The 57252-nt window shown below is 30.2% G+C and carries 64 protein-coding genes and 3 tRNA genes (1 of these 67 only partly in view); 23 read left to right on the top strand and 44 right to left on the bottom strand.

All coding sequences use genetic code 11. From position 1 onward, the window contains the following. On the bottom strand, positions 1 to 321 hold the 5' portion of the coding sequence (recR, locus tag EU92_RS04415; RefSeq protein WP_032514214.1) for a recombination mediator RecR. 279 nt of this gene lie to the left of the window's left edge; only the first 321 of its 600 coding nucleotides appear in the window; the start codon lies at positions 319 to 321; its stop codon lies off the left edge, out of view. Between the two features lie 103 nt (positions 322 to 424). On the opposite strand from recR, the gene psbP reads away from it, so the two are divergent. Continuing rightward, positions 425 to 982, top strand: a complete 558-nt coding sequence (gene psbP / locus EU92_RS04420) for a photosystem II reaction center PsbP (protein ID WP_032514215.1) — start codon at positions 425 to 427, stop codon at positions 980 to 982. A gap of 17 nt (positions 983 to 999) precedes the next feature. On the opposite strand, the gene EU92_RS04425 is transcribed toward psbP, so the two are convergent. The 9 genes from EU92_RS04425 to EU92_RS04460 all read right to left on the bottom strand — a co-directional run bounded on the left by EU92_RS04425 (position 1000) and on the right by EU92_RS04460 (position 15065). Continuing rightward, positions 1000 to 2772: an ABC transporter ATP-binding protein gene (locus EU92_RS04425; protein ID WP_032514216.1), complete on the bottom strand. Its 1773-nt coding sequence runs from the start codon at positions 2770 to 2772 to the stop codon at positions 1000 to 1002. A 10-nt stretch (positions 2773 to 2782) separates the two neighbouring features. Then, entirely contained in the window at positions 2783 to 3076 is a 294-nt protein-coding gene (locus tag EU92_RS0109005) for a hypothetical protein (RefSeq protein WP_032514217.1), read from the bottom strand. A gap of 9 nt (positions 3077 to 3085) precedes the next feature. Next, positions 3086 to 4867, bottom strand: coding sequence for a DEAD/DEAH box helicase (locus EU92_RS04430; protein WP_032514218.1), 1782 nt, complete (start codon positions 4865 to 4867; stop codon positions 3086 to 3088). Positions 4868 to 5005: 138 nt separating this feature from the next. Then, on the bottom strand, positions 5006 to 6709 hold the full coding sequence (locus EU92_RS04435) for an AAA family ATPase (protein ID WP_032523434.1): 1704 nt from the start codon (positions 6707 to 6709) through the stop codon (positions 5006 to 5008). A gap of 1 nt (position 6710) precedes the next feature. Beyond that, positions 6711 to 10337 (bottom strand): UvrD-helicase domain-containing protein, encoded by a 3627-nt coding sequence (locus EU92_RS04440; protein ID WP_032514220.1) that lies wholly within the window; start codon positions 10335 to 10337, stop codon positions 6711 to 6713. A gap of 12 nt (positions 10338 to 10349) precedes the next feature. Further along, positions 10350 to 10823: a methyltransferase family protein gene (locus EU92_RS04445; RefSeq protein WP_032514221.1), complete on the bottom strand. Its 474-nt coding sequence runs from the start codon at positions 10821 to 10823 to the stop codon at positions 10350 to 10352. A gap of 2 nt (positions 10824 to 10825) precedes the next feature. Then, positions 10826 to 14005: an exodeoxyribonuclease V subunit gamma gene (locus EU92_RS04450; protein WP_032514222.1), complete on the bottom strand. Its 3180-nt coding sequence runs from the start codon at positions 14003 to 14005 to the stop codon at positions 10826 to 10828. 17 nt (positions 14006 to 14022) lie between these two features. Next, positions 14023 to 14340 (bottom strand): MgPME-cyclase complex family protein, encoded by a 318-nt coding sequence (locus tag EU92_RS04455; protein ID WP_032514223.1) that lies wholly within the window; start codon positions 14338 to 14340, stop codon positions 14023 to 14025. A gap of 8 nt (positions 14341 to 14348) precedes the next feature. Beyond that, positions 14349 to 15065, bottom strand: a complete 717-nt coding sequence (locus EU92_RS04460; RefSeq protein ID WP_032514224.1) for a pyridoxine 5'-phosphate synthase — start codon at positions 15063 to 15065, stop codon at positions 14349 to 14351. Positions 15066 to 15222: 157 nt separating this feature from the next. Between EU92_RS04460 and EU92_RS04465 the strand changes: the two genes are divergently transcribed. Genes EU92_RS04465 through grxD form a run of 4 tightly spaced genes read left to right on the top strand, consistent with a single transcriptional unit; the run spans position 15223 to position 16965 of the window. Continuing rightward, a complete protein-coding gene (locus EU92_RS04465) occupies positions 15223 to 15837 on the top strand; it encodes a lysophospholipid acyltransferase family protein (protein WP_032514244.1) in 615 nt (204 codons plus the stop codon). Between the two features lie 42 nt (positions 15838 to 15879). Beyond that, on the top strand, positions 15880 to 16398 hold the full coding sequence (locus tag EU92_RS04470; protein ID WP_032514225.1) for a hypothetical protein: 519 nt from the start codon (positions 15880 to 15882) through the stop codon (positions 16396 to 16398). Between the two features lie 9 nt (positions 16399 to 16407). After that, positions 16408 to 16638: a BolA family protein gene (locus EU92_RS04475; protein ID WP_032514226.1), complete on the top strand. Its 231-nt coding sequence runs from the start codon at positions 16408 to 16410 to the stop codon at positions 16636 to 16638. A gap of 3 nt (positions 16639 to 16641) precedes the next feature. Beyond that, on the top strand, positions 16642 to 16965 hold the full coding sequence (gene grxD, locus EU92_RS04480; RefSeq protein ID WP_032514227.1) for a Grx4 family monothiol glutaredoxin: 324 nt from the start codon (positions 16642 to 16644) through the stop codon (positions 16963 to 16965). A 49-nt stretch (positions 16966 to 17014) separates the two neighbouring features. Here the strand turns inward: grxD and EU92_RS04485 are convergent, their stop codons facing one another. Continuing rightward, entirely contained in the window at positions 17015 to 17284 is a 270-nt protein-coding gene (locus EU92_RS04485; RefSeq protein WP_032523559.1) for a DUF6761 family protein, read from the bottom strand. Positions 17285 to 17370: 86 nt separating this feature from the next. On the opposite strand from EU92_RS04485, the gene EU92_RS04490 reads away from it, so the two are divergent. Next, entirely contained in the window at positions 17371 to 18108 is a 738-nt protein-coding gene (locus EU92_RS04490) for a response regulator transcription factor (protein WP_032514229.1), read from the top strand. Here the strand turns inward: EU92_RS04490 and EU92_RS04495 are convergent. Genes EU92_RS04495 through EU92_RS04510 form a run of 4 tightly spaced genes read right to left on the bottom strand, consistent with a single transcriptional unit; the run spans position 18105 to position 21732 of the window. Then, the gene (locus tag EU92_RS04495; RefSeq protein ID WP_032514230.1) at positions 18105 to 18611 is read right to left on the bottom strand and encodes a hypothetical protein; all 507 of its coding nucleotides are present in this window, start codon (positions 18609 to 18611) and stop codon (positions 18105 to 18107) included. The two genes, EU92_RS04490 and EU92_RS04495, sit on opposite strands and share 4 nt — an antisense overlap. Positions 18612 to 18627: 16 nt before the next feature. After that, positions 18628 to 20172, bottom strand: coding sequence for a carotenoid isomerase (gene crtH, locus EU92_RS04500; protein ID WP_032514231.1), 1545 nt, complete (start codon positions 20170 to 20172; stop codon positions 18628 to 18630). A 24-nt stretch (positions 20173 to 20196) separates the two neighbouring features. Then, positions 20197 to 21609: an FADH(2)-oxidizing methylenetetrahydrofolate--tRNA-(uracil(54)-C(5))-methyltransferase TrmFO gene (gene trmFO, locus EU92_RS04505; protein WP_032514232.1), complete on the bottom strand. Its 1413-nt coding sequence runs from the start codon at positions 21607 to 21609 to the stop codon at positions 20197 to 20199. 6 nt (positions 21610 to 21615) lie between these two features. Next, entirely contained in the window at positions 21616 to 21732 is a 117-nt protein-coding gene (locus tag EU92_RS04510) for a photosystem II protein Y (RefSeq protein WP_032523433.1), read from the bottom strand. A gap of 172 nt (positions 21733 to 21904) precedes the next feature. On the opposite strand from EU92_RS04510, the gene EU92_RS04515 reads away from it, so the two are divergent. Then, positions 21905 to 21976: transfer RNA gene (locus tag EU92_RS04515), tRNA-Lys, on the top strand. Positions 21977 to 22515: 539 nt separating this feature from the next. Next, positions 22516 to 22623, top strand: a complete 108-nt coding sequence (locus tag EU92_RS0109000) for a high light inducible protein (RefSeq protein WP_011132751.1) — start codon at positions 22516 to 22518, stop codon at positions 22621 to 22623. Between the two features lie 710 nt (positions 22624 to 23333). On the opposite strand, the gene EU92_RS04520 is transcribed toward EU92_RS0109000, so the two are convergent. The 4 genes from EU92_RS04520 to EU92_RS04530 form a co-directional block, all read right to left on the bottom strand. Next, positions 23334 to 24596: a hypothetical protein gene (locus EU92_RS04520; RefSeq protein ID WP_032514233.1), complete on the bottom strand. Its 1263-nt coding sequence runs from the start codon at positions 24594 to 24596 to the stop codon at positions 23334 to 23336. A gap of 161 nt (positions 24597 to 24757) precedes the next feature. Further along, positions 24758 to 25612, bottom strand: coding sequence for a porin (locus tag EU92_RS04525; RefSeq protein WP_342665548.1), 855 nt, complete (start codon positions 25610 to 25612; stop codon positions 24758 to 24760). 644 nt (positions 25613 to 26256) lie between these two features. Beyond that, a complete protein-coding gene (locus tag EU92_RS10275; protein WP_275040525.1) occupies positions 26257 to 26391 on the bottom strand; it encodes a hypothetical protein in 135 nt (44 codons plus the stop codon). Between the two features lie 410 nt (positions 26392 to 26801). Next, the gene (locus EU92_RS04530; RefSeq protein ID WP_032514235.1) at positions 26802 to 27497 is read right to left on the bottom strand and encodes a hypothetical protein; all 696 of its coding nucleotides are present in this window, start codon (positions 27495 to 27497) and stop codon (positions 26802 to 26804) included. 979 nt (positions 27498 to 28476) lie between these two features. Between EU92_RS04530 and EU92_RS04535 the strand changes: the two genes are divergently transcribed. The 4 genes from EU92_RS04535 (at position 28477) to EU92_RS04550 (ending at position 31525) form a co-directional block, all read left to right on the top strand. Continuing rightward, entirely contained in the window at positions 28477 to 28905 is a 429-nt protein-coding gene (locus EU92_RS04535) for a hypothetical protein (RefSeq protein WP_032523558.1), read from the top strand. A gap of 487 nt (positions 28906 to 29392) precedes the next feature. Beyond that, positions 29393 to 29469: transfer RNA gene (locus EU92_RS04540), tRNA-Pro, on the top strand. A 222-nt stretch (positions 29470 to 29691) separates the two neighbouring features. After that, entirely contained in the window at positions 29692 to 30762 is a 1071-nt protein-coding gene (locus EU92_RS04545) for a hypothetical protein (protein WP_032523557.1), read from the top strand. Between the two features lie 121 nt (positions 30763 to 30883). Continuing rightward, entirely contained in the window at positions 30884 to 31525 is a 642-nt protein-coding gene (locus EU92_RS04550) for a hypothetical protein (RefSeq protein WP_032514239.1), read from the top strand. On the opposite strand, the gene EU92_RS09405 is transcribed toward EU92_RS04550, so the two are convergent. Then, on the bottom strand, positions 31522 to 32751 hold the full coding sequence (locus EU92_RS09405; RefSeq protein WP_052056059.1) for a S1C family serine protease: 1230 nt from the start codon (positions 32749 to 32751) through the stop codon (positions 31522 to 31524). The two genes, EU92_RS04550 and EU92_RS09405, sit on opposite strands and share 4 nt — an antisense overlap. 526 nt (positions 32752 to 33277) lie before the next feature. Between EU92_RS09405 and EU92_RS09890 the strand changes: the two genes are divergently transcribed. Then, positions 33278 to 33448: a hypothetical protein gene (locus EU92_RS09890; protein ID WP_193741763.1), complete on the top strand. Its 171-nt coding sequence runs from the start codon at positions 33278 to 33280 to the stop codon at positions 33446 to 33448. Between the two features lie 15 nt (positions 33449 to 33463). On the opposite strand, the gene EU92_RS09400 is transcribed toward EU92_RS09890, so the two are convergent. The 3 genes from EU92_RS09400 to EU92_RS04560 form a co-directional block, all read right to left on the bottom strand. Then, positions 33464 to 34372, bottom strand: coding sequence for a hypothetical protein (locus tag EU92_RS09400; protein ID WP_052045064.1), 909 nt, complete (start codon positions 34370 to 34372; stop codon positions 33464 to 33466). A gap of 219 nt (positions 34373 to 34591) precedes the next feature. Beyond that, the gene (locus EU92_RS0108980; protein ID WP_032512851.1) at positions 34592 to 34855 is read right to left on the bottom strand and encodes a hypothetical protein; all 264 of its coding nucleotides are present in this window, start codon (positions 34853 to 34855) and stop codon (positions 34592 to 34594) included. A 50-nt stretch (positions 34856 to 34905) separates the two neighbouring features. After that, positions 34906 to 35178: a DUF3303 domain-containing protein gene (locus tag EU92_RS04560; RefSeq protein ID WP_019480434.1), complete on the bottom strand. Its 273-nt coding sequence runs from the start codon at positions 35176 to 35178 to the stop codon at positions 34906 to 34908. A 276-nt stretch (positions 35179 to 35454) separates the two neighbouring features. Between EU92_RS04560 and EU92_RS0108975 the strand changes: the two genes are divergently transcribed. Continuing rightward, positions 35455 to 35526 (top strand) — tRNA-Pro (locus EU92_RS0108975). Between the two features lie 145 nt (positions 35527 to 35671). Next, positions 35672 to 36727, top strand: coding sequence for a hypothetical protein (locus EU92_RS04565; protein WP_032523556.1), 1056 nt, complete (start codon positions 35672 to 35674; stop codon positions 36725 to 36727). Between the two features lie 292 nt (positions 36728 to 37019). On the opposite strand, the gene EU92_RS04570 is transcribed toward EU92_RS04565, so the two are convergent. The 4 genes from EU92_RS04570 to EU92_RS04585 form a co-directional block, all read right to left on the bottom strand. Then, on the bottom strand, positions 37020 to 37268 hold the full coding sequence (locus EU92_RS04570; RefSeq protein WP_032512848.1) for a DUF1651 domain-containing protein: 249 nt from the start codon (positions 37266 to 37268) through the stop codon (positions 37020 to 37022). Positions 37269 to 37567: 299 nt separating this feature from the next. Further along, entirely contained in the window at positions 37568 to 38086 is a 519-nt protein-coding gene (locus EU92_RS04575) for an AbrB family transcriptional regulator (protein WP_032512847.1), read from the bottom strand. 402 nt (positions 38087 to 38488) lie between these two features. Then, positions 38489 to 38785 carry a DUF1330 domain-containing protein gene (locus EU92_RS04580; RefSeq protein ID WP_032512845.1) on the bottom strand — a complete coding sequence of 99 codons (297 nt, stop codon included), beginning with the start codon at positions 38783 to 38785 and terminating at the stop codon, positions 38489 to 38491. A gap of 72 nt (positions 38786 to 38857) precedes the next feature. Then, complete coding sequence (locus EU92_RS04585) at positions 38858 to 39253, bottom strand: hypothetical protein (RefSeq protein WP_032512844.1); 396 nt, start codon at positions 39251 to 39253, stop codon at positions 38858 to 38860. A 127-nt stretch (positions 39254 to 39380) separates the two neighbouring features. On the opposite strand from EU92_RS04585, the gene EU92_RS09885 reads away from it, so the two are divergent. After that, complete coding sequence (locus EU92_RS09885) at positions 39381 to 39593, top strand: DUF3721 domain-containing protein (RefSeq protein ID WP_032512857.1); 213 nt, start codon at positions 39381 to 39383, stop codon at positions 39591 to 39593. A 156-nt stretch (positions 39594 to 39749) separates the two neighbouring features. Here EU92_RS09885 and EU92_RS04590 read toward each other — a convergent pair whose 3' ends face one another. Next, positions 39750 to 39941: a hypothetical protein gene (locus EU92_RS04590; RefSeq protein WP_032512843.1), complete on the bottom strand. Its 192-nt coding sequence runs from the start codon at positions 39939 to 39941 to the stop codon at positions 39750 to 39752. A gap of 1169 nt (positions 39942 to 41110) precedes the next feature. Next, positions 41111 to 41299: an ArsR/SmtB family transcription factor gene (locus tag EU92_RS10190; RefSeq protein WP_241432566.1), complete on the bottom strand. Its 189-nt coding sequence runs from the start codon at positions 41297 to 41299 to the stop codon at positions 41111 to 41113. A gap of 116 nt (positions 41300 to 41415) precedes the next feature. Between EU92_RS10190 and EU92_RS04600 the strand changes: the two genes are divergently transcribed. Further along, a complete protein-coding gene (locus EU92_RS04600; protein ID WP_241432565.1) occupies positions 41416 to 41910 on the top strand; it encodes a glyceraldehyde 3-phosphate dehydrogenase NAD-binding domain-containing protein in 495 nt (164 codons plus the stop codon). Between the two features lie 7 nt (positions 41911 to 41917). Here the strand turns inward: EU92_RS04600 and pstS are convergent, their stop codons facing one another. Further along, the gene (gene pstS / locus EU92_RS04605) at positions 41918 to 42889 is read right to left on the bottom strand and encodes a phosphate ABC transporter substrate-binding protein PstS (protein ID WP_032523555.1); all 972 of its coding nucleotides are present in this window, start codon (positions 42887 to 42889) and stop codon (positions 41918 to 41920) included. A 955-nt stretch (positions 42890 to 43844) separates the two neighbouring features. On the opposite strand from pstS, the gene EU92_RS04610 reads away from it, so the two are divergent. From EU92_RS04610 to EU92_RS09875, 3 genes are all read left to right on the top strand, one after another. Further along, positions 43845 to 44093 (top strand): hypothetical protein, encoded by a 249-nt coding sequence (locus EU92_RS04610; RefSeq protein WP_032512839.1) that lies wholly within the window; start codon positions 43845 to 43847, stop codon positions 44091 to 44093. Positions 44094 to 44245: 152 nt separating this feature from the next. Then, positions 44246 to 44386 carry a hypothetical protein gene (locus EU92_RS09880; protein ID WP_193741707.1) on the top strand — a complete coding sequence of 47 codons (141 nt, stop codon included), beginning with the start codon at positions 44246 to 44248 and terminating at the stop codon, positions 44384 to 44386. A gap of 73 nt (positions 44387 to 44459) precedes the next feature. Beyond that, positions 44460 to 44609 carry a hypothetical protein gene (locus EU92_RS09875; RefSeq protein ID WP_193741706.1) on the top strand — a complete coding sequence of 50 codons (150 nt, stop codon included), beginning with the start codon at positions 44460 to 44462 and terminating at the stop codon, positions 44607 to 44609. 131 nt (positions 44610 to 44740) lie between these two features. On the opposite strand, the gene EU92_RS0108955 is transcribed toward EU92_RS09875, so the two are convergent. Beyond that, positions 44741 to 44977 carry a DUF1651 domain-containing protein gene (locus EU92_RS0108955; protein WP_342665550.1) on the bottom strand — a complete coding sequence of 79 codons (237 nt, stop codon included), beginning with the start codon at positions 44975 to 44977 and terminating at the stop codon, positions 44741 to 44743. Positions 44978 to 45188: 211 nt separating this feature from the next. Here EU92_RS0108955 and EU92_RS04615 point away from each other — a divergent pair, with 211 nt between their 5' ends. Further along, positions 45189 to 45683: a hypothetical protein gene (locus EU92_RS04615; protein WP_032512837.1), complete on the top strand. Its 495-nt coding sequence runs from the start codon at positions 45189 to 45191 to the stop codon at positions 45681 to 45683. A 735-nt stretch (positions 45684 to 46418) separates the two neighbouring features. Here EU92_RS04615 and EU92_RS04620 read toward each other — a convergent pair. From EU92_RS04620 to EU92_RS10270, 5 genes are all read right to left on the bottom strand, one after another. Beyond that, on the bottom strand, positions 46419 to 46682 hold the full coding sequence (locus EU92_RS04620; protein WP_032523554.1) for a DUF1651 domain-containing protein: 264 nt from the start codon (positions 46680 to 46682) through the stop codon (positions 46419 to 46421). A 10-nt stretch (positions 46683 to 46692) separates the two neighbouring features. Beyond that, positions 46693 to 47088 (bottom strand): thermonuclease family protein, encoded by a 396-nt coding sequence (locus tag EU92_RS04625; RefSeq protein WP_032512855.1) that lies wholly within the window; start codon positions 47086 to 47088, stop codon positions 46693 to 46695. Between the two features lie 7 nt (positions 47089 to 47095). Then, positions 47096 to 47263 (bottom strand): hypothetical protein, encoded by a 168-nt coding sequence (locus tag EU92_RS09870; RefSeq protein WP_193741705.1) that lies wholly within the window; start codon positions 47261 to 47263, stop codon positions 47096 to 47098. A 100-nt stretch (positions 47264 to 47363) separates the two neighbouring features. Next, positions 47364 to 47546, bottom strand: coding sequence for a hypothetical protein (locus EU92_RS04630; protein WP_413350859.1), 183 nt, complete (start codon positions 47544 to 47546; stop codon positions 47364 to 47366). A 155-nt stretch (positions 47547 to 47701) separates the two neighbouring features. After that, the gene (locus EU92_RS10270; protein ID WP_275040518.1) at positions 47702 to 47827 is read right to left on the bottom strand and encodes a hypothetical protein; all 126 of its coding nucleotides are present in this window, start codon (positions 47825 to 47827) and stop codon (positions 47702 to 47704) included. A 462-nt stretch (positions 47828 to 48289) separates the two neighbouring features. Between EU92_RS10270 and EU92_RS04635 the strand changes: the two genes are divergently transcribed. Both EU92_RS04635 and EU92_RS04640 read left to right on the top strand, forming a co-directional pair. Beyond that, on the top strand, positions 48290 to 49405 hold the full coding sequence (locus tag EU92_RS04635; protein ID WP_032512833.1) for an inverse autotransporter beta domain-containing protein: 1116 nt from the start codon (positions 48290 to 48292) through the stop codon (positions 49403 to 49405). Between the two features lie 44 nt (positions 49406 to 49449). Continuing rightward, on the top strand, positions 49450 to 50250 hold the full coding sequence (locus tag EU92_RS04640) for a hypothetical protein (RefSeq protein WP_032512832.1): 801 nt from the start codon (positions 49450 to 49452) through the stop codon (positions 50248 to 50250). A 646-nt stretch (positions 50251 to 50896) separates the two neighbouring features. Here EU92_RS04640 and EU92_RS04645 read toward each other — a convergent pair. The 8 genes from EU92_RS04645 to EU92_RS0108945 all read right to left on the bottom strand — a co-directional run. Then, on the bottom strand, positions 50897 to 51094 hold the full coding sequence (locus EU92_RS04645; protein WP_032512854.1) for a hypothetical protein: 198 nt from the start codon (positions 51092 to 51094) through the stop codon (positions 50897 to 50899). 527 nt (positions 51095 to 51621) lie between these two features. After that, complete coding sequence (locus tag EU92_RS04650; protein WP_032512831.1) at positions 51622 to 51999, bottom strand: DsrE family protein; 378 nt, start codon at positions 51997 to 51999, stop codon at positions 51622 to 51624. Between the two features lie 588 nt (positions 52000 to 52587). Beyond that, positions 52588 to 52755, bottom strand: a complete 168-nt coding sequence (locus EU92_RS10360; RefSeq protein WP_342665547.1) for a DUF1651 domain-containing protein — start codon at positions 52753 to 52755, stop codon at positions 52588 to 52590. Positions 52756 to 52989: 234 nt separating this feature from the next. After that, positions 52990 to 53244, bottom strand: a complete 255-nt coding sequence (locus EU92_RS09865) for a hypothetical protein (RefSeq protein ID WP_032512830.1) — start codon at positions 53242 to 53244, stop codon at positions 52990 to 52992. A gap of 131 nt (positions 53245 to 53375) precedes the next feature. After that, a complete protein-coding gene (locus EU92_RS04660) occupies positions 53376 to 53825 on the bottom strand; it encodes a DoxX family membrane protein (protein WP_275040524.1) in 450 nt (149 codons plus the stop codon). A gap of 357 nt (positions 53826 to 54182) precedes the next feature. Then, positions 54183 to 55010: a M48 family metalloprotease gene (locus EU92_RS04665; RefSeq protein WP_193741704.1), complete on the bottom strand. Its 828-nt coding sequence runs from the start codon at positions 55008 to 55010 to the stop codon at positions 54183 to 54185. Positions 55011 to 55209: 199 nt separating this feature from the next. Beyond that, entirely contained in the window at positions 55210 to 55836 is a 627-nt protein-coding gene (locus tag EU92_RS04670) for a hypothetical protein (protein ID WP_032523431.1), read from the bottom strand. Positions 55837 to 56913: 1077 nt separating this feature from the next. Then, a partial coding sequence (locus tag EU92_RS0108945; protein ID WP_158465659.1) for a DUF1330 domain-containing protein occupies positions 56914 to 57252 on the bottom strand: 339 nt, incomplete at its 5' end.

The following is a 57252-nucleotide window of genomic DNA, read 5'->3' as shown; positions in this document are numbered from 1 at the left end:
TACATGATAGACCCCTTTAAATTCTCTAGCACGCTCTAAAGCAAGCAAATCTTTGGTTTCTGCTACTACACAAATGAGTTTTTGATTTCTCTCAGAATTTCTACAAATTTCACATTCATCCTCTGAAGTCAAATTGAAGCATTTTGTACAACGACCAACATTACTATGAGCTTCTAACAAGGCCTTTGAGAAATCCCTTATTGTGCTTTCAGGTTGTTTTAAAATAAACAGGGCTAGTCGTTGAGCTGTTCTTGGACCAATCCCCGGAAATTTTTCAAAATGACCAATTAATTTTGAAAGTGGTTTGGTATAGTTAATCAAAATTAAACTATTTCTAGGAATAATTTAGACGCAAAATTCTAAATTGCCATAATTGTTTGCTTTTAATGTCTTATTATGATTTTAATTAGTAATTTCAAACAAAATGAAAAATCTTAAATTTAACCCATACAAATATTTATTTTTGATTTTTTTATGTTTAACACTTAGTGCTTGTAGTGGAGCACTCAATGCGGGATTAGAATCTTATCAAAGCCCAGACGGAAGATATGCGTTTTTGTATCCAACAGGATGGACTAGAGTAAAAGTTGATGGAGGGCCAGAAATTATTTATCATGATTTAATCAATAGTAATGAGACATTAAGTTTAGTAATTTCTGATGTAAATAAAGAGATTCAACTAGAACAGTTGGGAAGCCCAAGTGAAGTAGGTCAAACATTAATTGATAAAGTTATTGCTCCTGAAGGTTCAGGTAGAGAGGTAAAACTTATTAATGCTAACAAAAGGGATGCATCAAATCATACTTTCTATGATTTAGAGTATGCATTAAATTTAAATGAACAGGCCAGACATGAACTTGCTACTGTCGTAATTGATAGAGGAACTCTTTATACTTTTGCTGTAGGAACAAATGAAGAGAGATGGAATAAAGTTGATGGGATGTTTAATAATGTAATTGAATCATTTAACTTCTTAATATAGTTTTAGAAAAATTTTTATTAGATGCCTACTTGAACATTCCACAAATCAGCATATATTTTGTTCTTATCTAATAGCTTTTCATGCTTTCCACTTTCAACTATTTTACCTTTATCAATAACAATAATATTATCTGCACTTTTTATAGTGCTTAATCTATGAGCTATTACTATAGTGGTTCTTTCTTTTGTGATTTTGGTTAATGATTTTTGAATTAAAGCCTCTGTTTCATTGTCAACTGAGGCTGTAGCTTCATCTAATATTAATATTGGAGCATCCTTTAAAATAGCTCTCGCCAAGGCAATTCTTTGGCGCTGCCCTCCTGAGAGCCTTTGCCCCCTTTCTCCCACTATGGTTTTGTAACCATCTGGCAATTGTTCAATAAATTTATGTGCTTCCGCTATCTTTGAGGCATTTATGATTTCTCGCAAACTTGGGTTGATTGAGCCATAGGCAATATTTTCTTGTACAGTGCCATGAAATAAATAAGTTTCTTGACTAACTAGAGATATACACTTTCTTAAATCCCTCAAATTAATTTCTTTAATAGAAATGCCATCCAAGGTTATTGACCCATTATTACTATCATAAATCCTAAGAAGTAGTTTTATTATTGTACTTTTACCGGAACCTGTTAAACCAACAATTCCTAATGTTGAGTTATTTTCAATATTAAAATTTATATTTTTTAAAGTTAAATCTCGTCCAGGATAATTAAAATTTACATTATTAAAAATTATTTTTCCTTTGGTATCTTTAGGTTCAATTTTTATTTTTCCATTTTTTATTTTTATAGGCGTATCTATAAGATCAATTACTCTATCTATTGATGCCATAGATCTCTGAAAATCATCTAAAACATGACCCAAAGTAGTTAAAGGCCATAATAGTCTTTGTGTAATAAATACTAAAAAGCTATAAGTACCTACATTAAGTGTCTTATTCCAAGTTTGGAAACCACCAATTAATAGAATTGCTATAAAAGCAAATAATATTGCGAATCTTATAAGAGGGATAAATGCTGAAGATAATTTTATTGCAGCCTTATTACTTCTTTGATAAGCGAGACTTTCTTTATTTAATCTATTAAGTTCCCATTTTTCTTTGGTAAAACTTTTTATAGTCAAAATTCCACTTAAATTATTATTAAGTCTTGACGCCAGCAGTCCAGCTTTATTTCTTACATCTTTATATTTAGGAGAAAGCTTCTTTTGAAAGTTAATTGATCCTAAGAATATTATTGGGATAGGAAAGAAAGCAAATAAAGCAATTTTTGGAGCAACACAAATCATAGTTCCACCAATTATTAAAACAGTTATAAATAACTGAATAATCTGATTAGCCCCTTGGTCTAGAAATCTCTCGAGTTGATTTACATCATCATTCAAAATAGATAATAGCCTTCCAGTATTATCGCTTTCAAAAAATTCCATATCTAATTCCTGTATATGCTCATATGCTTTAATTCTTAATTTATGTTGCGATAGCTGAGCTAAATTTCTCCATAAAACCGAATATAAATATTCGAAGGAAGATTCGGCAGACCAAACTATTGCTGATGCAAATGCAAGAAAAATTAATTGTGCAGGGACTTCTTTTATCCCAAAACCAGCAATCCATGAATTCTGTTCTTTTACAACGATATCCACTGCAAGACCGATTATTACAGGGGGGGCTAAATCTAATATCTTGTTAATGATGGAACTAAAAAAAGCAAAAAATAGTAATTTTCTTTCTTCAATAAGATTCAAATAAAGTCTAATTATTGGATTTTGTTTGTTCTTAGATCTCATAAAAAAGCAATTAAATTTTTCTATTATGATTTAAATTTTCTTTAGTTTTTAATTTACATTTTGTTTTTGCTTCTTGATGACTTGCTGTTTGCATAAATTCTTCGTAATAACAGTCACAAGTTTCATTTGCAATTTCTTCACTATATTCAATTTCTGATTTCATCATCTCCTCTTTGACACTTTGAAGACAAAATAATTTTATGATTGAATTTTGTTTCGTTTGAGCTAAATAATTACTATTAAAGGAGTTGAAAAGGATCATCAGATTCACAAAAATAAAGAATTTATATTTGTTAGCTTTCATTCTCTGGGCCTAGTTTCTGACTTTAATTTTTTTTAATTTATTTTTAGTTTCTCTATGCAGATCCCTTGGTAAATCTACCAAACTGTAATCATTAAAAATTTGTATCTTACCAATAGATCTACCATTTATATTAGTTGAATTACAGATTGAGGATATAATATTTGCAACTCTAACCCCATCAAATTTACCAAAGTTAAATTTATAGGTTTCAAAAGAATCATTTTGATAATTATTTCTTCTATTTGAATTTCTAATACGATTATTTCCATTTCTATTTGATCTATTACGATCATTATTATTTTGTTTATGAATCCAAGAATCATCTTCATTAACAAAAAATGCTTTATTACCTATTACTAAATTTATCGCCGCCATTGCAATATTTGAGTGATCCATAGAGTGTTTTTCTTTTAAAGAATCTAATACATCAATAATCAAAGCTTTATTTTCTTCATTTTCATCTTTAGCTAAAGAACTCTCGTTAACGTTCTCTATAAGTTTCTCCATCCTTTTTTCATTTATTATTTTATTACTTGGTATATTAATTTCTTCAATTTTAGTTCTTGTTGAGTTTTCTAAGTTTCTTAGAAAATGTTTTTCCCTTTGATTAACAAATAAAATTGCCTCTCCTGATCTGCCTGCCCTTCCAGTTCTTCCAATTCTATGAGTATATGTTTCATTATCAAAAGGAAAATCGTAATTAACAACAAGTTTAATCCTCTCAACATCTAATCCTCTAGCTGCTACATCAGTTGCAACAAGGATATCAATAAATCCTTTTTTTAATCTATCTACAGTATTTTCTCTTTGATTTTGAGGAATATCACCATTAAGTACTGCAACAGTATGACCTGAATTTTCTAAAGCTTCAGCAATTGAAGTAGTAAGTAGTTTTGTCCTCACAAAAATTATTACTCCCTCGTTATTAAGTTCTAATATTCTTTTTAAAGCATCTAACTTATGATGCCTTTGTACATATAGAAATTTTTGAGAAATTAATTGAGTTTCTTTTTTTACACTTTTGATTAATATTTCGGCGGGATCATTCAGATATTTTTTTGCTATATTTCTAATCTCATTAGGCATTGTTGCGGAAAACAATACCATCTGCTTATTTTCCGGAAGTTGGTCTATTATCCATTCAATATCTTCAAGGAAACCCATATTTAACATCTCATCGGCCTCATCTAAAACAAGACAATTTATGTCTTTAATTTTAAAAGTTCCTTGCCTTATATGATCCATTATTCGTCCAGGTGTTCCAACTACTACGTCAACTTTTCTTTTCAATGCGGAAATCTGATTTCGATAGTCGGTACCTCCATAAATTGCAACAGTCTTAAAATTACTAGATTCAGAACTATAACTTTTAAAAGATTCTGCCACTTGAGTTGCCAATTCTCTAGTAGGAGTCATAACTAAAACCTTGGCATTTAATTCTTTATTATCTGCAAGTTTTTCTATTAGTGGCAATGCGAAAGCTGCAGTTTTTCCTGTTCCTGTTTGCGCTTGGCCTAGTAAATCTCTGCCTAACAATAGTTCGGGAATTGCAGCTTTTTGGATAGGAGTTGGATTTTTGTATCCTTTATTTCTTAAAGAATTTAAGATCGATTGATTAAAACCAAAATCGAGAAATCCATTCTCATTATCATTTCCTTTCGATTCTTGCGATGGTTGAGATTCAATTTCTGATTTGTTCTCTAAGTTCTTTAAATCGATTAGTGAAACATCTTGATTCTGAGATCTATCCTGCTCACTATCAAGAGAGTTATTATTTTTTTTTAAAGCCATTTTAAATGCCCAATGATCTTCTGATTAGGCATTCAACAAATATCTAAATTTACTTAAATTGTTGACTAGCCTTACAGAGCCGAATCATTAATCTAACATCTTGAGGTTAAAATCTTACTAATTTCTCAAAAATAAGATTTAATTTAAATAATATATATTTAGAAATTTTTTCGCTCTTGTTACAGCAGTATAAAATAACCTTTTTTCGAAATTATCTCTGCAAAAGATATTTTCACTATTTTTTTGTTCTTTTAAAGCATATTTATTTCTTCTATATTTTTGGGACCACAAAATGCTTACTTCCTCAGATTCACTTCCTTGAGATTTATGAATAGTAATAGCTATTGCTGGAATAACATTTTCTAAATTAGATGGATCAATTAAAGTGACAATTTCTTCGTTATTATCATTAAATTTTCTGAAAAGATATTTTCTATCATTTTTTAAACCTATAAGTACACCGATATCGCCATTTGACAATCCAAGTTCATTGTTATTTTTTGTACACATGATCGGAACACCCTCGTTAAGAGTTTTAAGGTCATAGGGTCTTTTTTGACCAAGAACAATTTCATTCAAATATTCAACACTCCATATTCCATCATTTTTTTCACATAAAATCAAGTGACTTTGTAAATCAAAAAATATCTTATCTACTAAATCTTTTTCTTTAAGCAATAAATTATCAATACCCTCATCAAATATATATTTTTTTTTACTTAAATTTGAAGTTGAAAGACTTAACTTATTTAGATGACTTTTAATTGAAAAAAATAAATGTTTTGGAATATCTTTTTCTCTACTTTTTGAAAAAGTAACTTCTTTTGATTTATTATTTTTTTCTAATTCTTTTATCTTTTGATTAAGTAAAGAATAATCATTATTAAATATTAAACTACTAATTAATGCTATATCTCCAATATTTCTATAAGTTTTTTCTAAATTTACTACACAAGATTTAATTGCGCTATTTTCACAATATTCAAACAAATAATTCCAGATAGAACAGTTATTTACTGGGGACAATTGATTTTTATCTCCAACTAAAATAATTTTACAGTCCTTTGCTAATAAACTTAAAACTGATTCTATCAAATCTATATTTACCATTGACATTTCATCAATTATGAAAATATCAAGTTCTTTTAGTTTAAATTTCAACTTAAGAGATTTATTTTGAGAATTTAAGATCCATCTATGTAAAGTTTGAAATTCTAATTGGTCTAGAAATTTGCTAAAGGAAATATTTTTATTATCATTAAGAGCTTCTTTTAGTCGAGCTGTAGCTTTACCGGTTGGAGATGACAAACCAATATTTAAAAAGTTATCAATTCGAAGGAGTTCTATTATTAAGTTTATTATTAAAGTTGTTTTACCTGTGCCTGGTCCTCCTTGAAGGAAAACTATGTTTGAATATTTGAATATATTTTTAATTTGATCAATTTTATTATTATCTTCATAAATCATCGAATTCATTAAATTATCGGTATCTATTTTTTTTAAAAATGAATTAATAACTCTTTCTATATTTCTTGACCATTTTGCAAGAGATAATTTTCTATCTACTAATAGGAATGGAGAATTAAGGGAGCCTATCAAGCCTATATTTATAAGAATATCTAGATGTTTATTGGGCCAGCCATCTTCTAATATTTCAAAGATTATTAAACTATTATCTACATCAATAATAGTTTCACCATTTTTTTCAAACTCTAATAAAATCGTTATTATATCTTTTACGAAATTACCATATTTTTTTTCATTGAATTTAAAAATACCTAATATTAAATTAAATATATGGTCATATTGGAACTTTTCAATATCCGTATTTGTTTTAGTCATTCTAAAAAAGGTTATCTAAATAATTAATTCTCTTTAAAGGAGCATTACTAATAAAAACGCCTGGAGATTTATCCTGCGAATTAGATTTTTGAAATAATTCAAAATCTGGCAATCCCTTTAAAAACAAATAAATATATCCTCCTAGATTTTTATGTGGTTGATAATTTTTAAGTCTCCACTTTAATAATCTATGTAATGCTAATAAATAAAGATGAGATTGCAAGGGGTAATGATGTTTAATCATTTCATCTCTCATATTTTCATAGTTATAGTTTCTTGGTAAACAATCACTATTATCACTTCCAGAAATTAAATTACTTTTCCAATCAATTATCCACCATTTACTATCTTCTAATGTATTACCTACAGGAAAAATACAATCAATACATCCTGAATGAAAGCCTTTATTCATAATTTGAAGATCATTTATTTTGTCTGCATATTCTTCACCAAATTCATATTCCTGATCTAAAAGAAAACATTTTGATATATCGTGAGAATTTATATTTCTACCTTTATAAGATAATGTTAAATCATATTTAACTTCTTTAAGTAAGTATTCATTTGGGATATCAACAAGTTTTTTGTTTTGTAATTTACTCCCTAAAGATATATTTATAATTCTTAAAATCGCATCTTTTACTTTAAAAGCCAAAGAAGGATCGATTTGATGAAAGTTTAATTCCTCAATAATTAAATCAATTAATTCTTGATTATTATCGTTTCTGAATTCAAATCTTTCTATTATTTTGTGCAAGCAAGTCCCAGCAATAGTTCCTCTTGGGAATTCGCTTAAGGGATTTGGATAAGAAAAATAATTGGGATAATTCTGTGATTTCTTAAAATTAGACTCTTTGATAATTGATATATTATCTTCATAATCCTTATATTGATTAATGACTGCATCAATATTTTTATCTTTACTTATCCAAGAGGAATAACTTGAATAAGAAATAAATTGATCAGAATTAAATTCTTTGGATATTTTTTTATTAAAGTTATTGATTTTCCAAAGATTATTGTTAAATCGGTTAATTTGAAACTTAGAGAAAATTTCTTTAATTTTCTCTTTTTCTTTAATAACTTCATAAGTAGACTTATAAATATTAATATTTTCCAAATTATTAAGTAAATGATTATTTAAGATATTATTTGTATCTTCTAAATCATTAAAAACTATAAGTTTATATTTGCTTCTTGTAAGTGCTACATAAATTAATCTCTCACTCTCTTTAAATAAATCTTCTTCTTCTAATAATTTAAATTTTTTAACCTTCGCATAATTATTAGAAATATTAATGTAGATGTTTCTATTAATATTTGATTTCCAAATAGGTCCTTTAATTTTATTTGACTTATTAGAAATAATTGAAAGATATGGACATAAGACCATGTCAAATTCTAGGCCCTTACTGCTGTGAATGGTAGAAAGATTTATTCCATTTTGAAGATTATAATCTTTAGTCAAAAAATCTTCTCCAGTACAAATTCTTAAAGAATGATCTAACTGATTTTTATACCAGATAAAAACCTTATTGAGATTAAAATCATTATTGATTAATTCTATTTCAACAATTTCTGAAAGTTGAAATAAATTTGAATTTAAATCTGAATCTTTAATAATCGAGGATGAATTGTAATTTATAAGAAGTTCATAAACAATATTTAAAAAACCCTTTTCTGTAATTTCCTGAGACCAATTAATGCATTTATTTATCAAAATTTCTAAATTATTACTAATTCCATCATTAAGAAATTCTTCTAATTCAATTTCAATAAACTTTGAAGCAGCAAGCAAAGTTATATTTTTAAAAATCATTGGATTTAATAAACAATCAATGAATAAAAACAATAGAGAGCTTGCTTCTGTATCAAAAATATTTTGTTTATTTTGAATTTTGCATGGGAGGTTAAACTGATTTAATTTATTTTTCAAATCTAAGCATTGAGAATTATTTAATGTAAGAATCGCAATTTTATTAATATCAAATTCTTTATTATTTAAGATAAATTCCACTATGTAATGTGTTACAAGATCCTCTAAATCATTATCTTTTTTTGAAAATTCTACAATTTCAAATGCATCATTATATTTAAATTCAGAATTAATATTTTCATTAATTCTAGAAGTTAATTTACAGTAATTAAGTTTTGATTCTTTAAGTCCATTCCTATAAAGTTTATTAATAACATCCATTAACTTTTTTGAGGATCTATAGTTATCTGTAAGACTAAAAACTTCAATTGCATTAGATCTCGCATCCAGGTAAGTCTCAATATCTCCACCTCTAAATTTGTAGATCGCTTGTTTTGGATCTCCGACACAAAGCAAAAAATGATTTTTAGTATTAAAGAACTTTTTTATTAAATTCCACTGAATATTATCTGTATCTTGAAACTCATCTACTAAGACACATTTAAATCTTTTTTGAATTTTATATAGAGTGCTAGTATTAATAATTTCTGAATCTAGAAATGTATTTTCTACAGTCTTTATAAGATCATTAAAGTTGAAAATAGAAAAACTTTTCTTTAATTCAATTAATTTTATATAAGCTAATTGGGTAAATATTCTTACAAATTCAGTGTAGAAACCTTCTTTTATTTTATAAATTTTATCTTGTAATAAATTAAATTTGGTAAAATCTAATTTTAAATTATATTTATTAATTTCTTTTGATATATTTTCATTGTAAAAATATTTAAATAAAAGATCTTCTTTAGAAATATCATAAAGAAAATCAATAAAATTTTCCGAATAAAGTCTTTGGTTAATTTCTTCAATCCAACAATTTACTTGATTAAACTTATCATTTCTTGGTTTTGCAGCATAAATTTGACTTTTACCACCACAGTCCTTAATTAATTTTCCCAAATCTATAAGTTTTAAAAATAATTCCTTACCATTCTTATTCCATTCAACACAAAACTCATTCCAATTTACATAAAAAAATTCATTACAATAATTATTTATATCAATAATATTATATTTATTATTTATTTGAAATTTACAAATATTTTCTTGATCTATATTTTTTAAAATTTCTACAAAAAATGACTTATTGATTCTAGTTCCAAATCTAGAACTTATTTTTTTTTTGGTAACAGCTAAAATCATCTCAGGATTAAGATTTAGAAAATCTTCAATCCATAAATTATCTATTACATCCTTATACAAATTATCTATATTATTCTCAATATATTGATCTTGAGTTACACCTATTTCAATACTATATTCATCAATAATATTATTGCAAAAAGCATGGAATGTAGTTACTTGTAATTTATAAATTTCATTAACGAAATTATCAATTTCGGATATAATTTCTTCCTTAGATTTTCCATTCTCCTTAAATTTCAGATACCAATCTTTAAGAGTATTATCTATATTGATTTCATTATGATTTTGCAAATATAATTTTAAATCCTGAAATCTCAAAAGTATTTTATCTCGTAATTCAGAACACGTATTTTTTGTAAAACTCAATAAGAGTATCTCATCTGGTTTAATATTTTTCTCCAAAACATTTCTTAAAACTATATGAGACAACGTGAAACTTTTACCAGTTCCTGCACTTGCTTCTACTAATTTAAATTTATTATCTAAATTAATCTGATTAATATCCATATCTTTATTGAATTAATATTTAACCTCATTTTTATAAAGTAAGTAATTATTAAATTTATTTTTTAAATATTGCTCTTCTAAAGCAATCTTAAATTTAATTATTAAACATAGACTTATTGATAAAAATAAATAATAAATAGATAGCTTTGTTATGAAAACGCCAAAGGAAATAAATATTAAAGAATAGTACATAGGATGACGAGTAAATTGATAAATTCCAGTAGTAACTAAATTGCTATTAGATATAGGTCTTGGGAAAGGGGATAAATTTCTACCTAAGTCTTTAATTGCAATTAACAATATTATGAAAGCGATTAAGATAATTAAAAACCCCACTAAATAAGAAAAAGGACTAACTTGAATTATTTGATTTTGTGGAATAAATTCCCATTGAAAAAAATGGAGACTAATAATAAAGAACTGTAAACAAACAAGAATTAGTTCATAGGCAGATTTTAAAAAAAATTTTAACTGAAATTTAGTCATTTTTATTTCTTTAATGCTTCAATAAGAGGGCCATATAATCTGAATGATAATTTATCAAAATTATTATTTCCAAAAAAGAAATCTGGTTCTTTTTCATTTCCAAAACATAACTTCATTTCAATATTATCTTTTTCTCCTTTAGAAAAAGTTTTATTACCAATCCATCTATCCGTAAAAGCTTTTTTCTCATTTTTTGATTTTATTTTTGCTTCTACATATTTATAAGTACTTTCTGGAGGTAGAGGTAAACATTTTTCAGAATAATTTTTAAAAATATTAATGTATTCCTCCAAAATTAAATTTGACTCAATTGCTCCTGGTGGTTGAATAATTTGTGATTTATAATGATTTTCTATTCTAAAAATTAATTTAGTCTTTTTTATATTCTTATTTAAAGAAGAAATGAAGAGTGATTTTATCCAAGCCTCTGTCAAACGACTTAAACTTAGTTTCGAATGAATTAATTCAATTACAGTGTCATCAGCGATAAAATATTCTTCTTTATTTGCATTTAATTTTACATAAATTCTATTAATCTTATTATGTTGACTCAAACTTGTAGATAAACTACCTATTAAATCCTTGATTTCTTTTTCCTTTATAAAAAAACTATTTTTGGGCATAAAAATACCATTTTCAACCAATTTATCATTAATATTCAAATTATTTAAATCATCAATAAAATTATGGTTATCAATCTCTAATTCTTGGATTATTTTTGTAATTAGTTGCGACTTTTGCAGATTACTGACATATTCATCATCTGGATGATGAATAAATATTTCCTTGGGAGAAATATTTCTTTTATTTAGCCAATATTTTTGTGGAGTCTTGAACCAATAAATCAGTTCTGACAATTTATAATTTTTAGTATCAGATTTTTTTTCATTCCAATCTATATTTTCTACTAAAGAGTAATTACTTTTAATTATCTTAGAACTATTAAGATCAATTATTTCTTTTTTATTTAAATCAGAATCTTTAATTATTAGTTTTCTTTGGTCTTGTTTTAAAAAACTATCAAAAAAAGAAATTAACTCTTTTATAGGAAAAGAAACATCTAATTTTTTATTATTTTTGTCATTTTTTACCCAATTAACTATAAATTTATCTCTACAGGCAATTAACAACTCAAGAAATAAATATTTCTCTCTATCAAAAACTGATGGATCTCCCAGGTGATATTTATTATTTAATAAATTAATATTTTCATTCTTTGATAATTTTGGATAATAAATACTATTCATGTCTATTAGGAAGATAACCTTATGTGGGATATGTCTTGCATTTTCAATATCACTCACTAGAATCTTGTTGATACGTGATTTGCTTTGATATTTAGCTTTATTTATACAAGAAATTAATATCTCTATAAAAACATTTAACAAAATAGGGTCATCAGGAATTAAAGGTATTGCGTAACTATCAAGAATTCTATTTATTTCGCTTATTTCCAAATTATATTTCGTGTTACAATCAGCAATTTTTTTTAATATAAACTTTATCTTTTCAACCCAAACTAAGTAAGAAAAAGATCCCCTTAGTAGATTAATATATTTTTTTAAATTGATTAATATTTTAACCCATTTATTCAAATCTAAACTTATATTTTTTGGGCTAAATGGCTTTAGATTAAAAGTACTTAAATTGATTTCTTTGTCATAAATTAAGCCTAAAATAATTCTATTTATACACCATTCAAGGCTATTTTTTTCTTCTCCTAATCTTTCATTGGAATCTAATCCCCAATGAAAACCTACTTGGGAAAGTAACAAAATAATTTCATCCTTTTCAGTAACATCAAAGTCCAAGATGTTCTGAGTCTCCTTTTTAGAAAGAATAAAATCTATTCTTTCAATTGTAATTTTTTCATTTGCTATTCCAGTTATGTCAATTAGAAATTTATATATATCTGAAGAATCATTATTATTCTCATCAATAAAAATATAAGGTATCTTTATACCATTTATTATTTCATTATTAAAGATATACCTTAGATAAGGTTTAATTTGATTAGTTTGTGGAGATAAAACAGCGATATCACTATAATTAATATTCTCGCAAGAATTTATTATTTCTATAATTTTATTTCTTATATATTCTAATTGACTATTCTGATTAAAATGCTCACAAAGTAATATTGAATCATCACTTTCATTTACTATAAAATCATTTCTATTATTATCAATTATTCTTTTTTGTATTTGATTAAGGAGAGGAGTATCTTTCTTCTCATAAAAATTAGTTATTGGATCAATGTATATTAGATTATTTTTTAAATTGATACCTTCCTTATAAATATTTTCCTCAATTAGTTTCTGAAAGTTTGCTCCAAATTTACCAAATATTTTCTCAATATTTGTATTAAAATTAAATTTACTTTCAAAATTTTCAAATTCCAACTCACCCTCAATACAATTTATTCTGTTCCATAAATCATCTCCTGCAGATAACAAATACAAATTTACCTTAGTAAATTTTGAAAGTTCTGAATAAAAATTAATATAAAGTTTAGATAAGTTATTATCTGAAATAATATAAATTTGATTTGGTATTTTAATATGAAATTTTTTAATTTCTCTTAAATTCTTTATTAATTCAATCATGTATAAACATGAAGGCTTTTCAGATATCTTTTTCTCTAATAATTTATATAAAATAGGTTGCCAAAATTGATCTTTATTTAAATTCTTATATAGATTAAGTGAATTAATTTCATATCTATTCCATTCAGAAATCATTTCAGGTCTAAAAATTAGATAATCAATAAAATTACTCGTGATCTTTTTTGTCAGATTATATAGGTCTCCATCAATTGTCTTTTTATTATCCAAATATTTATTAATCCAATTTCTAAGCGGAAATGATTCTTTAAAGCTATTTAGTTCTTCTAATGAATCAATAATTCCCCATTTTATTGATTCAAAATTCCATAACCCCATATCAATTTCTGGGAAAAAATTTGTCAATAATGATTCGGTGTAACTTGATATTGTTTTTAATTCATAAAGAGCACTTATTTTGTTTTTTATAGTTATTTGTTCACTTAACCATTTACCCAAAAAATAATTAGGAACAGCTATTTCTAAATTCTCATTTATAAAAGGAGGACATATTTTTAATTCTTCTGCCAAAAGCTCACTAATTACTTCAATTTTGTTTGATTTATAAAGATTGAGCAATTTACTGATTGATTATATTACTCAAGTTTAAATGGATCAGTTATTTCTGCATTAGGACATTCGAATTCCCCAACAGCAACAAACTCTAAACGTAGCTTTAAGAAAGTTATAAATTTTTTATCCGTCGACAATAAAGCTGCTGGGGGGTATGGAATCTTTGATATTAGATCAGCAAATTGATTGGTTTGCAAAAAAGATGGATTTTTTAAGAGCCAAAAATCTATTTCTTTATTGTTTTCTTTGTAGTTTCTCTTCCTCTCTTTCAAAATTTCTTCAAGAGGTTCTTCAACTGTCAAAAACTTTTCACTTGCCGCGACGAAAAAATATGTTGTCATTTTGAAATTTAATTTGATGTAATAAGTGACTTCATTTCACGAACAGACTTTTCTAATCCTACCGCTAAAGCCCTTGCAACAATACTATGTCCTATGTTTAGCTCGTTCATATTGTTAATTGATGCAATTTTTTTTACATTATTGTAATTTAGGCCATGCCCAGCATTAACAACTATTCCAAGGTCATTTGCTAAATGTGCAGACTCTATAATCCTTTGGAGCTCTTTGTATTGATCTTGACCGGTTAGTTCAGAATATTTTCCAGTATGTAATTCTATAAAGTTAAATCCTATTTCTTTGGAATAATTGATCTGCTCACCAACAGGATCAATAAATGCACTAATTTCAATGTTTGAATCTTTTAAATTCCCAACAAAATTCTTAAGGTATGTAACATTGTTTTTCACATCCAACCCACCTTCAGTAGTAACTTCCTCTCTTTTCTCTGGTACAAGTGTTACGTAATCCGGAAGAAGTTTTTTAGCAATATCTAACATTTCATCTGTTGCCGCCATCTCTAAATTCAGTTTAGTTTTTATAGTTTCTTTCAAAAGAAAAACGTCTCTATCTTGTATATGTCTTCTATCCTCTCTTAAGTGAACTGTTATTGAATCTGCACCCCCTAATTCAGCTAAAAAAGCAAATTGTACAGGATCAGGCTCTACAGTTCTCCTTGCTTGCCTTACATTTGCAATATGGTCAATATTTACTCCTAAAGTAGTCATAATCGAAATTTTAGTTTCTAGACAATCTTGTAACCGCCCAATAATAGCGAAAAAAAAAATACAAACCTATAAATTATTAATAAACAGTTGATTGAACTTGAAGAAAAAATTTATAAATACTCATTATAGTATTAATCCTTTTTTAGGTTTTTTAGCTATGTTTGTTACTCAGGACATTGTAATAAAGTGTTTTTTTAGTGAAATAAAAATAAAAAATAAAATCTCCTCAATACCAAACAATTCATCAATTATTTTAGCCCCAACACATAGATCGAGATGGGACGGATTAGTCCTTACTAAGGCAATGGGTAGAAGGGTTACTAAGAAAGATTGCAGATTTATGGTTACAAAATCAGAAATGAAAGGAATACAAGGTTGGTTTCTAAAAAGACTCGGTTGTTTTTCCATTGATCAATTATCTCCTTCTCTTTCAATATTAAAATATGCAGTAAATCTGATAGTAAAAAAGGATCAACTTGTAGTTTTCCCTGAAGGAAAAATTAATAAATACGGAAAGGAACTTGAGCTTAAAGAGGGTTTATATAGATTGGCGTTATTGGCAGCAAAAAAAACAAATTCAATATTTATAATTCCAATTGGAATTGCTTATAGCCGAGTACCTCCTAAAATAAGAGGTAAAGTTTCCTTATGTTTTGGAGAGCCTTTATTAGTAAATAAAAGTTCCAATTTATCAATAAAAGATTTCAATGAAATTTTGCATAAAAGAATGCATAATGCTGAAAATATTGCTTTAAAAAATGTAGGTAGATAAATCCATTATCAGTTAATATAAACTTTAATAAATAATCAGAATATGAAATTCTTAAAAATGTTCCCAATAATTTTTATTTTTCTTGGGATACCAACATATATGAACCTATCTTATGCAGAAAGTAAAAACTCAAATGAATATAAGGTCCTTTCAAGTTCTAACAAAAAGCTATCAATTTCTGATGTAAAAGAATATTTAAATGAGGGCGATAAACTTGTAGAAAATGGTGATTTTGAAAAAGCAAAACGATCTTATGACAAAGCAAGGAATTTAGCTAGACAACTTGCTGGATTCTATAGAGATCTCAATGGATCATTTAAAGGCTTGGATGCAAGAATACCACTAGAAATGGATAAAAAAGGAAGAAAATCTATAAAAATTTGGGCAAAATCAAATGCTAGGCTAGCTTCTCTCTACAAAAGGAAAAAACAACCTGAAGTGGCTGTACCTTTACTTGTTGAAATAATTAGATTAATGACTCCAAATAGTCCTGAAGGCAAAGAAGCATATAATAATTTATTACAACTTGGTTTCGTTGACACAACATATAAAGGTTTCTAAATATTAATCATGATTACTAAATCAAAAGTTATAAATTTAATAATGGAGAAGTTACCTGATTCCCAAGTGAAAGTTGAAAATCTTAAGGGGAATGACCATTTGGAGGTTACTGTAATTTCATCCAAGTTCAATGGATTATCATTAGTTAAACAACATCAGCTAGTCTATTCTGCTCTAAAAGAAGAATTAGCCTCAGAAGCTATTCATGCACTAGCTCTAAAAACAAAAACCCCAAGTTAAATTATGGAAAATCTCACTAAAGATAAAATCCAAAATCTAATAGAATCAAATCCAATTATGGTTTTCATGAAAGGTACTAAATTAATGCCTCAATGTGGGTTCTCGAACAATGTCGTTCAAATTCTCAACTCTATAGGTGTTGAATTTAGTACTTTTGATGTTCTTAGTGATTTTGATGTCAGAGAGGGAATTAAAGAATATTCAGATTGGCCTACTATCCCCCAAGTTTATTTAAAAGGTGAATTTCTAGGAGGATCGGACATCCTTATCGAGATGTACAACTCTGGTACCTTAAAAGAAAAAATTGAGATTGAATTAGCTTCCTAAAAAAATTTATAAGTATAAATACTGATATTAGTTAATAAAAGTTAATATTTTAAACTCTTTTTTTATCAAAAAACCCTTTATTTTCTTCACCACCTTGTTCAATAAAACTTGATGGATCTAAAATCCATCTTTCCATTAAACTTTCTAATTTCTCTTGATCTCTAAGCTCTAAACTACTGCAATTCCTCAAGGCTTGGAGATAACCATCACAGTATAATTGAAGGTCTGAAGAGGTATGAAAACGACTAACCAAGTCTTGGCAACTATCGCAAATTGATTGAAAATGACGAATTGCTTTAGGATTTTCAAATGATGTCATAATTCGATAGATTCTGATTTTTATTTAGCATTTGTTATACCTTATTAAGGATGATAAAAAATTGCCTGGCCCAACAATAATTAAGAATGCAATCAACTGAGCAAATCTTAGCTTCAACCCCTGGCAGTTCACAATTGCCATCGAGCTCTCAAACTCCCTCAAGAGTTCTTGTTGTTGAACCTCACCCCACACTTAGAACAGTCCTTGTACAAAGACTTCGCCAAGATGGTCACCTTGCTGCTGCAGTTGGATCGGCTGCAGAGGCAGTTGACTTATGCAGAGAACAATCTCCTGACCTATTGGTCAGTGCAGAAATTCTTGAGCAGAATACTGCCATGAGGTTAGCCCAACAGTTAGGGGCCTCTGTAATCGTTTTAACTGCAAGATCAGGTGTTGAAGCATTAGTAAATTTATTGGATGAAGGAGCTGATGATGTTCTCAGAAAACCATTTGGTCTTGAAGAATTAGCAGCAAGATGTAGAACACTTTTGAAAAGAGGCAGAATAGGATTACAAGAAAAAGTTGAAGTTGGGCCATTAGAAGTCCATCTTCTCCTTCGTCAGGTGACGCTTAGTGAAAAACCCGTGGAATTAAGCCCTAGGGAGTTCGCATTGCTTTGTGCTTTATTGATGCCCCCTGGGATGGTTAGAAGTAGACAAGAGCTCCTGAGGATGGCCTGGCCTCCGTTTAGCGGTGGACCAAGGTCGGTTGACACTCAAGTTTTAACCTTACGAAGAAAACTAGAACAGGCAGGCTTAGGAGAAGGTGGCGGTATAACAACAGTTAGGCAACAAGGATATAGATTCAGCCTTGATAATATCTAAACCAAAAATAAGCTTATTTCCCCAATAAACATTAGAACCGATAACAATGTGATTAATTTATATGTCCATAATGGTGAGATATAGGATATACCTTCTGTACTAATATTAGTTTTTCCCTCAATTTCATCTAAAAAAATATCAAATTTTTCAATCCGTTGGGGTACTAGAAGATTTTTACCTTCTTCATCAACAAAATAAAAAACTCTACTCCCTTGGCTGGTTGGTAAGGATTTTATAGACTTAATTTCTTCCCAACAAATTTCCCAATTTTTTTTGCCAAAGGTTCTAGAGATAAAACTTGTTTTATAAGAAATTTTCTTTTCACAAGTCTCTATATAATCGCTAGTAATATTAACAATCAAAAATAGACCTAAAATGAAGAAAATCAATGAAGGTATTCTTAATTGTTCACTTGAAATAAATGGAATAGGAACTGTAAGAGCAATATACAAAGAAATTAGAGAGCTTTTTAAAGGAAAAAGAGTTTTAAATTTTTCTGTCATGAGGATAATTTTTTATTCAATCAGGCAAATTAAAATCATTAATATTTAGTTTTGATCCAATTTTATGTGCGCAGGCAAAACCACTAAAAGCTACAGCATTTAAACCTTGCCCGGGAAAACATGAGTCCCCTACGCAATAAAGATTTTCAATATTTGTTGTATTAAAGGGCATTGGAAGAAGTCCGAGTAACTTTTTATTAGGAATTGGTCCATAACTGCCCTCAAATCTTCCAAGAAACTTTCTATGAGTTCTAGGAGTACCAATTTCTTTATGGTCAATATTTTGATCTAATCTTGGGATTATCTTAGAAATTTTTTCAATTAAAAATGAATAGTAATTTTCTTTTTTAGTAAGATATTCCTTTCTTGAAAGATTATCCCATTCACTTATAGAAGAAGGGGTAAATGCATGAATGATATGTTTACCATCTGGAGCTAAAGATTTATCTAAAAGAGTGGGAATAGAAATGAAAATTACTCCCTTTTCATTTTCTAATTCTTCCCAGTCCTCAACAATAATGTGATGGCAATTAAAATTATCATCAATTAATTCTCCAGAGACTCCTAAGTGTATTGAAACAAAAGATGGAGAAGGCTTGTAAGTTTCAGACCACTTATATTCACTTTTTGGTACGCAATCTCTTGAAATTAAACCTTTTTTATTATTTTTAAGACCGAAAGTATCCCATCTTGTGGAATTAGAGACAATGATATCTGAGTGAATTTCCTCTCCATTTGATAGCTTTACTCCTACAGCTTTTTTATCTTCTAAGATTATTTCATTAACATTAGCTCTGTAACGTATTTTGCTCCCTAATTTTTCAAGACCAGTAACTAGTTTCTCAGCAATCTTCCCAACCCCTCCTTTTGGATAATTAATACCTCCTGCATGTCTATCTGTAAAAACCATTCCTGCATTGATCATTGGGGTTTTAAGAGCAGGCATAACTGACCAACAAAAACATTCAATATCAATAAACCTTAATAGTTCATTGTCTTTAATAAATTTCATTGCAACATCTCCAGCATTTATTGGCAACCATCTTGCAAGACCTAGGCAAGATAATGGAGCTTTTAAAAAGACCTTAAAAAGATAAGCTGGATCCTCAATTGACAAAAGTGGTATTGAATCAAGACAGTTAAATACCTTATTACAGGTTCCATAAAATTTCTTGATACCTTCAATTTCCTCCGGAAAACGGTCTGACAATTTGCTGATAAATACTTCATATTCTCTATCAACTGAAATATTAAAATTATTTGGAAGATGATACTCTAGTTGAACAGGATCAGGAATAGTTTCGCATTTTTCATTTACATCTTTTAGAGCTCGAGTTAATAAATTTGTATACCCTTTCTCTCCAAATCCGAAAATCATTGAAGCTCCAACATCAAAGGTATAACCTTTTCTCTTGAACGATCCTCCACTTCCACCAGGAATAATATATTTCTCAAGAACCAAAACTCTCGCACCCTTTGCAGCTAACTGGGAAGCTGTAACCAACCCTCCTATTCCCGAACCGATAATAATTGCGTCAAAATTTTTTTTATTATCTTTCATTTTTAAATTGATAGGTAATTCATTTTAATTAATCTGAACAAGTAATTGATCTTTTTCGAAATATGAATCTAATTTTTTTTTAAACCCTTCCAAAGCATCAAGAGACCTTTCTTGGTAAGCTTTATACCGTATTTTTTTGTCCTTTATTTTATTATTTAATTCTGGCAATAATCCAAATGAAGGGGGCATTGGTTGAAATTTATTTTTTTTCTGATTAGACATTATTATATTTTTATTACTAATAAAGTTCATCAAGGAGCCTATCATTGATTCCGCAGGGAAAGTAACAGGATTTTTTCTTATCACAAGTAAAGAAGCGTTTATACCCGCCAATAAACCACCTGCGGCTGCAGCTACATAGCCCTCCGTCCCTGTTATTTGGCCAGCGGCAAGAAGTGAATCCCTTTTTAAAAATTGAAGTGTTGGCAACAGTAGTTTGGGAGATTCTAAAAAAGTATTTCTATGCATTACACCAAAACGAACAAACTCAGCTTTTTCTAAGCCAGGAATCATTCTAAATATTCTTTTTTGTTCTGACCATTTGAGGTTAGTCTGAAAACCAACCATATTTAATAATTTACCTTCTAAATCTTCTTTCCTTAATTGAACTATTGCATGGGGCCTTTTTTTTAATCTATTTGCTCTATCGAATAAATCGCCCCATTCTGGATTCCATAAACCAATAGCTTTTAAAGGGCCATATCGCATTGTTTCAATTCCTCTTCTAGCTATTTCTTCAATTGGTAAACAAGCTTCAAAAAAATTTGCTGATTCTTTTTCAAAATCCTTTAAAGAAGCCTGCTGTCCATTAATCAATTCATTCCAGAAATTGAGGTATTCATTTTCATTCATAGGGCAATTAAAATATGCCGGATCACCTTTATCATATCTACTTGCTTTAAATATCTTTTCTTGATCAATGGTCTCACCGTAGATGATAGGACTTGCTGCATCATAAAAATGGCAAGAATCAATGCCCGTAAAATTTCTAATTTTATTTGCCAAGGTTTCTGAAGTTAATGGTCCAGTAGCAAGTACGGTAACGGTATCTTTTAAAGGTATGTCTAATTGTTCAATTCTCTTTACCTCAATAAGAGGATGATTTGTTAATTTCTCTGTCAAATATTTGCTGAATTTTGATCTGTCGACGGCTAAAGCGCCTCCTGCAGGAACAGAAAATTTATCAGCTGTTCTAATTATTAAAGAGTTGAATCTTCTTAATTCTTCTTGTAAAAGACCAGCAGCCCTGTCATGACTCAAGGCCCCAAAACTATTGCTACATACAAGTTCGCCAAACTGATCAGTATGGTGAGCCGGGGTTAAAGAAAGTGGTCTCATTTCAACTAATTTAACCGCAATTCCTGCATTTGCTATTTGCCAAGCAGCCTCTGATCCAGCTAGACCGGCACCTATAACTATTACTTCATTGTTTATCAAATTAAATTAATCCTTTCCCAAAAAATCCCTTGTAAATTGCTCCCTTGCAGGTTTTTGTATATTAAATATGACCCAAGCTAGAGCTGCAATAATTGGGGCGAAAACTAAGATGATTCTTAACATGTTCTTGAATAGTTATTTATTTATCATTCTAGCTTTCTGCAGAAGAGAAAGAGAGATTTTTTTTTTTTTTTAATAAGTTAAGAATTGTATTTCAATTGTTCAAGTTAGAATAATAAGTTGTTTTTTTTACCTTAAAAAGGGATAATTTTTAATGTACTCAATTTTACATAATGGGTCGCTAGCTCAGCGGTAGAGCATCCGGCTTTTAACCGGCTGGTCCTGAGTTCGAATCTCAGGCGACCCACATCTAAATAATTGATTACATTAATCGAAAATAATACATAAACTTACCAAACTTTCTCTCTCATAACTTAAAGAATTTTTAATCAATCAGTGATAGCTCATTGATTAGTAATTACAGAATACTGAAGAAAAAAATTTTTTGTCAAAATAAATTATGGGAATATTTTTAAAGATTAAAAAAGCATTTAATTGCTTAGACTAAAGAATTAGGATTCAAACCCTAACTCCTGCAAATTTATCTCGGACCATTATTTGTAAGATATCAAATGTATGCACAAATTAAAATTATCAAAGATTTTGAGAGACATTTAAAGATTTACTTTTAATATAAAACCTGAATTAAAAAGTCAAAAATTACTTAACCTAAATTTTTCAAAAGATTCCTAGAACAAAGAACAATATTCACGTTTATGTATCATTTATGTTAAAATTAAGCTTTAAATACCTTTCAAATAGGGACTTCTATAAAAAAAATATAAAATACTTTACAAAGCGTCATGAATGCTGTTACAATAATACACATATATTTCTATTATTATTATGACTCCTGAAGCAGAACGTTTTAATGGTTGGGCCGCAATGTTAGGTTTCGTTGCAGCTGTTGGCGCATATGTAACCACTGGACAAATTATTCCAGGATGGTTTTAGGTTCAATAACCAAAATTACAAAAAAATACAGAAAATTATTGTTTAAACGAAGAAAGTTAAATGAATTATTTGGCTAATAACAATCCTTCGTTTTAAGCTTAATAAAGTATTTACATAATTAAAAAGCCTTTTACTTAAGGCTTTTTTTTTGTGCATTTATTTCTATGTTCTCTAGGCAAGTAGAACATAATAAATGACCTTTTTTTTAAAGTTTTTGTTAATATCTCTATATCTTGTTTACATATTAAACATTTAAAAATTGGGTCATTTAAATATGATCAATGATAGTAGTAATAATTAAAAAAAATATACAGAATTAGATAATTCTTTATCATTTAATGTTTCCTCTTATCGGGAAATAAAACATTTCTACTTCCAATTTCAACTTTATAGAAAATATTAGATTGATTATGATTCTTGCAAAACAACCTGAAAACAAAAAATTACTAGTCTCTTATAAATACCAAATATCAAAAGAACTAAAAAGATCCATGAAAACATATTATTTATAAAATCAAATGGCTTCTTGAGGAATTTTAAACCGATGGAATAAATAAAAATTAATCATGAGATAAAAAAGAAATGCTTTTATAATGCTCTTTTAAATATAGTAGATAAAAAAACAGCCCATACTTTTAAAAAGTGGGCTGTTTAATGAATCTTTAATAAATTAATTTAAGGACTTGAAATAGCTCTTTAATCAATAAATCTTAGAATTTAAAGGTAGCTTGAGCACCAACTGCTGAGTAGTCCAATAGTTCGATGGTATCATCACTATCAGTATCTGGATCTGCTACAGACACACCATAGGTTAGATCTAAGGAGTCATTAATTGGCTGAGTGAAATAAATTTCATAATAAGAACCCAGAGTATCATTAACAAGATCTGAACCTGATACTTTTAATAAAGGAATTGACTTCCATGAGGCTGACAATACACCCGCACCAAATTCATGCTCTAAACCTAATTGAAGGTCGGTGAACTCATCTGTAGTTATTCCACTTATATCTGGATCGACATGATTGATAGTAGCACTGATTGTTGTCTGACCGTCATTAGGGGTCCAGTAACCTCCGATACCAACTACATCAGCAGATATGTCTGAAGTTATTCCAAGATCAGAACAAGTAGTAGAAATGTAATCATTGACTAAATCACAGTATCCATCACTAGAAACATAAACAATACCTCCACCAAAACTATCTCCGTCATAACCAGCAGAAAGAGTAACTACATCAGCCCCTTCTTCAGTTAAGAAACCATCTGATGTCGCTGCCTCTGCTCCGATAATACTACCAGAAGCATTAAAGCCATTATCAAAATTTCTTGATACTGCAACTCCAGCACCTGTTCTATCGTAAAGCCAAAAATTGGATTTAAGTAAACCGTAACCACTCATAAAGAATTTATCTGAATAAATGGTTGTAGTTGTAGGCATTAAATCATCATTATCAAGTAATGGTCCTACAGCTATATCAAAATTTCCAACAGGAAATTGATAATACATAGACGCAACGCTTAACTCATCGCTGCCATTTACAGAATCACCCGTACGAAAGTCTACACTTGAAACAGCGTTACCAGTTTCTATACCTACATACAAATTATCTTCTCCAGTAAATGAAGTATTTAGATCAAGATTGTAAGAGTAAGTAGCAGTTAAAGCTTCAGTGTCATCACCTTTATCAACTGAGCCAATTTGTGAAAAAGCTGCTCCAGTTAATGAAGTTGTTTCTGAGAAACCACCATCATGTCTATGATTATAGCTATCACTATCAACTAAGCCTTCACCACCAGCAAGTAGTTCCTTTTGGTTTGAATCGACCTTGCCAAATGAGTTAGCAAAATCAATAGTCTCAACATCAGAGTAGTTTGAGATTTCATTTAAGTTTGTTTCAGAAGCACTGACAGCTAATGGAGACATAAGTCCCAATGCTGCTGGTGCGATCAACAAACTCTTAAAAAGTTTCATAAATTTCCTCACACAGAAATCAAATACAATCTAGAATAAGTAATTTTTTTTGAATTTACAAGTGTTTGTAGACAAAACAAAATTTGTCATGACATTAAAAAACCTGCATAAAAGCAGGTTTTAAATGTGTATAGGAGATTTTCTAAATTAAATAATTAAATTCAGAAGCTGAATGATGTCTTAACTAGGAAACCAGTTGCATCATCTTGACCAGATGTTGCGCTTTCCTTTGTATAAATCACTGGTGTGATTGTCATTTGGTCATTCACTGGGTATGAGTAATATGCTTCGTACATGTACTCTTCTTCAGCACCTTCAACTGTGTTGCTATGGCCCATTGCAATTCCTAAGGCGCCAGGTCCTACTTCATCCCACTGAAGTCCAACAAAGAAACTTGTGATTTCTTCATCAGTTGACTTACTATCATCATCACCGATTTCATAACCAACACTTATAGAAGGTAAAGCTTCTCCGTCAGGAGTGAAGGAACCGTTAAGTGCAGTGTAAGTATCATTACCATTAGAACCATCTTCAATGTTGCTCCAAGTTACTGAGAAACCGTAATTGTCATCAGTGTAGGCCGCGTTAAGTGCATAAGCATCAGTTGACTCTTCAGTCATGATTCCAGTAGATGCTTCAGTATTTGTTTGTAATCCAACAGCAGTTGAGAATCCGTTACCGAAGTCATAGCTAGCTCCTGTGGCTACAGCACCACCAGTAATTCCAGCGTTTACATTACCGCAGTCATCAAGTGTATTTGTTGGTCCACCGTAAGAGCATGCTGTGGTGAATAAAGCACTACCATCTCCATTGTCAGCAACGAATACTGTTGCGCCACCTACTGGGAAAGTGTAAGAAACACCGTCAACAGTTAGCACATCTCCAGTAGCGTTACCATCAAATTCTGTAACAGAAGTAGTGGAACTAGAAGTGTTACCAGCATCTATAGAGATATCAAGTGAATCTTCACCAGTGAAGCTAGTGTTTAGATCAATCTGGAAACCGTAAGTTGCCATGAAAGGATCATCTGTAGCACTTGTTCCACCATCAACTCCACCTAAGTAGAAGTCTGCACTGAATGATGCTGTTGTTGTTTCTGAAAAGCCACCAGCTTCAAACTCATTAATTCTTGCTTCTAAACCGTCAACTCGGCTGTTTGTAACAGCTAGTTCTTTTGGATAGAATTCGCTAATGTTCTGTACTTCTTCAGAAGAAGAGTAGCCAGAAACCTCAGCGAGGTTAAGCTCATTAGCTGTAGCAGACATAGGTGCTAAAAGACCTAGTGTTGCAGGAGCTATAAGCAAGCTTTTGAAAAGCTTCATAAATTTCCTCACACGAAATTTAAAGGACACTTAATTATAAGGTATTATTAGGTACAAAATGAAGTAGCAACGGCTACATTTTTGGATAATATTGGCAATTTATCAGCTTTTAAGTACAAATAATAAAAAATCGAAAAGTTACTCAAAGGAAAATTGTTCTAGAGATTTACACCTCTAGTTTTAAATTATCTTTAATTTTAAATGTAACCTTTATGCTTTTATATATCAAAGGCTACACTTTTGGATACTTGTAACGGTTTTCAATTGTTTTAATAAAAATATTGAATCACTAATCAAAGAAAATGGTTTTAGAAGTTTCGACTATTTATTTAGGGTTTTTAAACTTTTTTTGAAATTTTAAATGAAACCTTTTTAGTCTTATATTTTTTCATTTTTGTATTTCCTACTGAATCTACGTACCATCCAGAAGCTAGTCTTGTATCTATTTCTTCATAGCTTTCATTGCGATTCATTTTAGTTAAAGATTTTTTTTTATAGTCCATCAGATCTGTGAAAAGAAAGTTTTATAGAAATATAGCATTAAAAAAAATTATTAACTTATAATTAAAATCAAATTACCTTACGAGTAAAAAAAAAGCCTCATTGAAATATCTAAAATTTAATTTTTGAATTCTGTAGAAAAACAAAAAATTTAATATTTTTAATCTCACAAAAAAAATTTATTAGTTATATTTTTTAAAACTTTAATAAACCTGAGGAGCACAAGGTCAAATGACTCAAATAAACCTTATTGTCAATTATCTCCCTAGAGATCTTCTTGAATTCACATTTTTTTTAGCAGTAGGCTTTACTGCTGGATCAATCGGACTAATATAATCCATTAATAATTTCAAGGATAAATTCATCTAAAACATTAGAAATCTCAGATATTTTTATGTATCAACCATTTTGGTTTATTTCTTCTGAAATTTTCCAAGCAATGTATAAAAATTCCTGAAGATAATAAAAGTTCAAAAATCTCTTGATCATTTCTTATTTGTTCTGTTGTAGAGGCCCATGAAATATCAAAATAAAAGTAAAATAGAGCGACAAATAAGAAATAAAGAGACAGTGCTTTACTAGGAAAAGCATCAATTTTTTTGAATTTCCTCCACCCAAACCAACCAAGAAAAATACAACTTATTTCAAAAACTGGGTCTAATAAATAATTATGAAAAAAAGGTAAATTATGAAAATTAGTTTCTCCTTGAACATTTAAATTAGATACACTTGTAATTCCAATTCCTGTTATCCTCTCTCCCCAGCTTATTTCCTCTCCTGCGACTAATAAAGATAAAATAGCTATCATAAGCCAAATAAGAGAGTTGATCTCCTTTTTTTTCTTTCTTCTTACATAAATAAATAAAGCTAGAATAGAAGATGATACATATTCAAAAAACTGAAGCCATTCAAGAGGGCCATCCTCACTTCTAAGCCAGTCAAACCAACTTACTCCTATCAAATTTTCACCATATGGAAAAATATAAACAAAACCATATATAAATATTAAATAATAGATTGGGATTAAACTCACCTCTGGACTAATTCTTCCGAAAGGAGTTTTGATATCTTTAGACATTTGCAACTGAGAAAGGATTAATAGAATTCAATTTATAATTTTAGATTAAGCCATTTATCTCACCAAGTCTATTTGAAGACTGGAATTAAAATTGAATCAAAATGATATGGATGATTCCACTGAGAAATTCACTTTACTTCTTCCTTTTAAAGTTACTAATTCAACAACAGTTAATAATACCAAGATTTTTTTGTCGTTTCTCTTAACTAAATTTGCTACACAATCAACAGTCCCGCCCGTAGCTAGTAAGTTATTTACAATAGCGAAAGAATTATACTTTTTTAAAGATTTTTTTTAATTGAAAGAGAATTATCTCCATACTCTAAATTATATTTTTCTCTTAAGTATTTCACCAAGCAGCTTACCTGGCTTCCTTACTTCAATTAAAGGCTTAGAGATCTGAAAATAAAACCTCTTGCATCTATTGAAATTATTGCCTCAGCTTTTCAAAAATCTCACTAGAAGACATTTTAATAATCAATTCAGAGAAGACTGCATTCTCATGAATTATTTCAAGAACATCTTTAGAATCAATACCTTTTTTGGGAAATCTTTATAGGAAGAAATCAGTTCTTCTAACTTTTTCATGGGGCCGAGATTATTTTTAAATAATTAACCTTTACAAATAAATGTAATAGCAAAAACTTAATAGATTAGATAATTTATTATATCCAAAATAATTTTTCAAAATTAATTTATTCTTTTTGTCTAATTGACCCTTATAAACTAAAATCTTATTAACGAGGCGTGGCGCAGCTTGGTAGCGCGGGTGCTTTGGGAGCATACCTTTTTACTAACGAGACTGATTGCAATAACTGACTTTCTTACTTTTATTACAGAATAAAAAGCGACGGAAAGCGACAAGGCTTTACAAGCGCGGGTGCTCTCATGACACCTGCTTTTCTACTTCATTTTTAGATGTTTTATAGCTTTTCTTCTAAGAGATTATTAACCTCTAAAAAAATAGTCTTTAAAAACAATGAAAAAACTTCTCCCTTGCTTACTCCTTAGTTCTATAAGTTTGCCTTTTTTATCTGCTCCCGCTAAAGCTGATACACCAACTAATAGTTATGTAGATATTATTGATGACTACATAGTTCCTAATCAATTAAATAGTGCAGCAGATTATTGTTCATCTTTCATAGGCATTGCGGAAAACGATGACGATGTAAATTGCACAAAATTTGGATTAGGACCTGCTATTCAACAAAACCATAAAAATATAATCTCTAACTACAACAATATTGATAGTTTAGGAGAGGGAATTGCTGGTTCTACTGCCCTCACAGCAGCATTGTCTGCACTACCTCAAATGTCAAAAGAATCTAAAACAACTTGCGGCTTAGGGAGTGGTTTATATAGCAGTAGATATGCAGTTGGTTTTGGTTGCGCTTCAATGGTAAGTTAAAGAATTGATATTAATGCTGGAGGATCTTACGTTTTTGGTTGATCAAAATCTTATGGAGGAGGAACTTTAGATAGTGGTGCTGTAAAAGCAGGTTTTACTTTTCAACTTGGCGAATTAAATAAACCTACTCAAATAAGTTTTAATGATAAAAAACTAATTAATAAAAAAATATCCACTCTTGAGAAAAATAACAAAAATCTAAAAGCAGCTATAGAAGAATCAAAAGCTAAAAATAATGAGATAATTTCTCAGAATCAAAAACTTTTAGCAAGATTAGAAAAATTAGAAAATATTGCATTAAAATTCAATGCAAATTCAGAGATAATTTCTGTCGCTACAAAAGACTAATTTCTAGCGACAAAACATTTGTTTTTCGAGTGACAAAATAGCGACAAAGATCATTTTCTGGCCAAAAAAGTGATTTTTTATAAAATCTTTCGTAATTTACTCTTTTATAGATGTCTGTTATGAACTAAGATCTTATGAGCGGGGCGTGGCGCAGCTTGGTAGCGCGGGTGCTTTGGGAGCACTAGGTCGCAGGTTCGAATCCTGTCGCCCCGACCATTTAATAGCAAGGGATCCAAGCCCTTGCTTTTTTATTTCTAGAGTGTCTCAAATATACAAATAGAGCTAGAAATAGAGCTAGATTCTAATTAAAACTGATTAGCTCATGAAAATTTCATAAATTTGAATCTAATTATTTGTTAAATAAAAATTATGAAAATTTTAATTTAATTAAATATTTCATATAAGTTCTTTTAAAATTGATTTATATAAAATCATGTCATGAAAAAAATATTAATATTTTTACTATCTTTTGTTATTTCATATGAATATTTAAAAGCAAAAGAATATGGATATCCAAAGGTTTATTATCCTGAGGAACTATTTCCTCCAGTATTTGAAAGCTCTCCAGCTGGAAACATAACTTGTAGTCTTATAGAAAAACCAGCCTATAAAGAAGATTCCAAGCAAATTAATAAATTAAGGACTTTAAGAGTTAAAGCAGAAACTGACCGAAGGCAGTTCAGGAAACTTAAAAGATTAATTAAGGAAATTCTTAGTCAAAAAGATATTAGTGATCAAGAATTATCTGAGGCTACTTTTATAAGAGGTTGGACAAAAATGCAATATCCAAATCTTGAAATTCAAAGAGAAGGTTATAGAGATATTGTAAATGCTCATAATATTTACCCATTATCCAATTATTGTTCAGAAGCATGGAATGTTACTTCTTATTTTCATTTTTATGCGTATCATTTATCAAAAGAAGAAGGAAGGCAAAGAGCATGTGATGAAGCTCTAAAGGTAGGTAATATTCAATCCCTATCGTGGTTGGGATGTGATAGACGTTTCGGGGATAAATATTATCTAGGGATAGTTTTAGGGAAAAAGTATGGCGAAAAATACTTCAAAGCTTTGGAAACAAATAACCAAGAATTTCTTTCCAAACTAAGAACTGAATCTAATGATTATTTAAAAAGAAGAGATAATTTTAAGTTAGCCTTAAAGAAAGAAGATGCTAAAGAAGAACGAATAAAAAATAACGACTTTTCAATTTCTGAGGGAAGCACAAGTAGCGAATGCTCAGACGGAAGAAAGAACTACAACTACACGTTTCAAACTGGTGGAGGTTTGTTAAGCAAAAGAAGAACAAAAACTATAACTCTTGAGTGCCTGACACCTCTTGAAATAGCTCAAATCAAAACTGGTATTACAGATCTAAATAAACTGAAGAAACAAGTTAGAGGTGCTCAAATTTCAAATGCTCTTATACAAATGGGGAATGCGATTCAAAGGTCCACTATGCAAAGAACAATTAATGGTCTTCAGTATAGACAGATTACAGGCTATTGATATATTTATATCCTGAAGGATTTCCTAGCTTAAAGTAACGATCCTCTTATATTTCTTCATTAAACACTATATAAAGTTTCAAATATTTTAGATGTAATATAAAAAAAACTTATTGAATTGAATGCTTGACCTAGCTAAGAAAATAATACTTAAAGTATTTAATCCAAAAATAATAAAAGCTTTTGGACTTTACTACTTATTTCTTGTTACAGCATTTAAGTTACTGCAGGGACTAAGCATTCCATATCACTTAGTATGGATAATTTCTGCAATTTTATTCAGGATAACTTCAACAATTTACAAGACTATTTTTATTGAAAATATTAGATTAGAAAATTATTATGAAATCCCAGTCATAAAAAATAAGAAAAAACTCTTTATTAAAAGTTGGATAGTTTTTAGGAATGCCCTTATTGGTGATCTTTTTATAGTTTTAGGAATAGTCCTGTTAATATTTCCTGGAATAATCCTTGCAAAACGTTTTCAATACGTCGATGTGATTTCAGAAGACCTTTCATTAGGCCCATTAAAATCTCTAAAATTAAGTAGCCAAATTAGTAAAAAAAGAGGATGGGAAATATTTTTTTCTAATATATTGATTTCTATAAGTATTACTTTCCCAATTTACTTCTTAATACTGCTGAATAAATCTTTTTTTGACTTAGCTAATGCAATATACCTAATGTGGGTTATTTATTCTGTTGATGTATTCATCATTATGCCGAACTACAAAAAACATATAAACGAAAAGTTGAGTAATTAATCAATAGGTTTTACATTACAACCTCGTTGGGATAATAAATCAAAAGTAACAGCATTTAGAGAATATGAATATATTGGTTTATTGTCTATGAGGTAAGTACCAGTTGAACTAAGCATATTTGGGACGTAAGCCGACATCTGATTGTTTTTGCAATATATATCAATAAAAACATCGAAATCATCTTCATAAAAACCCTCTCCATTTGCAACTGGATATGTTGTTTTAATCCTAAAAATTATTGAATCAGGATTAGAAATTGAATCCCCTTTAATTTTCATGAATTTAAGCCAGGACCATTCTTTTTCTATAGGTGTTGCTTTCTCAAAACATTCGCCCATTTTATCCTTATCCCAGTACTTACATGATTCTTTTATGAAGAACCATCCCTTCCCTTTTGGTTTAATACTCCCTTTTGGTCCTGGATAATAATTACTTTTATAATCTTTTTTCTTTTGATTCCTTGTGAGGTTGGATATAGCTTCTTGAAATTTTATATATTCTTCTCTATTTCCACTTTTACCAAACTTCCAACGTGCTTTTTGATTTATGAAATTTTTAATAACGTTTGAGGAAATTGCAAAATTCAAACCTTCTGTATTTTTGATATCAAATGTATTTATTCCAATAACACACCCATACTTATCCAAGAGTGGGCCGCCCGAATTGCCAGTATTCAAAGCAACATCTGTCTGAATTATTTCCCCATTTTCTCTTATTGCACTAATAATGCCTCTAGTTAATGAAAAATCTAGGCCTTTCGGTGTACCTATCGCAAAAACATCATCACCAACTGCAATAGGTCTTTTACTGAAATTTATTACTTCACCTTTTAGTCCTTCCATCTCTAGAATTGCAAGATCATCAACATATTTCTTTTGACTATTCATTCCAGTAATATTTGCATCCGCAATTATGTATGCCCTTGTTTTATTACGATCAGCCCAAAGTATCTCAATATCATCTTGCCCTTTAACAACATGTAAGTTTGTTAGAAAATATGTTTTATTTTTTGTCTGATTAATTACAAATCCAGTACCAATTGAGTTACCAGCTTTTACTGTCACAATCCCAGATATATTATTTTGATAGATATCTTTTATTTTTTTAGAATTACTGCATTTAGAGCTTAAAGGGAATGCAAAACCTTTTGAAATTTCGCCAATTGGGGAAATTGCGAAAGAGAAGAAAATGAAAAGCTTTAAAATTAAATTTATTTTTGAGTTCATTATTTATTAAATCAACTAATCTTCATTTCGAATTTAAAAATACACTAAATCTAAAACCATATTTTTAAATTTAATTTAATATTTTTAAATTTACAATCTTTGAATTGGGCAAAATAAATTAGTTTTATAAATAGAGCTAAGAGTAGAGCTAGGAAATAATTTATACTAATTAAAACTAATCAAATTAATCAAAATCTTGTCTCAAATTAACTTCTAAACCCAGTATAAGTTTTGAATATAACTAGCGTCTTATGTATTTCTCAAAAGTTAGCACTAGTGCTTTGGGAGCACTAGGTCGCAGGTTCGAATCCTGTCGCCCCGACTCAATCAAAACCAAGTCACACTAGAGAGTTTCCCAAACTCTCTTTTTTATTGCTTTCTTTTAGAATAATGAGACTGAGCGAGCTTTGAGCGAGATTCTGCTATACCTTGCATAACCTTGCTGAGTGGTATCGCTCAAACTGATTATGACATTCACAAAATAATCCCAATAATTCCTATGATTAGAAAAAAAACAACAATTACAATGAAATCTCTGCTTTCAAGTAAAAGATCAAAAGCAATATTAGGAATTGGTTTAATAGCTATTGGTATTGGTGCAATTTCAAAAAAGGTTATCAGCTATCCAACTGGAGGCTGCATGAAAGGTACTCAGGAAATGACTTTAAATAAAGGGATAAACAAGTTCTTTATTTAACGAGTAAGCATTTACTTAAAGGACTTCTTTTAAATTACGTACATATAAATCTTGCATTTGATGAAGCCAATCAACCTTTTCTGACCAGCAAGTTTCATCAGTCAAATCACCCGATGATTTTTGGTGAAAGAAATATCCTCTTTTTTCTCCATCTCCGAGAGGGGCGCCAAGAAACTTTTCTAATGCTTCTTGATGAGGTTCCAACTGCAGGAATATGTTCTCAATTTCTGCATTTCGACCACCTCGAACAAATAAACCTACTTCCTTTTTTCCAATATAAATAGAAACCCAAAGATCAGAGTCAGGAACTTGACGCCAATGAGAACTAGTCGCCAAACGTCCGTCCCATTCTTCCTGCTCTGGATGACGTTCAAGAAGATGTTCCCAAAAGCGAAGTCTCCATTTACTCAATCCACTAAGTTCTCCGGATGATCGTACTTGTTTTTGTATTTGACGATCCCAATCATTTGGCTTAGCAACGATTTCGAATAATGGAGCAATTGGAGAATTACCAATTTGTACAGCTTTTACCTGAACAGCAAAAAAAGCAAAAGGTGCGACAGTGTGATCATTTAGCCAATGCACTGCAGATATATGAGGATCTCTAAAACTGCTGGCAACCCAAATAACAACTTGAGCTTCTAATCCAGCTAAATAGGTAAGGATTTGTCCAAGATGTGTGTGATCGGTCTGTTCTAATTGGTTTTCAATAAGAACTCTCGAGTCGTTTTGGGGGTTCCTGGCAAGGATATCCGCTGAGAATGAATCAACACTAACTTCTTGACCTTCTAATTCAAGAGGTATACCTATAGCTGCAGATAATCGATCAAGATTGTCGGCAAGCCAAGGAGTAAAATCTTGTGCTTCATGACTCCATGCTTCTCTAAGATTTACATTCTTTAATGTTCCAAGTTTTGTATCCATTTCTATAACCTATTATCCATCTAGCCTATCAGCATAATCTCTTAAAATTTCTGCCATCTTTTGAGGTGGAATTTCTTCTTGATATTCTCTACATAAATCAAAAAATTTATCAAGGAAATCTTTCATTGAAGAGGACATAAAAAAGAGGGGTTTATCCCTCTATGTTAGATCGACTGTCAATCGTATTTAATATAGCGGTACAAGTAGTAAGCGTTTCATTTAAGCGAAAAGTTCGATCGAATATACGGTATCCTTACAGTTATTTTTTTTATCCCATTCCTTTGCGAAAGGAGATTCCATCTCTGCACCTAATTTTTCTAAGTCAGTACAGTTCATTAATAAATGAGATTTGTGTTCGTTGACTTTTACAAACTCATAATCAGTTACAAACTCCTTGCACATTTCTTCAAGAAATAATGTCGTTACATCATTTTTAAATTCTTCAAATGTACAGCTAAAAGTAGAAATGATGAGAGTGTTCATAAAAAAAGGAGCTAATTGCTCCTTATTTTAGATCGACTGTCAATCGCAATCTATGAGTAGACTTTGGCAACTATTGGACCAGCTTCTTCATCAGTAAATACGGGTGTGGTTTCCCAATTTAGAAATTCACCCCATTCAGCGGCGTGTTGATATATTGCTTTTGGATCATCAGTCTTTAAAACTATCCAACCCTCTAAAGATCCGGGCGCGTGATATCTTCCAATCATCTCAACTCCAGGATAATCTCCCCCTCCACCAAGAAATTTTTCTGCACCTTTTTGATGATATCCGGCCTTAAATGACCAATGCTGAACGTAAAGCATTTTATTTTTTAATTTTTATTGGCTTTCTATTACTAGCAAAAAAAATAATTCCTGAAAATAAATGTTATTAATTGCCTCTTTTTTAGATCGACTAATGATGAATATATATTTATATCCTACGATCTAGTGCTCATAGGGCACTAGGTTGCTTGTGAGCGAGATTTGAGCGAGCTTTTGCTTATTTATGCAACACCTTGCTATATCTTTCTACTTTTTAAGACTCATAAATTTTCTTTTAATACCAATTAATAAGCTATAGCCTCACTTGTTTCTCATGGGGGCTGTCGCAATTTGCGTAGCGGGTGCTTTGGGAGCACTAGGTCGCAGGTTCGAATCCTGTCGCCCCGACTCTTAGAATCCAAGTTATAGACCGGTTTCCTAGCCTGTCTTTTTTATTTTCTAAATTCTGTCCTCAAAGATTGCGGACAAATTGCGGACAAATTGTTTTTTTTAGAAACAAATTTATAATTTAGATTATCTTTCAATCAAATATATGAAAGGAAAGTTTTTCTTATTTTCAGTAATCCTTTTAAACACCTTATTTATTGGCCATTCTAGAGCCGAGTCCATTCACGAAAAGTGCCTCAAAGCTCAAGATTATCAAGGATGTGTTAACGCGCTAAGTAAGATGGACGATAAAAATAAAAAAAATATCTTTAATATTTTCAAACCAAATAAATTAAGCAGCTGCATAAGAGACCTTAAACAAATAAGAGAAAATGAAAGCAACTTCAATATCTATACCCAAAGACTAGGAGAACTAAATGATGAGAGCTACAATTTAGCCTGCGAATCAATACTTGCTGTAGATAAAAAATATAACGTTTTCTCCGATTTCAAAAAAACTTGCTTCCTTACTAATTACCATGCTTTTCTAGTATCAAATGACAATTTAGTAAAAAAGAAATTCTATTCACCTAGAAATATCTCTAACTATTGTGATTGTTATGGAAAAAATTATTCAAAAAGTTTATCTTGGTTCAATTCAGATAATAAAAAAATTGGTAGCTCCTGCGCCATTAAAGAAATGTACACTTTTAAAAATGCGGGATATAGATACTATGATCCAGAGTTTTTATTAGGTGTTTTTCATAACAGAGATAATACTTGGGATTATGCTCTCGATGATTCATCTGTAAAACAGAAAATGATCCGTAATAAGTACGGGAGATATCTTACATTTTTTGGAAAAACTAATAATCCTTTTACGGGTGATTATATTCCTGCGAAACCAGGATATATAGATTGTGATTGGGGTGGAAGCGGAAGTGCCTATTATGATCGAGATTATGGAAGTGGTAGTTGGTCATCTGGAGGATCTTGCTATGGAGAAGAGGGAACAGATGAAATAGTAATTCCAGATGGGGTTGATAAACGTTTTTATAAATACACACTTGACTGTGTTGACCTTACCTTTGACAGGAAAGGGGATCGAGTTAATTATGCAGGAGGAGCTATGAAAGGTTGGATGAAAATAGGAAATGATCCAACAGCTGTTATGGCAGCTGATATTTATTGTCCAATAATTAAAAGACTTAGTAGAAACTAATTGTTTGAATATACTGCGGACAAATTGCGGACAAATATTACTTAATTTGTCATGTCAAACTTCGCAGAACTAAGCAAAAAATTAAATATAGCTTGAAAACCTAGTGCTGAACTATGGATGTTAAGTGCTTTGGGAGCACTAGGTCGCAGGTTCGAATCCTGTCGCCCCGACTCTTAGAAACCAAGTCATACTAGAGAGTTTCCCAGACTCTCTTTTTTATTGTTTGTTGTCTCATACCCCCAAAGGGGAGCTGTAGGGGGAGCTAGAATCTTCGAAGATCCCCCCTAGGTGATTAGAAGTAGCTATTGAAGATACTTGTTTTCTTCCATCCTTCCTCTAATAATTCCTTATATTCTTTCCTGGCTGATTCGATAGTTTCAACCCTGCTTCCTTTCCTAACTGGTTTACTACTTCTCTTATAAACACATCCATAGGAAATCATCATTGCATCAATACTAGGAGAAGGTTTAGAAACATCTTCGAAAGGTTCGAAAACTTTTATCCTGCTCCTGTCCTTATTTATAAGAGTAAATTTCTCCATACATATATAATAATTTTCTCTATATATAATGAGTAAATTTTTTAATTAAATATCAATAATTCCAGAAGGTTCTCCTTCTAGTCTTTCCATTGCTTATCTTGATTTCTTCAATTTTGATTTATTTTCTCTATCAATAAATAACCCCACTCTGAATAATCGAGAAGGCTGTTTGCATGACAGTACACCTATCAATGAAAAAGACTAGCAAACTTATTTAAATTACTTTTCAAGTCTTAAGTTAAGACTAGATTTCTTATCAGATATATGACATTAATATAAAAATAATAAAGTTAATTTATTTAAGGAGTATTAATACCATCTTTTAAACCGAATAAATTTAAAACAGCAGGAATTAATAATAAAACGGTTATTAATCTGACCGCGTGTAAAGCAGCAACTGAAGCACCTACTCCATACTCAGATCCAACTAGGCTCATCCCTATTGTCCCTCCAGGAGCAGAACCTAGTACTGCAATGGCAGTATCAATTCCTAAAAATTTACTTATTAGAAATGCTATTAAAAGTCCAGTTATCAATAAAGAAAATGTGATAATTAATGCTGGCTTCCACAAGTTCTGTAATTCGGTTAAGGTTTCTTGATTAATTCCAGTCCCTATCACAGTTCCTATTCCTATCCCAAGTGCTGTTTTTGTACCTAATGGCCAAACTGCAACATCAATTAGACCACTCGCACTTAAAACCCCAGCTCCAATGATAGCTCCCAATAAAGAAGCAGCAGGAATACCTGTGAAGATCATTAAAGTTCCTAAACCTGCTCCAGCAAGTATATAAAAAAAAAGTGTTAATAAAGAAGGCATTTTGAATAAATAAATTGTTCTCTTAATTAATTAATACTTTTTAATTTGAGATAAACAAGTTAATTATTTAAAATTTACTTTTTTAATGTGTCTTTAAAATTTATTTGTTAATCTCAAAATGCAAATAGGATTAAATTTTTAATAAAAAATGAATATTTTTGATGAAAAAATTTTTAAAGCCTTTATAAGTATTTGTTTAATATTACTAATACTGATTTTCAGTATTATTGCTTTCAATCTAATCTCCTTGAAAACTTGGGCAAATTATCAAACCATTTGTATAGAACAAGAGAGTATAGATACTACAATCCCTTGGGCAGTAAGAAAATGTAATGGGCGATCAAAAGTTTACCAAGTAAAGTAAATCTTCTCTTGAAGGAATTTCTTCCCATTTAGTACTCATTAATGAGTTACACTTCCGTCCATGATTGTGATATTTGTATCGATTGAGTTAGCCCAGCGTAACTTGCTTAGCTCCTGATATTCAGAACTGTTGTAAGCATCAATTGCAGCTTGCTTTGATGGGAACTCAATAATCACAGATAATTTTCCACCTTTCCCTTCAACAGTTTGACCATCTAGATCCTTCGCAAATACAGAACCACCCACTGACTCTATCCAAGGTTGAAATGCTTCAACATATTCAGCAAACGCTGGATTTGTAACTGTGGTAGTAACGAGCCAAAATCCTTTAGACATTAAGATAAAAAATAAATTCTTAGGACTTTAACATGAAAGCGAAAACAGCTAGTAGTGAAAGCAGAAATTGGTTCATCTGTTGTCTTTATTTAATCCGTAAATAGATAAAAGAGGATTAACTATCAAAACAAACCAAAAAGGAGGAGGAGGTCCACCATCGACAATTGTTCCAGCATTAAAAGAATTGAATATAGCTACTGCTAAAAAACAAAACATCAAAGCTAATTCACCAGATAAAACTTTTCTTAAAGAGACTTTATCTTTTATAGAACTACAAATAATCAATAAACAACCAATTCCCAAATTACTAGCTGCTACTACATCTGAAGTACCTCTTACAAGAAGCAATGTTTCACTTGAAGCATCACCTGCAATAGTTTCCACTGAAAAAATGAGTAGAAAAATAATTAACAATCCCCAAAGGATATGAAGCGCTCCAATAGTTTTTAAAATATTTTTTAACTTCATAAAAAAAGGAGCTAATTGCTCCTTATTGTAGATCGACTTTCAATCAATATATATATGTAAAGAATTTAACTTTTTAAATATTTCCAAAGATATTAAATACTAAGCTGAATTGATTTATAAATTAATTTTGAAACACATTATTTCTCTTATTACTTTTCTTTTGATATCAATTCCTATATTCGGATGTTCAAATAAACCAGTAGAAAAAGAAATGAAAATGCCAATGTTATTTAATACGAAAGAAGAGGCAGAAAAAGAGGCCTATAAATTTGCTTGTGAAGGCGCTCATCAAATGGGTGATAAATGGATGCCATGCAGTATGCACAAACATAACCATTAAAAAAAGAGGTTTTTTATCCCTCCAATTTTAGATCGACTGTCAATAATTTATTTTTATCCATATGAATAGTAAGCACTCGGTTGTAAGAGGGATCTGTAGGGGGATCTAGGATCTATAAAGACCTTATAAAATCTTCGAAGATCTACAAAAAGGTGCTTAGTTTTCTATACCCTCTTGATCCATCACTTTCTGAACGCCTTCATAGGCTTCAGTAATTTGCTTCAACACTTGGATCAAATATTCATTACCGCATTTGGTTTCTCTGTTTACCTCATCCAATATCGTGTTTATTTCTTCAAACGCAGGTTTAAACCACTCCTCCATTTGCTCATCAGTTGGCTTAAACATAATCAATTAAATAATTATTATATAGATCAAGTCTAGAAAAACTGTATTGGGCCAAGTATTTTATTTAAAAATTTTTTTAATATGGGTGGTTCTTTAATTTCATAGATTGGTGTTTTATTTGAGATTGATTTATTATTGGTATTATTTTTTTGAACCATACATTTAAATTTTTAACTAAGTAAATATAGTATGTTTTGCAAAATTTATTATTAGTTTTTTTACTTGAATAGGGACTAAATTTAACCTAATAAGTTATCCAAGTTACTTCTCATGCTTCCTTGAGGGGTCCATTTCCAGTTAGAAGAAATAATGTGACATTGAAAGGTAAATAATTTATTCTTGTCTACTTAATAATTTCATGCGCTGATAGTTGAATTAAGTCATAATCTCTTTAAATATTTGAATTAATCCTAAAAAAACTTAATGGCAAAATATTCAATTAAGTTTTCAAGATATACTTCATATTTTTTTAGAAATTCAACAACAACATCTAATAAAGGAACTGGTTTTAAATTAAATTCTGGTTTCTTTTTTTTAATAAATTTAGTTGTTCCTCTGTGTACTCCATTAACTAATTTATTAATTGCCCCTTATTTTAGATAGACTGTCAATTAAATCTCACGCAAAATTCACGCAAAAATAGCTTTTTTTCAATTATTTAATCAAACCAACCTACTCAAAACTATAGCAAATACTTAAGTATCAATTATAGCCTTGTTCGTGCGGGTGCTTTGGGAGCACTAGGTCGCAGGTTCGAATCCTGTCGCCCCGACTCTTAGAATCCAATTTATAGAAAGGTTTCCCAGCCTGTCTTTTTTATTGGTTACATTTTAGAATAATCAGACTGAGCGAGCTTTGAGCGAGATTCTGCTATACCCTGCAATACTTTGCTGACTGAACTCGCTCACTATGACTTAAATAAGCAATAAACAAACAATGGTTCCAATACTAAAAATTAAACTCCAACCCTGAGAATTAATTTTCAATTTAAAAATTATTTATATGTAATGAGTAAAAAACCTAAATAGGTTAAAAACCATTTATTCACAAGAACTTTTACTTGATGATGACTGAATTAAATTACCCATCCAATTTTTAATATCTGATAATACTTCCAAATCTAATTTGTAGTAAACCCATCTACCCTCTTGTCTATCAGAGATAAGACCTTAATCCTTAAGGATTTTTATATGATAGGAAATTTTAGATTGAGATAATCCAGTTACTTTAACTATGTCGCAAACACATATCTCTCCACCCATCATTAATTCAAGAATATTTATTCTAATCGGATCTGAGAAGGACTCCATTATCCCAATAAATTGCTCACTATCAATCTTTTTAAGTTGTTCTAACAAAATCAAAAGATCATTAACTTTTTAAATACTAACCTAAAAAATTTAATTACACATATCAAAAATAATTGATATATCAATTATTTTTGATATATATTATATTATGTTTTGATATTTCTATGAAAATTGGAATTAACGGATTTGGAAGAATTGGTAGGTTAGTTTTAAGAATTTTATGGGAAAGAAAAGATGTTGAAATAACTCATATAAATGAAATTAATGGGGATTCTTTAACTGCATCTCATTTACTAGAGTTTGATTCTGTTCATGGTAAATGGAATAAAAATATAGCTTCAAATGACAACGAAATAATAATTGAAGATAAAAAAATTTCCTTTACATCAATAAAGAACTATCTTGATGTTCCATGGAATAAATCTTCGGTTGATCTTGTTTTGGAATGTACAGGTAAAAACAAAGCTCCTAAAGAATTAAATCCATACTTTGATTCTCTTGGAATAAAAAAAGTAATAGTTGCTTGTCCTGTAAAAGGAATTGTGGGAGGGGAACAAGCACTTAATATTGTTTATGGAATTAATCAAGCCCTTTATAAACCTGAAAAACATAAATTAATTACAGCAGCATCCTGTACTACAAATTGCTTGGCTTACTAGTTCTAAATTACCTTCCTATTCTTCCAACAGCCTCAATTGATTTTTTTAAAATTTCTCCTTTCAAGGGAACGAAACCCAAGGCAGGCGCTTTATCTTGGTATTCATCACTGAGTAATTTATAGAATGTATCTTGAATTGCCTTAGTATTCCTGCCATTACCTTTTTCATAAGCAAGTACCCAAGTTAAGGTTGCTATTGGATAAGCTCCTTTAACAGTGGGGTTTGGATTTTTACCGGCCAAGTTCTTATCAAGCTTTATTCCATTTAAAGCTATTGAACCTGATTCAGTATTGGGGGTAACGAATTCACCAGAAAGATTTTGAAGTGCAGCAGCCTTAACATTACCTTTAATGTATGACTGATTTACATAACCAATTGCACCTGGAGTATTTTGAATAACACCTGCAACACCAGAATTACCTTTAGCACCAACTCCCGAAGGCCATTTAACAGATTTACCAGTACCTAAATTCCAAGTTTTAGAGAAAGCCTCCATAGAATTTGTAAAAGCTTTAGTCGTGCCTGAGCCATCAGAACGATGTGCCCAAGTTAACTTACCTGATTTACAACCTAATTCTTTCCAGTTTTTAACCATACCCATAGCGACACGTACTGCTTGCTCTTGAGTAAGTTTTAAATCGCAATCGTAGTTATATCCAAAGGCAATAGTGCCACCTACCATAGGTATTTGAACAAGTCCTCTTTTAACTTTCTCTATATCAGAATCTTTCATTGGATCATCTGATGCTCCAAAATTCACAGTTTCGTCTATGAAAGCTTTTCTTCCAGATCCAGAACCTACTGCTTGATAATTAACTCTAGGGCCTCCAGATTTAGCCAAGTCAAAAAACCACCTGGTATAAATCTTCGAAGGAAATGATGCACCAGCTCCACTCAATCTTTTTGAAGCCATCGCAGATGGAGAAAGTATTAATGAAATTGCAGAAGATAAAATGAGAGTTTTTTTAAAAATACTCATTAGCGACTTAGATTAAAGACAATTCATTTATAGCATCAAACAAAAAGCGAAATACAAAGATTAAGAAATACATCAAAATATTTTGATATAATCAAAAACTATTGATATATACAACCTGGTCGCTCGTTTTAAACTCTTATTACTTGCATAAAAAAGAGGGTTTTATCCCTCTATGTTAGATCGACTGTCAATAATTTCTATTTATCTTTATCAAAAGAAGTTACTCGGCAGTATGGGGCGCTAAAGTGTCATAAAAAGTCTATACGGGTACTTACAATAATAAATAGTGAGTCTCAAATAGCTTTCTATAACTATGATTTAGCTAAGCTATAACTTAATTCTTGAAGATTTCTCATAGTTACGCCCGAGTCCTTTAGGAGCACTAGGTCGCAGGTTCGAATCCTGTTGCCCCGACTCTTAAAAAGCAATTCATACTAGCGAGTTAACCAGACTCGCTTTTTTATTGTCTGCAATCTCAAATAAGAAAGGAGCGCTAGCATCTTCGAAGATTTTGAAAAGGTGCTTAATTTCTTACTTATAAGTATTGAGTAATGCTATATAAATTCCCAACAATACTAATGTTGCTACACCTAAACCAATAACCGTATTTGGTTGATTATTCCAAAGCCCCTGAAAATATCCCATAAAAAAAGGGCGTTAGATTCGCCCTCGATATAAAAGCGTGATAATCCCCATCACCCAGCCTTTTAAAAATCCTAGCACTATATATAGTGTTTGTAAGTGATAAAAATTACCTATCGATGGGGTTGTTTGTTCCTTTTTAATTTGTCATGATAGAAATCCCCATCATCCAGGCTCGCAAGGGTCTTTTTTTTTGCCTGTAATAACAAATATGTGAAAGATTCAAAAAGCGACATAATAAGAGTCTCTGTAGATACACAAAAATTCCATCACAAAATACCAGGATACTTTTACTGAAGTTAAGGTATTCAATATGTCACTAAAAAATCAAACTAATGGTATTTATCCATGGGATTATCAAATAGGAGATGATAATTTCCAATTAGAGCCTTGGATTTTAGAGAAAGGAAAAGAATATGTGTCTATTGAGAAAAATACAGATAACAAAGGTTTTTTTTACTTACAAAAGAATGCGGAGAAACGTCTTTCTCTCAAGGCTATACAAATAAAATCGACGTATAACCAATTGATGAAGTTTGGATATAAATTGAGAATTAGCTAGTTCTAATTTTCTAAAACTAAATTTTAGCGATATTTAACTTTGGTTTTAAAAAATTAAATAAGAATTTGAAATGATTTACAGGTGTTGAATCAAAAACTAATTATTTGTTTTAAATAATAAAAATCTATTATTAAGTTATTAATTTACAAAAAATGGAAATAACTTTAAAAGAAGATACCTTATTAGGTTTAGAGACCTACGATGTTTTAGGTTTTAATACTGAAGAGGAGCTTGAATTAGCAATTTCAAAACTTATTAAAATTAGACCTGAATTTGAAAATAATCTAAATTAAATTTCATAATCGAGTGTAATTCAATAAAAAGTTAAAAGGAGAATTAATAGCTATTAATAAATAAAGGATATTAATGAACCTAAAAATCAATATAAATTTCTTAGAAAAATATTTAGCTAATTTTGTAAATGATATTGAATATAAAAGGATTACAAAAAAATTGAAAGAATATGATTTAATGGCAGACGTTGATGATCAAAGATTTCATCATTTTTGTTCTTAAATTTAAGTATATTGTCGAGATTGAAAAACATCTTTTTACGACCTAGTTAATATGAGACACTAGGTTGCTTGTGAGCGAGATTTTAGCGAGGATTTGCAATACCTTACATAACTTTGCTGAGTCATGTCGCTCTAGTCACTTGGTTTCTCATCAAATAGGTCAGTTCTTTGCCAACCTTGTGATATTAATTTTTTCCAAATTTCTCTAGCCTCCTCTAGCTTAAATTCTTCTCTTTTTTGCAATAGTGGTGGTTCTTTGCCTAAATATCCAACTATCTTTCCATTGTCTATAAATACATATTTATTAAATTGATCCTCACTATCTCTATTCTCAGTAAATCGCCTTACTTCTGATCTATTGGAATTAATTAAAAAATGATTAATATATCTTAAACATAACTCTTGGAAATATTGTGACTAAACGATTAGAGGCTTTTAAACTTGCAATAGAGAGGTCACTTGCATAATAGAATTTTCAATTGATAGAAAAATTTTATCTTTGGTGTCTCTTACTTTTTGAGTAATTGTTTTGATTGCGATTCATAGCAAATATTGCTCTGATTAAAAAAAATACTCTTCAATGATTAAAGTCTTAATTACTCTTCTAACTTCATTTCTTATTTGGATTGGCATTGTAAAAATATTTACCAAAGATAATGAGAATTCAATTAATGTACTTTTAAGTAAATTGTTTAATGATTTTACTTTAATCTTTAGAAATATAATTACTCTTATTGATGTTCTTTTTAAAAGCTTCATTCAAATATATGAACTTTTTGGAACATTTTTAAAAAATGTATCTGAAATATTTAAGTCATTGATGTCTGCTTTTATTCAATTTCTAAATCTCTTTAAAATAATAGGAATTACTTGTTTATCCTTTATTTCTTTATGTAAGGAATTATTCAAGGAATGCCTAAAAATTAATATATTTAATAATTTTGAATTAGCACTTAATAATAATGATTCTGCCAAAAATAATGTAATTCAATTAAATGAAAAAACAAAAGAAAATAAAAAGGAAGAAAGTTTTATTCCCTCTTTTTTAGGTCGATTTTCATTTATTAATAAGTAATCAATACATTTTATTTTTTTTTACTTTCTTTGGAAAAGAATATATAAAAGATTATCTAGATAAATTAATTTCATAATAAAAGAGATTGCACTCCAGCCATTAGGAAACAATCTCTTTCTTTTAGTAATAATTAGTAAGTTGTGTGGAACTTGGTTTTTTAAGCCAATCTTATTGAATTCACTGGTGGACTATCAATCATTTCCGATTCCTCCATTCGATTAATAAAATATTAGTCAATCTAATTTATGTTGTATATGCGTAGTTATGCTGATTTCTTTTTGTTTACATGATTGACACTCGATCTAAAATAAGGGGCATTTGCTCCTTATTGTAGATCGACTGTCAATTAATAAATTTATAAATTCTATGATCTAGTGCTCATAGAGCACTAGGTCGCAGGCGGGCGACAAACGGGCGAGGATTTTATATTTATGGATAATTTTTATACCTTTAACCTGTTTTTGAGACTCACAACTTCTCTGATATTGCAACTAACTTGCCATAGCCTGAATTGTTTATTTAGGTTACTGTCTCAAATTGGAGGCCGGGTGCTTTGGAAGCACTAGGTCGCAGGTTCGAATCCTGTCGCCCCGACTCAATCAAAACCAATTCATAGGCAGCTATCCCAAGGTTGCCTTTTTTATCTCTCATTTGTCTTGAAAACTCAAATAGCGATTAAATAGCGATTATTTGTATAGCTTTGATATACCTAGTAGGCTTAATCGCTAAATATCACTACCAATTTGGCTCAGTAACTTGCCATCCTGCTGTGATTAATTGTTGATATTCTTTCCTTGCTTCTTCTATTTTTATCTCTTTTCTTGTTTTCATAAGTGGAGGAGCTTCGCTATTAGAACCAACAACAATTCCAGAATCTACAAACATGTACTCAAAAAACTTATCCTTATTTTTTTTATTCTTTGTAAAACGTCGTACCTCAGTCCAGTCAGGACATATTAACCATGCCTCCTCAGTAACTTTCCTAGAGTCTTTATCCATTTATTTCCCTTTATTTCTTGCTCCATTCACATTGATAGGCGTATTTCTTATATATCTTCCCATATCCTTTTTCAACGATAAGTTCTTGAATATTAACTCCGTTTTTAAATAATTCACCAACAGTTCTTCCATATTTATCTTTAGTGATTCTTTTAATAGAAACTTTCTCATTAGCCACTAATTTATTCACAAAATCTCTCGCTTCTTTAGCTGGAATAGGATCCGCCTTCCAACCTTTTAACTCTGGAGTATCTATACAAGCCAGTCTTATCTTTTCGGCCTTTAAAGTAGTACAAGTATCTCCGTCATAGCAGTCTTTTATAAAAACAATTGGAAATGATGCGAATGCTAATTCAGACGCAGGTAAAGCGAGAGCAGCTAGTAGTGGGAGTAGTAAGCGTTTCATTTCTTGTTCAGTCTTTGTAATCCTGACAATAACCGCCAGGGCTTTGGACATCTAGTTTTTCCTGAGCCTCTCGATAACTAATTACACCCCCTACCCATGAAGCGCAGATATCTTTTTTGCTTTGACAACTAGTCAAAAGTAATAAGATTAAAGGTACAAGCAGTAATCTTTTCATTAAAAAAGAGGGTTTTATCCCTTCAGTTTAGATCGACTGTCAATCATTAATAAGTAGCTAATCCTTCAACTCTTCCTAAACATTTGAAAATTTAACCTAATTACCACCACATACCGAGATTTAATTTTTTTGCATCCCTATTACATGCAAGCTCACACTGGCTTAACTCTTTGACTGAGAGAGCCTCAAGTATTCTTGCCATATCAATAGAAGATAGTTCTCCATTAACGTTCCACTTAAGTGTAGTTTTACGTTGAGGTGTGTTTTTTGTTTTCTTCATCATGACTTTTTAAGGTCGGGAATAATTAAATAGCATGATTATTTAAAATTCTCAAATATTTATTGAATAAAAGAGTATAAATTACCAAAAAAATATGAAGTTTTTATAAGTTAACCAATTAAATTTATTTTTAAAAATCTAGAAACTATAGGTGTTAATTATCCATCTAATCTATCAGCGTAATCCCTTAAAATTTCTGCCATCTTTTGAGGTGGGATTTCTTCTTGATATTCTCTACATAAATCAAAAAATTTATCTAAGAAATCTTTTATTGAAGAAGACATATAAAAAGAGGGTTTAATCCCTCTAATTTTAGATCGACTGTCAATCAATAATATTTTACTCTTTAATAAAAGCACTAGGTCGGAGGCGGGCGACAAACGGGCGAGGATTTGTATATTTATGGATAATTTTGTATACCTTTGACCTGTTTTTGAGACTCACAACTCCTCTGATATTGCAACTAACTTGCCATAGCCTGACTTGTTTATTTAGGTTACTGTCTCAAATTGGAGGGCGGGTGCTTTGGGAGCACTAGGTCGCAGGTTCTAATCCTGTCGTCCAGACTCAATCAAAACAAGTCGTAGCAAAGAGTTAACCAGACTCGCTTTTTTGTTGCTTTTACTTGTTGGCTCATAGCCGCCAACGAACTTAAATGAGGATATCTTTTTGTAATTAAAAATCAATACTTACTTTACTTATTTATTATTTGCAACTATAAGTAATTAAGTTAAAAATTTTATTAAGTGAAATTATTTAAAGCTTTATCTTTAACTACACTTGCTTCTGGATCAATTCTTTCTGTATCAGCTAATGAATACAAATTTGAAGATATCAAATTTGATCAAGTTAAAATTAAGCAAGATATATACGAGCCAAAAGACAAATTAGATGAATATATAATTAAAGGAGCAACCTATTCAACTAAGTTTGTTCCTTTAATGAATAATGGTGCGCAAGGAAATGAATATACGAGCATCATGGCGAATGATCTTAATAGATTATTAGTTGATGCTGGATTTAATTTTACGAATGCAAAAGCAAATGGTGAGATACAAAAAATCCCATTTCTTGCTCAGACTTCCGTAAATATTTCTAGCGGAACAGAATCAGATACAAGCTTCTCAATCAATAGTTTGATGAAACTTGGCGAACTTGCAACAGATGAAGAAGGCGATTTAAAAACTCTGGCATTTTCTCAGGCAAGATTCGCTACTGCAACTAATGCAGATGGTTCCACCATTAATCTTGGTTTAGGAATTAGAAATCGCCCTAACAATGTATCTATGGTTGGAGCTAATGCGTTCTGGGATTACAGAATGACTGATTATAGCGATGCACACAGCAGACTTGGATTAGGTGGAGAATATTTCTGGAAAGATTTTGAATTTAGAAATAACTGGTATATGTCAATAACAGATGAAAAGGATGTAACTATAAAAGGTACATCATATAAAGAAAGAGTAGTACCAGGATGGGATGTGGAACTAGGTTACAGATTGCCAAATAATCCAGAACTTGCTTTCTTTGTAAGAGGTTTTAATTGGGACTATAAACATACTCAAGATAATTCCGGATTAGAAGGATCAGTGAGTTGGCAAGCTACTCCGCACGTCAGTTTTGAAGCTTATTTATCTAATGAAATTTCTGCTACTTCTACTACATTAAACACCTCTCTGCCAGGAACAGATGAAACTTTTTTTGGTTTAAGAATGAATATTACCGGTAAGCCAGTCAAATTTGAGAGATCAAATTATAAGAAAAATATGATCACTCAAATGACTCAACCAGTCAAACGTAATTATGATATTTTACTTGAAAGATCGACAGGAACATTCACAAATAGAGCAACCAGTAAATAGCTCTTAATTCTTTAATTAGTTACTAAATTTTTGATCACCCAATTATGACTACTTTTAAATCACAAAACTATCTTCTCAAGCTTACTACTGGATTTGGTGTATGTATGAGTGCTTTCTTTCTTACGCCTGAGCCTGTAGAGGCAAATGTTTGTAGTTTAGAAAATCCTTCATCTATTAATGCAAATGGTTGTTATAAAACACCAGATAGATATGTCGTCAAGATACTAGAAATGGGACTCTGTACTTCTAATCCTTTATCTGGGACTGATTTCGATGGTTCTAGTTGTACAGCAACTTATACAAATACTAACGGTATAGAAATTGATGTTGCCGCAGGAGCAGCAACTCTAAGTGGTGGTACTAGCACAAGACCCGCAAGTGCAACATATCCACATGCATACGTGAAGATGGCTAATACATTTGGGCTAAAGGGAAGTTATCAATTAAATAGCACGACATATTGTTCAAATAGTGATGCCACAGCAGATTCTACCTCTGGTTGTACAGCTCAAAATTTTACAGAAACATTGACAAGTTTCAGTGGGAGTTGCAGTAATCCATATGATGCTGATGATGCAAAAGCAAGTGAAACTCTTACTGAAGGTACTATGGCAGCAAGATTGACTAATAGTTCTTATGTAACGGCAACAGCTTGTGATGCAACTCATTTGGTTGGAGCATTAGCACTGACTAATCATGTGGTGATTGAAGATAGTACTAAGGGATTAGAAGTGAAATTTACTGTATCTAATAGTGGAATGACGATAATACCAACTAATAATACTGGAAATATTGTAGGCCAATTTGGCGGTGGTCCTTTTCAGGCAGTTTTTAGCCTATATTAATTTAAACAATCTCTACTGTTTGTTCGATATGGAGGCCTTTTTTTACACCTAAGACTCATATTTCATTTTCTCTAAGACTTAGTTCCCAGTTTTTTTTCGTTATTGTCATAAAGAGACAACAAATCGCCAACAAATATCTCATAATTTGCCATGTCAAATCTTGCAATACCCCGCAACTATTTAGTCATGGTCAGTAGACATAGTACCCTACTAGGGTTTTAAGTGCTTTGGGAGCACTAGGTCGCAGATTCTAATCCTCTCACCCAGACTCTAATAATCCAAGTAATAATAGCGTTATTCCTAACTCGTTTTTTTTCTCATTTGTCTTGAAATTCTAAGGGCGAGGAGCGGGCGAGGTTTTGTATTGATTTAGGAGACTTTGAGGATGTATCGCCCGCGATGACTAAAAGTAAGACCCAAAAATACTATTCTTTACCACCCTTGGTCTAATTCCATATATTTTTTCTTGCTGCCTCAATAGTTTCTTAGCTGCTGCCTTTCATAACTGGTTTACTAATTCTCTTATAAACAAATCAGTAACTAATCATCATTGCGTCAAGAGAAGGAGAAGGTTTAGAAACAGCTTCGAAAGGTTCGAATACTTTAATTCTCGATCTATCCTTATTTATCAAAGTAACGTTATATACTAATTGTTCTTTTCTCTTAATTCTGGAAAGCAATTTGCAATATGTATTAACTCGTAAACTTCTTCACTATCGTATTTTTTATTTGGAACTCCACTTCCAACTTCTATTCCTTTAGCTTTCATCTTCTTTAAAATGAGCTCCTGTCTTTCTTTGCTAGACATTGAATTATATTTTTTCCTCCTTTCTCCCTTATCCAAAATAAAAAAACTTATCACTATAGTTCCAATACTAAAAATTAAGCTCCAGCCCTGCGAGTTAATCTTCATTAAAAATGAATATAAGGAATAAGCGTTTCATTTTTTTGAGGTCATTTTGAAGGTTAGATAAGCAAAGCCACCTAGTAATAACAAACTAACAACACCATAAGTAATTGCTATTCCATACATATGAATCATTTAATCTTTCTTTTTGTCTTTCTTTTTTTTGTTAGTTCCTTCTATATATGGAACAAGTAAGTCTAGTAACCACCTTTTAAATATGTCTATTGGGTTTTTCATTGTTTTACAATAATTCCACCAACAAATGTGCTTCCTAAAAGTAATAACACCATTAAAAGAGCAATTAATTTAGGTAAACTTCCCATCATTATTACTGATATTTATTGAGTAATCGATTATAAATTACCAACAGTAATATTACTCCACCCATACTATAAGCTGCATGGGTTGGGTCATGGTGATTCTGCCAAAGCTCTTCTAGTGGGAGTAGTAAGCGCATAATCGATTTAATAGCAAAGTACGCTATCCGCTTTAATCGACTCTTCAATTAGTACATTGGGCATTGCAAACTCTGCTCTATATCCATGAAGAAGCGTATTATCGTAACCCCTCGATTTAGCCGAAATTTCTGAGACATATATGGTAACGTTAGAATTTTTTAAATTTTCGAGGTGTTCGTATAAATCTCCAGTACCCTTAGCAACTATTTCACCAGCTGTTTTACAATTTAGGATGTTTACTCCGTTTCCCTCTAGAAAAAGAGTTACTTGATGCCCTTCGTCTTCTGCAGTAAGGGCAGCCAATAAACCTAAAGTTACTTTATTTTTGGATTTTAAACCGCTGCAAATATTAACTAGTACTTTATTGTCAGTAATGATAGACATTTAATTCTGCTTAAAATTTACTTCTTTAATCTAGGTTTTTCTTTTGACTTTATCAACCATCTAATCTATCAGCGTAATCCCTTAAAATTTCTGCCATCTTTTGAGGTGAGATTTCTTCTTGATATTCTCTACATAAATCAAAAAATTTATCTAAGAAATCTTTCATTGAAGAGGACATAAAAAAAAAGAGGGTTTTATCCCTCTAATTTTAGATCAACTTTCCTAAAAAAATATCAAATCTACGACCTAGTTAACAGTGAGCACTATGTCGTAAGGGGGAGCTAAGGTTCAAAACTTCTCATATAGGAGTATATACTTTGTACCAGATTGAGACTCAAACTCATTCCACTAACTCATATAAATCCTATTTATAGTAGAGAAATATTGATTAATCTCAAGTGAATTAAGGAGTGCTTGGGGAGCACTAGGTCGCAGGTTCGAATCCTATCGCCCCCTAAACTATAAAAACCAATTCATAGGCAACCATCCCAAGGTTGCCTTTTTTATTTCTCAGAAGTCTCAATAATTCAAACATCGATTAAATAGCGATTATTTATATAGTTTTGATATACCTAGTAGGCTTAATTGCTAATTATCACTTGGTTTATTCAATACCTCCAAGGTAACACTCCAACTCTGACTAATTAAATTTTTCCATTCTTCCCTAGCCTTTTCAATCTTTAATTCTTCTCTTTTTTGAATTACTGGTGGTTCTTTTCCTAATACACCAACTATTTTTCCAGTATCAACAAACATATACTCAAAAAAACTATAGTTATTAGTTTGTATTTTTTATAAAACTACTTACCTCCGATCTATTCGAATTAATTAACCAATACAGTTGAGCCATTAAAAATACTATTTATATTTATTGAGTAATGTTATATAAATCCCTAAAAATACTAATGTGGCTACTCCTACACCAATAACAGTATTTGGTTGATTATTCCAAAGCTCCTTAAAAAATATCTTAAAAAAATCTATATTCATTTAAAGAATTGGATATGCTATCCAACCAAATAAGGTGTAGTTAATAATGACAGCCATGAAGCCTATCATTGCAAGTCTGCTATTAGTTCTTTCCGCAATAAACCAATAGGTATTTGGCCATTCAAAAATTTCCTTCATATTGGATATTTGATCTTCGGAAAGTGGAGTCTCTTTAGGAGTATTTTCCTGTTCAAGATAATATTTACTATCTGGGTAATAGCTTTCGCTTGAAAAACCATCTTTAAAATCAATCATTTTATTTGAAATCTGAATTTATATATTTTAAGAACTAAAAAGTCTAAATAGGTTAAATAGCCATTTATCTTTTAGGCCATTCCTTCTGCTATTCCTAAATAAGTTCGAAGATTTTCAAAAAGATACTTATTCTAATTATCTTCATTCAAATCAGAATATTCAATTTCTTCAGCTTCTTTTTTTGCATCTTGCTTAAAAGAATTAACATTCGTTTTATCAATTGCTATTAGTAATCCTCCGATTAATGATAAATTTCGAGCAATCGCCATTAATTGAAGAGGTACTAAATGAAAAATAATCGTTGTAGGGACTAAGAAAATGAGAAGTAGTGAACACGCAAGTTTTGTTTTTTTTGAAAAAATTAATAGTATTGAACCACAAATTAAAAGTACTATTGCTGCAATTAATAAAAGATTGGAAAGTGGCTCTGGGAACCCTCTGCTTGTTATGTATTGTGCTTGACTACCAAAGTTAGCAATCTTTGTTGGTATGGCATTTACAAAAATCGCACTAAGAAGTAATTTAGCAATAAAATTTAAAGAATAAAATCTTTTAAAGTCCATAAAAAATGTATCCGCTATTACATAAATAGCTTAATTAGTCCATTTTACAAGGATCATCTTTTACAAAAAAGTGCATAAATGAGTAAACATTTAATAGATGATTTAGGGAACTAGTACTTTATCTAGCGATTATTTAGCGATTATTTAGCGATTAATTGTATACATAGGGAAAACTTTGTATACATTTGTTGAATTCCTGAGACTTATTTAAAAAACTAGCTTTTGACTCATAAGTCTTACTAATACTAGTGTCATGAGGATATTGTCTAAAATTGGAAGGCGATTACTTTGGGAGCACTAGGTCGCAGGTTCGAATACTGTCGCCCCGACTCTTGAAAACCATATCTCACTGCAGATAGTGAAAATGTCAGGTAATTAATATTTTTGAGGAGAGAAAATTAGTATATTTAATTTTCTGTTGTAACTCCAATTCCATTTATATGGCTCAAAGTCTTTCAATTCATTTAACTTATCGTATTTCGCTATGAAATTCTGTAAAGATTTAGAACGTTCCAAATATCCTGGATGTGTACTTTCTTTGTCTGTATCCGCATCCCATTGAGACTTTTCTGCAATAAAAGTGATCTCATCAAGACATGTTTCCTTAGCAAATCCAGCATTAATCATCATCTTTGCAGCATTATTATCAGCAATCATTTCAGACTCTCTATTCAACTCTTTTTGCAAAAGTTCTTTAATCAAATCTTTTTTATCTTGCACTTTTTCATCACTCTTTTTTGTTCCATCAGAATTAATTGGTATTTCAACTTTATTTTTATCTTTTAATTTTTTTAGTTTTTCTGATAACTTAATTGATTGTTTGATGTGATCATTAAAAACTATATGGGATAATTCATGTCCAATTGTGCAACCTAAATAATCTGGTTTATCCTTATATGTAATAAAAGATGATTTACTAAGCCAGACCACATCATTCCAGGCATAAGCCTCTATCCCATTGTATAAATATGATTGATTTATAAGCTCATTAATACTTACACCATTAACTTTTTTATGGTTCTTATATGGATCTAAATTCCTGTAATACCAACATCCGTCCTTTTCGCATAATCCTAATTCTTCTGCTCTATATTCCATATAAATTCCGCTTGCTATAGAAAATGGAATTTCTTTATTACCTAGATCATTCTTTGATGCAATTTTATCAACTATTTTTTTTATGATTTTATATTCTTTTGGCATAAAATAAGTTGAATTATTTCTCAAATGATTCGCTAAGTAGAAAAAAGAAAAAGTTAAGATAAAAATTCCAGTAAATAATTTGAATGAATGTTTGTTTTTTATATTTCTAAGCATCTAAATAATAAATATCTTTCTAATAAAGTAACTTAAAAAGAGAACTAAAAATTTTAGCAAGTTTGTTTTTTAATATTATCAAAAGTTAAAATGTCCTATTCTTTTTCCAATTATTAATAACCTTTCTAAGAAATTTTGGATCTTCAGAGTTAAGGATTGTTGGATATTTCTTTTCCAATTTATCAATTTTAAATTTTGGATCTTCATCTTCCAACATAAATAAGTCATGAAAAGCTTCTTCAAGCTTAATAATTCTTACAACTCTTTTTATTGATTTTGAAGACCATTCTCCACTAAATAAGACTAGATCTTTTTCTATACATGTGCCTAAATCTCTCATAGATGCTATGGATTTTTTCATTGTATTCCAAGTATTATCAAATTTTTCTGTAAATTTAAAACCTCCATACTTTGTTTCCGTATAAGAGACATCGCTCTTAAGAAATTTCTGATAATCTTCCACTACATCAAGTTTTAATAATGCAATATGTTCTTCTAAAGATTCATTATTAAGTGCATCTCTAAGAAATTTTTGCTTGGTAATAGTTAATTTGAATTCATTTTCCCCCGTCACGATAAATTGTGTTCCTTCAGATGGAAAATCTTCTGGACAATTTTTTCTATCCTCTGCTAAAAATTGACTATTTACAGAACAAAAAACTAACAATAATACAAATCCAGGAATCTTTAAAAATAAATTTCTCAGTTTCATTGATTATCCTTAAGATAAATTTTTGATTTTTCAATATATATAAATAATATATATTTTCTGCAGTAAGAAGTTACGCCCCATGTAAAGGATGAAAATTATGATTTTTGGATATTGATTGAAAATCAATCACTAGGCAATAATTTTCTTTTTTTTTATTTAACTTTTTTAAATATAGATTCTTAGTATTAGCACTATCTGAAAAGAATAATAAAAATAATATGATTCCAATTAAACCAAATAAGATAATTTTTAGTTGAAAACTTTCATAAGTTATCTCCTTTATTTTGTTTCTGCTAGAAACTTAGTAAAATGCTTATTTTTCAAAAAGAGTAATTTCCTGAGTTATTTTAAAATTATTACTTTAAAAATAATAAGAATAGGGAACTTCTTCTGTTTTTATCGAGTCGCCATAGTAACTTTCCGCTGTCTTCATCAATAACCAGTAGAAGAAATTAGCAAGTGTTTTCTGCATAAGAATTTCCATAGCTAATACTATTCAAATATAGATCTCAAACTAAAACATCGTAGAAAATACTTATTTAAATTTACCAATCCATGTCTTAAGCGTCATTAATATTTTTTTCCAAACCCTTGCAAGTTCTTTTAAAAGTGTTTTTACTTCCATATCTGCAGCTTAAGATACGTCTTGGAACTTGGAACAAATGACTTTAATTTCGTCATAAGATTGCTCTAGCAATATTATTTATGATCTGGATTAGCGATTAATTTTTATCTACAATTTCTCCTCCATACTCTCTTGCTATTTCGTCTAAACACATAAGAATATCTTTTTTTTTAATAGATCTGTTTCACTCAAATACCTAAGAAGAGTTCTTATTTGATCAATAGTATTTTCTTTTAATTCCTTCATTAATAATCTATTGCCATCTGCCAATAAGGAGATAATCCCTAAAATTATTCTCTAGTTAATTGTAATTTTCTAGAATTAATTTAATTTTTTTGTGAAGGTGTCAATTGTCCCCTTAAACTAGTTCAGTTATCTCCGATCAATTACTGCCAATATTCTTTTTCAAACTCTTTATTCGCTATATAACCATTAAAAAAACAAGATATTTCTTACATAACCATTGCTCTTCTAAGCTTTGCTGCTTCATCCAAACCTTCCATAATTGTAAACGTAGAATTTTCAGTGGCTACTTTTCTTAGCTTTGAAAACTCTTTATATTTTTCAGATTCATAAGCTTCAACGGCTGCCCTCATTGATGGAAATTCACAAATAACTGCTAAATTGGCATCCTCGGTCCTCTCCTTTCCTTGAGGCTCTGTATCTTTTGCAAAGACTTGACCTCCAACCTCTTTCAGCCATGGTCCAACTTTATTTACATATTCATCAAATAAATCTTGATTAATTATTTTGGCAGTTGATATCCAATAACCTTTAGCTCCTCTTTTATT

Source organism: Prochlorococcus marinus str. MIT 9107 (assembly GCF_000759855.1).
Classification (GTDB): Bacteria; Cyanobacteriota; Cyanobacteriia; order PCC-6307; family Cyanobiaceae; genus Prochlorococcus_A; species Prochlorococcus_A marinus_N.
Note: the sequence above shows the minus strand (reverse complement) of the source record. Positions and strands in the feature narration are given on the sequence as shown.

What these genes read in the sequence shown, in the direction of transcription:
- EU92_RS04570 (WP_032512848.1), bottom strand. Translation starts at nt 37,268, where the DNA reads ATGGAGAAATTTACTCTTATAAATAAGGACAGGAGCAGGATAAAAGTT.
- EU92_RS04510 (WP_032523433.1), bottom strand. Translation starts at nt 21,732, where the DNA reads ATGTTAAGAATCATCTTAGTTTTCGCCCCAATTATTGCAGCTCTAGCT.
- EU92_RS0109005 (WP_032514217.1), bottom strand. Translation starts at nt 3,076, where the DNA reads ATGAAAGCTAACAAATATAAATTCTTTATTTTTGTGAATCTGATGATC.
- EU92_RS04460 (WP_032514224.1), bottom strand. Translation starts at nt 15,065, where the DNA reads ATGACTACTTTAGGAGTAAATATTGACCATATTGCAAATGTAAGGCAA.
- EU92_RS09870 (WP_193741705.1), bottom strand. Translation starts at nt 47,263, where the DNA reads ATGAAAAGATTACTGCTTGTACCTTTAATCTTATTACTTTTGACTAGT.
- EU92_RS04490 (WP_032514229.1), top strand. Translation starts at nt 17,371, where the DNA reads ATGCAATCAACTGAGCAAATCTTAGCTTCAACCCCTGGCAGTTCACAA.
- EU92_RS04485 (WP_032523559.1), bottom strand. Translation starts at nt 17,284, where the DNA reads ATGACATCATTTGAAAATCCTAAAGCAATTCGTCATTTTCAATCAATT.
- EU92_RS04600 (WP_241432565.1), top strand. Translation starts at nt 41,416, where the DNA reads ATGAAAATTGGAATTAACGGATTTGGAAGAATTGGTAGGTTAGTTTTA.
- EU92_RS04665 (WP_193741704.1), bottom strand. Translation starts at nt 55,010, where the DNA reads ATGCCAAAAGAATATAAAATCATAAAAAAAATAGTTGATAAAATTGCA.
- EU92_RS04425 (WP_032514216.1), bottom strand. Translation starts at nt 2,772, where the DNA reads ATGAGATCTAAGAACAAACAAAATCCAATAATTAGACTTTATTTGAAT.
- EU92_RS0108980 (WP_032512851.1), bottom strand. Translation starts at nt 34,855, where the DNA reads ATGAACACTCTCATCATTTCTACTTTTAGCTGTACATTTGAAGAATTT.
- EU92_RS04580 (WP_032512845.1), bottom strand. Translation starts at nt 38,785, where the DNA reads ATGTCTAAAGGATTTTGGCTCGTTACTACCACAGTTACAAATCCAGCG.
- EU92_RS04440 (WP_032514220.1), bottom strand. Translation starts at nt 10,337, where the DNA reads ATGGATATTAATCAGATTAATTTAGATAATAAATTTAAATTAGTAGAA.
- EU92_RS04585 (WP_032512844.1), bottom strand. Translation starts at nt 39,253, where the DNA reads ATGAAGTTAAAAAATATTTTAAAAACTATTGGAGCGCTTCATATCCTT.
- EU92_RS10275 (WP_275040525.1), bottom strand. Translation starts at nt 26,391, where the DNA reads ATGAATCGCAATGAAAGCTATGAAGAAATAGATACAAGACTAGCTTCT.
- EU92_RS04530 (WP_032514235.1), bottom strand. Translation starts at nt 27,497, where the DNA reads ATGTCTAAAGATATCAAAACTCCTTTCGGAAGAATTAGTCCAGAGGTG.
- EU92_RS04560 (WP_019480434.1), bottom strand. Translation starts at nt 35,178, where the DNA reads ATGCTTTACGTTCAGCATTGGTCATTTAAGGCCGGATATCATCAAAAA.
- EU92_RS10360 (WP_342665547.1), bottom strand. Translation starts at nt 52,755, where the DNA reads ATGTTTGTTGATACTGGAAAAATAGTTGGTGTATTAGGAAAAGAACCA.
- EU92_RS09890 (WP_193741763.1), top strand. Translation starts at nt 33,278, where the DNA reads ATGAAATCTCTGCTTTCAAGTAAAAGATCAAAAGCAATATTAGGAATT.
- EU92_RS0109000 (WP_011132751.1), top strand. Translation starts at nt 22,516, where the DNA reads ATGACTCCTGAAGCAGAACGTTTTAATGGTTGGGCCGCAATGTTAGGT.
- EU92_RS04610 (WP_032512839.1), top strand. Translation starts at nt 43,845, where the DNA reads ATGTCACTAAAAAATCAAACTAATGGTATTTATCCATGGGATTATCAA.
- EU92_RS04565 (WP_032523556.1), top strand. Translation starts at nt 35,672, where the DNA reads ATGAAAGGAAAGTTTTTCTTATTTTCAGTAATCCTTTTAAACACCTTA.
- EU92_RS04545 (WP_032523557.1), top strand. Translation starts at nt 29,692, where the DNA reads ATGAAAAAAATATTAATATTTTTACTATCTTTTGTTATTTCATATGAA.
- EU92_RS04630 (WP_413350859.1), bottom strand. Translation starts at nt 47,546, where the DNA reads ATGATGAAGAAAACAAAAAACACACCTCAACGTAAAACTACACTTAAG.
- grxD (WP_032514227.1), top strand. Translation starts at nt 16,642, where the DNA reads ATGGAAAATCTCACTAAAGATAAAATCCAAAATCTAATAGAATCAAAT.
- EU92_RS09400 (WP_052045064.1), bottom strand. Translation starts at nt 34,372, where the DNA reads ATGGATACAAAACTTGGAACATTAAAGAATGTAAATCTTAGAGAAGCA.
- crtH (WP_032514231.1), bottom strand. Translation starts at nt 20,172, where the DNA reads ATGAAAGATAATAAAAAAAATTTTGACGCAATTATTATCGGTTCGGGA.
- EU92_RS04670 (WP_032523431.1), bottom strand. Translation starts at nt 55,836, where the DNA reads ATGAAACTGAGAAATTTATTTTTAAAGATTCCTGGATTTGTATTATTG.
- EU92_RS09405 (WP_052056059.1), bottom strand. Translation starts at nt 32,751, where the DNA reads ATGAACTCAAAAATAAATTTAATTTTAAAGCTTTTCATTTTCTTCTCT.
- EU92_RS10270 (WP_275040518.1), bottom strand. Translation starts at nt 47,827, where the DNA reads ATGTCTTCTTCAATAAAAGATTTCTTAGATAAATTTTTTGATTTATGT.
- EU92_RS09875 (WP_193741706.1), top strand. Translation starts at nt 44,460, where the DNA reads ATGAACCTAAAAATCAATATAAATTTCTTAGAAAAATATTTAGCTAAT.
- pstS (WP_032523555.1), bottom strand. Translation starts at nt 42,889, where the DNA reads ATGAGTATTTTTAAAAAAACTCTCATTTTATCTTCTGCAATTTCATTA.
- EU92_RS04615 (WP_032512837.1), top strand. Translation starts at nt 45,189, where the DNA reads ATGATTAAAGTCTTAATTACTCTTCTAACTTCATTTCTTATTTGGATT.
- EU92_RS04650 (WP_032512831.1), bottom strand. Translation starts at nt 51,999, where the DNA reads ATGTCTATCATTACTGACAATAAAGTACTAGTTAATATTTGCAGCGGT.
- EU92_RS04535 (WP_032523558.1), top strand. Translation starts at nt 28,477, where the DNA reads ATGAAAAAACTTCTCCCTTGCTTACTCCTTAGTTCTATAAGTTTGCCT.
- psbP (WP_032514215.1), top strand. Translation starts at nt 425, where the DNA reads ATGAAAAATCTTAAATTTAACCCATACAAATATTTATTTTTGATTTTT.
- EU92_RS04620 (WP_032523554.1), bottom strand. Translation starts at nt 46,682, where the DNA reads ATGGATAAAGACTCTAGGAAAGTTACTGAGGAGGCATGGTTAATATGT.
- EU92_RS09880 (WP_193741707.1), top strand. Translation starts at nt 44,246, where the DNA reads ATGGAAATAACTTTAAAAGAAGATACCTTATTAGGTTTAGAGACCTAC.
- EU92_RS04465 (WP_032514244.1), top strand. Translation starts at nt 15,223, where the DNA reads ATGTTTGTTACTCAGGACATTGTAATAAAGTGTTTTTTTAGTGAAATA.
- EU92_RS04445 (WP_032514221.1), bottom strand. Translation starts at nt 10,823, where the DNA reads ATGACTAAATTTCAGTTAAAATTTTTTTTAAAATCTGCCTATGAACTA.
- EU92_RS04625 (WP_032512855.1), bottom strand. Translation starts at nt 47,088, where the DNA reads ATGAAACGCTTACTACTCCCACTACTAGCTGCTCTCGCTTTACCTGCG.
- EU92_RS04470 (WP_032514225.1), top strand. Translation starts at nt 15,880, where the DNA reads ATGAAATTCTTAAAAATGTTCCCAATAATTTTTATTTTTCTTGGGATA.
- EU92_RS04435 (WP_032523434.1), bottom strand. Translation starts at nt 6,709, where the DNA reads ATGACTAAAACAAATACGGATATTGAAAAGTTCCAATATGACCATATA.
- EU92_RS04495 (WP_032514230.1), bottom strand. Translation starts at nt 18,611, where the DNA reads ATGACAGAAAAATTTAAAACTCTTTTTCCTTTAAAAAGCTCTCTAATT.
- EU92_RS09865 (WP_032512830.1), bottom strand. Translation starts at nt 53,244, where the DNA reads ATGATTGATTTTAAAGATGGTTTTTCAAGCGAAAGCTATTACCCAGAT.
- EU92_RS04575 (WP_032512847.1), bottom strand. Translation starts at nt 38,086, where the DNA reads ATGCCTTCTTTATTAACACTTTTTTTTTATATACTTGCTGGAGCAGGT.
- EU92_RS04550 (WP_032514239.1), top strand. Translation starts at nt 30,884, where the DNA reads ATGCTTGACCTAGCTAAGAAAATAATACTTAAAGTATTTAATCCAAAA.
- EU92_RS04590 (WP_032512843.1), bottom strand. Translation starts at nt 39,941, where the DNA reads ATGTTTAAGCCAACTGATGAGCAAATGGAGGAGTGGTTTAAACCTGCG.
- EU92_RS04525 (WP_342665548.1), bottom strand. Translation starts at nt 25,612, where the DNA reads ATGGCAACTTACGGTTTCCAGATTGATCTAAACACTAGCTTCACTGGT.
- EU92_RS04475 (WP_032514226.1), top strand. Translation starts at nt 16,408, where the DNA reads ATGATTACTAAATCAAAAGTTATAAATTTAATAATGGAGAAGTTACCT.
- EU92_RS04640 (WP_032512832.1), top strand. Translation starts at nt 49,450, where the DNA reads ATGACTACTTTTAAATCACAAAACTATCTTCTCAAGCTTACTACTGGA.
- EU92_RS04430 (WP_032514218.1), bottom strand. Translation starts at nt 4,867, where the DNA reads ATGGCTTTAAAAAAAAATAATAACTCTCTTGATAGTGAGCAGGATAGA.
- EU92_RS04455 (WP_032514223.1), bottom strand. Translation starts at nt 14,340, where the DNA reads ATGACAACATATTTTTTCGTCGCGGCAAGTGAAAAGTTTTTGACAGTT.
- EU92_RS04520 (WP_032514233.1), bottom strand. Translation starts at nt 24,596, where the DNA reads ATGAAACTTTTTAAGAGTTTGTTGATCGCACCAGCAGCATTGGGACTT.